This is a genomic window from Lactobacillus agrestimuris (genome assembly GCF_943193025.1).
Lineage (GTDB): Bacteria > Bacillota > Bacilli > Lactobacillales > Lactobacillaceae > Lactobacillus > Lactobacillus agrestimuris.
In genome coordinates this window covers 1-55,592 of sequence record NZ_CALPCQ010000013.1, presented here as the reverse complement: position 1 = coordinate 55,592, position 55,592 = coordinate 1, and the positions used below count along the sequence as shown (strand labels likewise).

Below are 55,592 nucleotides of genomic sequence, written 5' to 3'. Positions count from 1 at the left end.
TATGTGGAGGTGATCCCTACTAAGCCATTTGTCTTTAAAGACCGTACAGGTTTTCTCCACGTATGTGGAGGTGATCCCTACTAAGCCATTTGTCTTTAAAGACCGTACAGGTTTTCTCCACGTATGTGGAGGTGATCCTCAAATACTTAGATAATTCGTACTTCACTCGTGGTTTTCTCCACGTATGTGGAGGTGATCCTATAACTTGTGGCAGAGTACTGAAACAGTGCCATTTTTCTCCACGTATGTGGAGGTGATCCTATAATAAATAATCAAACATAGTAAAGACAAGAGTTTTCTCCACGTATGTGGAGGTGATCCTACCCAGATTTAGATGCAGCAGGCAACTTAAAAGTTTTCTCCACGTATGTGGAGGTGATCCTACGACTAAGCGGTCGGTTAATACTCCATTGTGGTTTTCTCCACGTATGTGGAGGTGATCCTATAATCAGTTTGCTTACCACCAGTCGCTGCGCGTTTTCTCCACGTATGTGGAGGTGATCCTATGTAAAGGGAATCTGTTATCAGTTGTACTGAGTTTTCTCCACGTATGTGGAGGTGATCCTGATAGAAGACAAAAACAACAGTCCACCTTTTAGTTTTCTCCACGTATGTGGAGGTGATCCTATCGTTGAGTGTCTTTACTTGATTAGCACTTGGTTTTCTCCACGTATGTGGAGGTGATCCTAGATGAACACTTATGACTTTATTACATTAGATGGTTTTCTCCACGTATGTGGAGGTGATCCTATCTTAGTTGTACGCATTTGTTGCAGCAGCTAGTTTTCTCCACGTATGTGGAGGTGATCCTAGAAGTAAGGCGTTAGACCTTAAAAATTTAGAGTTTTCTCCACGTATGTGGAGGTGATCCTCAAGCCATCCCTTAGTTGAAAAGTCTGAATAGGTTTTCTCCACGTATGTGGAGGTGATCCTGATATCACTAATCGTCTCATTGTAATTGTTATGTTTTCTCCACGTATGTGGAGGTGATCCTAAATAATGTTTATTCATTAGCAAATTGGTAAGGTTTTCTCCACGTATGTGGAGGTGATCCTAATGTAGATGATAATCAACAAGATTAAAACAGGTTTTCTCCACGTATGTGGAGGTGATCCTTGCTACCTTTGCATTAGCTGTAAAAGACGTTAGTTTTCTCCACGTATGTGGAGGTGATCCTGAGCCATGCTTTGAAATGGCGATAAGTGTAGCGTTTTCTCCACGTATGTGGAGGTGATTCCTTATATATTGGAGCGATTAAAAGGATTACAAGCCAATTATAAAGAGGCTAAGGGTACTATGTATAAGGTTGCGAGATTAGCTGGTTGAAGATTTATTAGAAAAAAGCTGAATGTCACACTCTACGCGTTACTCACACTCATCGGAAGTATTGACAGTGATATTAGCAATTGCCAACAAGTTTTTTGGAGCCTCAACTTAGTGCCATGACTACTTACTCCAAGGCTCTCACAGCTGTAATTAAAGATTTAAGCGAGGATTAAGTATATAAAAATAGGGCTTATAGCCCTATTGAAATTATTGAATTGATAATTCTTTTTTAAGAGCATTAGACATAACTTCACTGAAATTAATGCCCTTCTCTTTACCCAATTCATTTAAATAATTTGGAATTGTAATTGTTTTCTTAATCACTCTATTATCATTTTTACGTTTATATTCTGAAATGTTTACCGTTACCAGAGTTGCAATTTCATCTTTACCAGTTTTCGGAATCACAGTATTTGATTTTGGTAATTCCGATTCTAATGAATATGTTCCGATATAATCTTGAGCCATTTCGATAGCATCAGCAATATCTTTACCTTCAGTCATTCCATCCAAATCAGGAATGTTTACTAAATAAGGATAATCTGTGCTTTCCTCATCTTTGCTTATGATTATTGGGAATACAACAATCTTGTCTAAATCTTTCCTCATGTTTTGTCCTTCCTCCTAAAGATTAAAAAGAGAAGTTGGTATGACAAAAGCAGGCTCGTGGTCTGAGCCTTGCTTTCATCATTTTAAGTTGAGTTTTTTTAATGAACTGTTCTTTATAAAGACGGTCGCTAATTTTTGGGTGACGTGGTAGTTGTGTTTTACGTTTGCCATTGGTCCAAATATCGTGTTTAGAACCGTGTCTTAAAAAGTACTAGCCATTATCTTTAAGTTTTGTCTCAACTTCATGGCGTTTAACCAACTTCTCACTTCCTCACTTCACTAATTATAATACACGTGTTTAATACGTGTGCAAATAAGGAACGGAATTTATTTTTAAAAGGGTGCGAAAAATGCAAAGGAGGGAGGTATGGCTAGAAAAAATGAAGAAAAAGAAAAGATGCTGAAAATTAAAAAGCAAATTGCTTTCTGGACAGTGCTTGGTGCTTGGTCGATTCCAGCTCTTCCAAATGCACAGCCAATCCACGAAATTGTTCAGCATCTTCTTCATAAATAGTACAAAGGCGAGAGGTATACAGTCCCTTGCTCTTTGCCATAACTATTTTATCATGTTTATTTTTAAAGATAAAAGATTCGCCAAGTATGTTAAATAGCAAGTTTTCTCCACGTATGTGGAGATTTTATTTTGGCTAAAAATAAAAAATAAGGATTGTCTTCGATTTTGTATCGGAAGCAATCCTTATTCTTTGTATGCGTAGCAAATTTTTAAGTCTGATTATAATTCATTATTCACTTCAATTATCTTATCTAGTTATTCTTTTCAGTTCCAAACAGATCTACTGCTTGATAAATGAGACAGATAAACTAAACGCAATAACCTATCAAATATCGTCCTTTTAAAACTATTGGGGTATATCCAATGGAATAGTAAAAATAAAATATCCAATATTCGTGATCAAATTATACATTTTTAATGAGAATCATAAGTAACCAAGCAGATTCCAAATGGATATACCATTCAAAAAGGTGTGATTCACAACTAATTCACATATATTGTAACATACAAACATGATGATTTGTATAGTACAATTTTACTTTTCTCAAAATTAATTTGTTTTATTTAATTGGGTACGTTGCTTATCAATTTCTGATTGCTGAATATATTGATCAGTAGCAGAAATTCCCGTATGTCCAAGTTGAGTAGCAACAACCATGACGTCCTTACTTTCATCATATAATTCAGTACCAAGAGAGTGCCGCAGTTTGTGAGGCGTGGTTCTATTTCCATCTGGGAAAGCTTCAGAATATTTAGAAACGAATCTTTCAACAGTGTTTGAAGCAATTCTTTTAGCCTTACCAGCATATTTGGTGAGAAATAGGGCCTGTTCACTTTTTTCTGGTTCGTATCGTTGATTACGAATGTTCAAATAAGCGTTAATATAAGGCATCGCCCAGTCAGCAATCAATGGAGCGTCTTTTTTGTTACCCTTACGAATAACTAAAATACTGCGTTCACGTAAATTTAAATCCTTTAGATTTAAACGGACTAATTCCGAAACACGAATTCCTGATCCAAGTAAAAGTGCGATGATTGCAATGTCTCGTTCTTTGTTAAATACGAAAGATGACCGAGCACGGTTGCTTAAGGTGTTTTCATATTCAGATGAAAGAAATTTGATCCAATCATGCTTTTTCTCTCCAGTATAGAGCATAGGTGAAAACTTAGCATTTCTGTATGAGATAGATTCCTTCGTACCTTTAACTAGAGGAACTTTTAGCATTACATTTCGATAGAAATAAGGTTCGCCGTCATTTAAATCTGCAGTAACGGTGAGGTAGTGGAAGAGGGAGCGAAGTGCGTTAATTGTTCTATTAATTGTCTTCTTACTATCTCTTGTAGATTGCTTATTTTGCTTGAAACTGAGTTCTTTAAGAAAAGATTGAATTTGAGCTGCCTTTAAATTTTCTAAAGTTGATAATTTAATATCCTTATTAGATTCGGCGTTGCTGATAGCGCCTTTTTCCGGATGCTCAATATCAGCAGGAGCTTGACGCAACCAGTCAAAAAAGCGACGATATTCTGTTAAATATTGGTAAATAGTTGTTACAGCTAAGTTGGGCTGTTGTGTGTAATAGAACACATATATAGGAAGATTTTGTAACTCTTTATCAATTAATCGTGAATATTGATTAGCATCCATTTTTTTATCTCCATGAGCATTTGTATAATACACATTCTATTATAGCGAACGGGTGATCGAAAGTAAATGTAAAATATTTTTTATTACTGTTGTTACTAAATCAAAAATGAAAAATACTCTTTAAAAAAGAGTAACAGAAAATCCTATTTATAGGAAGAAAACTACAAATTTAACTAAAGAAATTGTATACTAATGTAAAATAATTTTCGATGAGAACATAAGCTACAGAGTGTTTAATTAGAATAGAAAGAGATGGGAAAGATGAAATACGTAGTCAACTATATATTTCTTAGAAGAAAAACTCACGGTAGATATCATTTTTGGATTTATCCTAAGATGTACGCATCAATTATTAATGAAGATCAGTATAAAAAGTTGAAAAACGAAGAAGCCCTTGCGTGTTTAACAAAGGTTAAAGAGAAACAAAAGCCAATGAAGCAGATAGCTTTCATTGTAAACATTAGACCTGCAAGCAAGGGTGACCTTGAAAAATTTAAGGATTTAGATTTAGTGGGACCGATTAAGCCAGATGAAGATCAAAAGGCTACTTTAAAACATTTCAAGAAAGTTAAGTTTGGCATTGATGAATAATAGAAAAAAGAGGATAAATCAGTAGAGAGGTTTATCATCTCATCCTATGTTATTGAAATGGCTCTGCTTCGGCGAAGTCGTTTTTTGCTCTGAGGATTCTAATAAAAAGCCTTTTACTTGTTTATAAGAAAAAATAAATCGAAGATTCTCTATTTTATTGCTTATAATTAATCAGAAATAACTGAATTTAAGCGGCTATCATTGATAATGATATGCCGTTTTTATTTTGCATTGAAATGTGAACAATATCAGTATTAAATTCAGCATATCAATTTAGCCAATGTGATTTTTAGCCAATGTGATTTGATTAAATTTTCGAACAAACGATCTAATTGCTATAAATTTGGAAAGTCGATAAAAAAGATAAATTTTCCAGTTTGATGTGTCCTTAGAGTTATTACTCAATTTTTGGTAAATTTTCAAGTTACTAAACAGATACATATCTAATTTTTAATTCCAATGGGTGGTCTATCTTTATGTGTTTAAAATTACTGTTTTAATCAAACATGTTAATAAGAATAAAAGGGAGAGGTTTGATTTTATAATTTATGCAGTAAAGTAATTAATTAAATTCAAAGCAAAATAAAAATTAGATTCAGCAATGTGTTGCAGAATTAACTCAGGGATCACCGACGAATTTAAATACTAATAAATATTCATCAATTTAATTTAAACTAAGAGCTTAAATTTCAAAATTTTCAATAATTGAATAATTGAATCTGTTGATTTAGCTTAAATATATTTTATCTATAAATGTATATTTAATATGTATTAGATATGAATATCTTAAATCAGACACTTAGCTTAAATAGAATATTGAATATTAATAGTAAAAAATGGATAAATGCTAATCAATGCAATCAAATGATCATTTTGGTTTATAAAACTTAAACTAAACAGGGATTTTAATAGCATAAAATTTATTATGTAAAATACATATTTATAAACTATAAATTTATATCATTCTCTATTTTCATATAAAGATATTTAAAGCCAGTACTAACTATTTTTCTAGATTTTCCTAATTATGAAGAGAAAATTCAAAAGTCCTAAATAAAATATTGCAAGGCCAAATATTGCCAGTTTGCTGATTTTTCATTTGTAAAAAGTCTAATTGGTTAAACGTAATTCCCCTGTTCTATCCCACTGCTACAGTGTTTTGTATAATACAAATATGATTTAAGTAATCACTTTAATCAAACATGTGTTTATAAAAACAACTTTTCCATCTTTGTTATAGATAAAAAACCATTATTTGTAGTTGTTACAAGTAATGGTTCTTTTTGTATATCTAATAAAAATTAAATATATAAATAGTTATTTGTTTACACTTTGTGAATCTACTCATCTTTCGTTAATTTCCCTTTATTAAAGCTTTGGGGCCTTTTTATTATTTGACTATATCATTAAAATCTATTATTTTACTGTAGCATCATTGCTTTTGCTATGCCGATTGCAGTTAGTCTTACTTCTCTGACAAATGGTTTGATAGTCAAAACCGCAAGCATCGAAAGATTAAGCATCACAAACCTTAAATTGAATTAGGTTTCTGATTTAGATAATAAAAACCGTTACTCATTTTTGGCATTAGAGTAGCGGTTTTTTCATGTACTTATGTGAATCCGTGAACTCACATTTATCGTACCCTCAGTATGATAACTTTTATATTTTTGTGCAATTAATAGTTTCGACAAAAGGCAACTTGTATAATACAAAGCTGAAAATGACTATCAAATAAGTTTATGAGTCTCAACTATATAGTCTTAAAAATACAAATTCTAGTATTTAGATAATAGAAAATATAGACTATATTCTCTATTTATAAATAACACCATTAAATAATATTTGTTATTATATTTGAAATTGTCTTTTAGACTATTCCCTTTTTTATTATTTTGCAGTTTATCATGGATCTTTTTTGATTTTAATACTCTTTAAAGTTACAAAATAATCTTATTTTTTTGATTGATAACGTAAATGAATAGTAACTATATTATTTTATAACTATCGTTATGTAAGATGCTTAATACCTTTATGGATAGCGAATTATTAGCGATTCTTTAAAAAACAAATCATAACAATAGTTATGCCAAAAAATATAAAATTATTTTATAAAACAAACTAGTTATTTAATATTGAATCAGCCCCTGTTTCTGGCTGATGCTTGAAAATCCTAGTTATATTATGATTTTGAAAGGTTATTTAATAACTATACGTGTAGACTTTATGCTGAAACCTGCTAATATAATATTTGAAGAGACAAAGAGACCTAAATAGTTCCGAAGAATTACCTACTTCTGAGGATCTAAAAAAACATAGCATATTGTATAGTTCATAAAGATTATTTGGACATGTTGAATGGGGAATTAAATTTATGAAGACTAATAAAAAAATTGTTACACTTTTTGGTGCTACTATTGCATTAACTTTTTGCGGTGTTTCCGCAGTTACTGAAGCTACACCTACTACTTCAGTTCAAACTGTTGAAGCTGCAACATTAACAATTCCAAAGAGTAAGGGCTATACAAGTTCAAGAGTTTTAAAAGCTAACACAGGTAAGTTGAGTAAATCAAATAAGAAGAAGCTTGTTGAAGGTTCAATCGCTGGTATGAAGGAAAACGATTGGATTGATACAGATAGTTCAGACATCGCTAGAAAAGTAGACGTGACTAACTTAAGTGAAAGTGACAAGGTTATGCTTACCCACTTCACCTTAGACTTGATTAATCAAGCACGTAGACAAATGGGAAAGAAAGCTTGGACCTACAAGAAAGGTGCTTTAAAGTTTGCTGACCGTACTGCTCAACAATACTACAACAATAACCGTTCAGTTTGGGACGCAGATCACTACGTTGCTGGTATTGAACGCGCTGCTAAACAATCAGGACTTAACTATAAAGCTGGTCAAGTTTATGAAGATGAATCTGGATTACCTATTACAACTGAATTTAACGGACATACACGTTCAATTGCTGCTTTGAAGAACCAAATTTACTTCAATGTTAAACAAATGTTATTTGGTGGTTTTTCAAGCGTTGGTTCTGGTGATCCTAAGAAGCAATATGATAATGCAAGTAGATATGTAGAATGGGAACACGCTGGTGACCTTTTAGGCTTACGTTCAGCTCAAGGTTACGATGCTAAGACTAAGTACTTTGGTGTTTCATTCTCAGGCTTAAAGAATGACTCAAGCAAAATCTCAGTTCACATGATGGGTGTTGCAAAGCGTTACATCTTAAACTACAAGAAGTTTAACAAATAATATCTTTACCTACCTACTCACTTGTCCTAATCTAAATAAAAGAATTTTGTAATCACATAATTCTTTTATCAAACTTAAAAAATAGAGCTCAATGAGAGCTCTATTTTTTTGCCTTAATTTAAATATTTTTGGTCGATTGATTTATTGATGATACTTCTAACTTTTGGAGAATCATCATATTTCTTTATTATATCTAGAAATTCTTTTCCATTCGTTTGTTTTAAATAGTATGTTTGATAGTAATCACGCAGTGCTTTGAAGAATTTTTTCTCTCCCATTGCTACCATTAATTCAGCATAAAACAGCTTTGCTTTTTGATAGGCAACGGAACTTTCATCTTCTCCTTTTGGCATTTGATTTAAAGGATAATTAATAATTGATTTATGTTTATTCCTGATTTGTTTATTAATTAACGTGTAAAAATTTTGTTTTAATTTGCTAACTGGATAGTATTTTGTATGTAGAATATCCAAAGCAGTTAATTTAGCCTTAGTTTTATGTAAGTCAAAGACATATTCCTCTAGAAATTCTGACATACCTTCGTCAAGCCAAGGTTCGGTATATTCATCTGTTCCAACAGATGAGTAAAACCATTGATGAGCTACCTCGTGGCTTACATCTTCAAGTAGCTCACTATAATCAAGAGCAGAAGCCTTCTTTTTACTCATAAAGCTATTTCCTGCAATCATAATTAAGCCAGGATATTCCATTCCGCCAGTATCTTCTTCAAATGGATATTCGGTAATATTTAATTCAGTGTATGGATATTTGCCTAACTTCTTGCTAAATAGATTTAAACTATCTATTGCAGTTTGCTTAACTAATTTATTGTATTTAGAAGAATCCTTTCCGGGGAGAAAATAATTGTTAATCTTTACACCGTTAGTATAAGTATGGCTAACTTTAAACTTATTGGAAGCAACAATCGCAAAATCTCTGACATTATTTGCATCGGCAATGGTTTTCCCATTTGTAGTGGTACTATTACCAGTAGTAGCTACCTTATATGATTTGGGTGCTTGGAAATTCACATGATAGTTTGAAACGGCAGAATTTCTACTTTCTCCCTCGTCATTATATGGATGATAGATCCACTTATCATTTCGATAGTCACTTAAATAAGGAAAGCAGAATGAAAGATTATAAACTTTCCCACTATTTACTACTTGATAGCCGAATCGATCTTTTCTTTTTGGAATATCTGTTTTTAAGGTCAGAGTGACTGTTTTACTCTCACCTGGTTTTAACTCTTCTGGAAAAGTAATAAAAATATCACTTTCGTCATTACCGAAATAGTAATCCAAGGTCTTCCCGTTAGAAGAAATCTTTAAAATCTTTGTTGATATACTCCGATTTATATGCTTTATATGTTCACGATCATATTTGAGTACCCCGGCAGCAATATTGCGTACAAGAATTTCATTAGTATTTGATTTGCTGTTATTAGTGACCTTAATAGTTACTTCCTCATTAAGAAGGTTCTTTTTAGTGTCTAAATTTATGTTCATTTCATAATTATCTGCCTTGATTTCAGGATCAGATGCTGCTGAAGTGTTTTGTGTACTGAGAAAGATAGTAGAAGAAATTAATAATGCTCCAGCTACTATCAATGAATGTTTATGTTTAATCATAAGCTTCCTATCTTAAACTATTTCTTATCTGTGCTTAGTTTACAAAATATATTAGAAGGATTCAATTTTTATTGCAAAGTAACAAAGAATTAAAAGATAGGTATTGATGGATATTTGAATTATGTTGAAACAACTATTAATCGGAAATTTATCTTTTAATTTTTGACATTTCACTACTTAAGTATTTTTCATTAGTTTTCTACATTGACTATAAAAAATTATTTAGGTATTGTTTATTTAAAAGTAGTAAATATAAATCTATTAGTGAAAAGGATGATTGAGTGAAAAATAATAATCTTTCATTTAAAAAAATAATTTTAATCGCGTCCCTATTTTTCGGAATGTTATTTGGCGCAGGAAACTTAATTTTTCCAGTACATCTAGGGCAATTATCTGGAAGTAATTGGATGGTTGCCGGTGCCGGCTTTTTATCTTCTGCGGTAATATTACCATTATTGACACTTTTTGCATTAAGCATTAGTCGATCTAGCGGGATTTATGAATTAGCTAAACCGACAGGTGCAATTTTTGCTTCAATTTTTCTAATTTTGATCCATATAACAATTGGACCGTTCGCTGCAACGCCCAGAACAGCGACGGTGCCTTATGAAATTGGTTTTGCACCGCATTTACCTGCAAATATGTATAAAACTGGGTTATTAATTTATACAGCTATTTTTTTCATAATTGTGTTTTTATTATCAGTTACTGAAGCTAAGGTTACAGATTTAATTGGTAAGGTGCTAAATCCAATATTTATCGTTTTATTGCTTGTTATTTTCTTATTGGCATTCATTCATCCTTTAGGTAATTCACAAACTGCAGAGGTAACGAGAGCTTACCAGTCTACTGGTTTTACCAATGGCTTCCTTCAAGGCTATAACACTATGGATGCGCTAGCTTCACTAATCTTTGGTATCACAGTTATCATGGCTATTAAAGAATTGGGAGTTACTAAACAAAAAGATGTTTCAGTGACCCTTGCTAAAAGTGGGATTTTGGGAATGATTGCAATTGGAATCATCTATGTTTGCTTAATTTGGCTTGGTGCAACAAGTTTACATCAATTTAAAATGGCTACAAATGGTGGAACTACTTTGGCCCAAATTTCATACTACTATATGGGTGTTTTTGGAAATGTTCTATTGGCAACATTAACAACTATCACTTGTATCACTACAGCCATGGGATTGGTAATTGCATTTGCACAAGATTTTCACGAACGTTTTCCAAAAGTATCTTATAAGACATTTTTATCCATCAATTGTTTAATCTCTTTTGCTTTTGCAAATTTAGGTTTAGACAAAATCATTATTTGGTCAACACCAGTTTTAATGTTCCTATACCCGATTGCAATTAGTTTAATTCTTTTAGGAATACTCTCCCCTATTTTTAAGAATGATAAAATTGTTTATAAAGTTACCTGTTACTTAACTTTAATTCCAGCAATCTTTGATTTAATGAATGCTCTTCCACCTGTTTTAAGAGATACTGAGTTGGTACAAATTTTAATTAAATTTGCTGAAAAGTTTTTCCCACTATTTAGTATTGGATTTAGTTGGACCTTATTTAGTTTAACTGGTCTTGTGATTGGATTGTTAATTCATTTTCTTAAACGGAATAATAAAATTATATCCTAATATAAATTACGTCTGGCATTTGTTAGGCGTTTTTCTTTAACTTTTCTTAAAACATCTGATCATACGGTTCAATTATAATTATGTATGGATTATTTATAGAAAGTTGAGAGAATATGACTTACAAAAAATCTTTCACCCCATGGTGGATCTTTATAGTTTGTTGTTTCATTTCGATGATTGGTTTTGGTTTACTTGTTAATACAATTGGTTTATTTTTCGGACCAATTAGTAATGAGTTCCATGTTGGCCGTGCAAGTGTTGCCTTGATGACAACATTTCAAAATATGGCGGCTGCGATTACATTACTATTCGCAGGAAAAATAATGGAAAAAGTGAACTTAAGATGGTTATTAACGGGCTGCTTTATATTGATTGCAGTAAGTATGTTAAGTTTATCCGTTGCTAATAATTTGGTTCACTTCTACATCGCATGGATTATTATTGGTATCTGTCAGCCAATCGCAATTACCTTATCAATTCCTGTTTTACTAAGTAAATGGTTTAATGAAAAGTTAGGTACAGTAATGGGGGTTTCTCTAGGTCTTTCAGCATTTGGTGGTACAATTTTTAATCCAATTGTCGCTGAAATTATTAACCAAACTGGCTGGAGAGGTGGCTTCATTGGAGAGGCCATTTTAATCGGTTTGATCTTAGTTCCTTTAGCTATTTCTATTAAACCCGAACCTGATGAAAAGCATCCAGCATTTGGAAAGCCTAAAGATAAACAATCTGATCAAGTGCTCACGGGTTTAACACTTAAGAATGCTTTGAAAATGCCAGTTTTCTATGCATTGGCTATTTCAATGTTGGCACTTCAATTTGTATCAGGTAGTGTTCAACATATTTCGGGTCACATTACGAATATTGGAATTCCGGCAATTATTGCAGCTACAGTAGTATCAGGGGTAATGATAGGAGCTGCTATTGGAAAGATTTCAATTGGATATATGCTTGATCGCTTTAATTCCAGATTAGTATTATTTATTTATTCAGTTTTAGGCGTTCTTGGTTGGACAGGTATGGTAGTTTTAAGAAATAGTACCTTATTAATTGGTTCAGCCTTTCTTTTAGGATTAGGACAAGGAGTTTGCTTAGTTGCCCTACCATACTTAATTCGACAAGAATTTGGTGAACGGGATTACAGTAATATCCTTTCAGTAATTAATATGCTTGGTGCATTTGCAATGTCAGCTTCAGTTTATTTGGTTGGTTCATTCTTTGATCAAACAGGCTCATATAACTGGGGTTGGATTATCAATGCATGTGCTTATGTTCTAAGCTTTGTAGTAATGATGTTAACTTTGAAAAGAAACCAACGATCTGAATAAACGCAAAAAGCTAGCCACTTATCACAATGATAAGTTTGGCTAGCTTTTTTAATGAATATCTTTGGAATTACTATATTTGCTACAATAAATCGCCTATATACTGATGTGGGTTAGACATAGTTTATTGTGTTATCACTAGTTTTTTCGCTATTTTCTTGTAAGGTTTTGTTTTTTAGTTTCATGACATTTTTCCAGTTTGAAACATTCATTCACTATTATTTTTACCAAAACGTTCACTAATTGCAGTTCCAATACCTTTTGAACCACCGGTAACTACAGCAACTTTATCTTTTAGTTCAGAATAAACCATAGTTTTCTCTCTTTTTTCTTATTAGCTTCATTATAAAAATTATTAATATGCCAGCATAACTTACTTTTTACAGGTTAGATGTTATTTTATTTCAAACCAATCTCCGCTATTTTTAATAGTATCCCATAATTTATCTGGGATAGCTAATTCTTTTAATCGATCTTCAGAGATAGAATGAATAATCTCATCATCTTTGCCTGTTCTTACTTTTTCAATCCAATCAAGGTCAGTAATTAAACCATGAGCAATTGCAACTAAGTCAGCGCCATTGTCTAATACTTCCTCTGCTTTTTTACCAGTATCAATTTGACCAGCGACTAAAAAGGCAGCACGTTTATCAATTACTTTAGCGGTTTCAGTAATAATATTTTCATGATTATCATGAGTGAAAGGCTTTAAAGCATTTGGCAAGGAAGCGTGGATATAGGTAACACCTTTTTCTGCTAACTTATTAATTAATACTTTAACGTCTTTAAATCTAAGTCCGTCTTCATAGTGTTCTTCAGGAGAAAAGCGCCAGCCAATAATAAAATCATCATCAGCATATTTATCAGCTACTCGCTTAATTTCACGATAAACTTCTAAAGCAAAACGCATTCTATTTTCTAAACTTCCACCCCATTTGTCAGTGCGGCGATTAAAATGAGGAGAAAGAAAGTTTTGAATTAAAAAGCTGTGTGCACCATGAACTTCAATTCCATCAAAACCAGCTTCAATTGCTCTTTTAGTTGTTGCACCAAATTCTTGAATAATTTTTTCAATTTCATTTTCGTTTAAAGCTCGAGGTGTAAAGCTATCAACAAACATTGTTGCTTCAGTTGGAACAGCACTAGGAGCGACAACATTTTCTTTCCCGACTATTTCAGCTAAAGTTTTATTCCCTGCATGGTTAATTTGTAAAACTACTTTTGCACCATTTTGCTTAATAGTAGAAGCAAGTTTAGTTAAACCTGGCAAAAATTTATCATCATAGCTGGCGAATTGATGAGTAAAACCAATTCCATTTTCAGCAATGTTAACACAACCAGTAATTACCATTCCCATGTTCTTTGCTCTGGCAGCATAATACTTTAGTTCTTCCTCAGAAACAGTATAATCATCATTACTTGCCCATGTGGTCATTGGGGACATCACAATTCTATTTGGTAAAATATCATCATTGTTTAAAGTTAAAGATTCAAATAATTTATTCATTGAAAAATACTCCTTATATAATTTACCACCCGTAATTTATATAAAAGTATAAAGTATAATTTACATAGTGTCAATTATAAAATATAATATTTTTAGAAAAATATTTTAAGGAGTTTACAGAAATGGGAATATTGCGTGCACGTTCAGTCAAAGAACAAAATGAACGTTATCAAAAAATATTAGATACAGCTGATGAGTTTTTCACAACCACTGACTATGAAGATATTAGCTTAAATAAAATTGCAAAAAAGATGGGACTGTCTCGTCCCGCGCTTTACAGCTATTTTAATTCTAAAGAAATGCTTTTTTTAACTTTAAGCAAGCAACAATATTTATTGGTAAAAGATAAATTAATTAAGGATTTTTCAACTAAGAAAATGTCAAAGAAAGATTTTTGTTTCAATTTAGCAAAACTCTTCTTTGATTCCCCTACTTTTTTAAAGTATCAAGCGCTTCATCAAACTGTCATGGAAAGTAAAATTGGTTACGATGAAATGTATAAGTTTAAAAAAGGTACTAAGCCCTTTTTTAAAACATTGCAAGATTTAGTTCACTTTCAATTTCCTACACTTACTGAATCTGCAGTAGCAATTTTTGTTCAGCAGGTTACTGTTCTTTTACCTACGATGTATAATTATGCACATATTCCGAGCGAACAAGCCAAAGTTATGAACGAATTACATATTTTTGGTAAAAATCCTCCTGCCGAACCAGTGGAATTCTTTAGTGAGTTTTTCGTTAAGTTACTTTCCTAGATATGAAAAAATCTCTCTTAATTTTTTGATTAAGAGAGATTTTTTATTACCACAAGAAATTGATAATAGCTTTGTTTACTTCTTGATTATTATGTAACTTGCTATGTTGAGCATTTTTACCTTTAATCATCAAATTTCGATAGCTCTTTGTACGACCTGCAACCAAGTATTTTAGCGATTTAGCAGAATTATTTGAAACATCCCCATCAGAATTAGTACCATCTTCTAAATTACCGAAGATATTTAATATACGGGTGTTTCTTGGGAAAGTTTTGCGTAATGACAAAAGTCCACGATATTCTGGTTGCATAATATTTGGTTTACTGGTTTTAGCATTAAGCTTGAGTCTGTTAGGACTATCATTTTCACCAATAATACCATCGTAGTGACCAGCAATAGAGATGAAATGATCTACTGGGTAACGCTTTTGTAATTCTGGATAACGTTTAAAATAATACGCTGTTTCAAGATTTCCCATTGAATGAGCCACGATATTGATATTTTTATAATGATATTTTTTATTAACGGCGCTAATTGCAGCCTTTACATACTTTGAACCTAAGTCATTATATCCTTTAGCGTAATTATTGCGGTAAGCACTTAACTTATTATCATCAAAATTAACTTCAATGATAGGATTCTTAGCCTTCTTTTTCAAATGACCATGGAAAATAACCTTTTGATTTTTAGTAACATTAATGCGAATCACGCTATTTGTTACCTTAGCATTTTTAATGGCATTTACCATATCTTCTTCGGCGTGATAACTACTGCCCCAGCCATGGAAAAAGAAAGTTGGAACATTTTTAGATGATACATTTTTTGCAACAATTTGATTATTTTGCTTACTCTGTCTTAATGCAAACAATCCACCGGCTATTACAATGATTAAAGCAACGACAGCTGCGATTAAACCACCCTTTTTGTGTTTCATGCTTTTCTCCTTATTTTGCTAACTCTATTTTTACTTTAGTATTATCTTTCATTTTACTTACGACTTTATGGTAATCTTTTGTCGTAAATTTACCAATAATATGGATACCGGGATAATAATCGACATGACCGTAGTAAAAAATAATTCGTCGATCTGGTGACCAGTAGCCAATTTCACCAGCTTTACCTTCATCACCTTTAGGCATTCCTTTTAAAGAAAGTGCGTGATGTAAATCAGCCATTTTTTCAGGATTACTCATAAAACTAGTAAAAGTTAAAGTTTTTGGTAACTCTTTCTTAAAATCTTTAGCTGCAGCAGTAGAATTTAACTGTGCTTTTAAAGTTTTTCCGTCAATAATAATTTTTATGTTAGTCATTTTAACCTTCTTACGTTTGTGAACCTTCTTTTCAGCAGAAACTGTTTCCTGATGGTTTGAATTAGCCATTTTCTTGCCACATCCTACTAATGTTAAGATGCAACAAGCAATTAGTAAAAGTCTTATTTTTTTCATCTTTTTCTCCTAATAAATATTTTTAGAGCAATTTTAGCATTAGGGATAACAAAGTCAAAATACATATTCTTTATAGATAACTATTTCAAAAAACTATAATTAAAATTGTTGACTTGGAGTTAACTCCAAGTGGTAAATTATATTCAGAAAAACAAAAGGAGCAAAAATAATGAAAAGTACACAATTTGAAGAAAATAATCAAATCAAACCAATTGAAATAGATAAACCAGTTGTTAAAGATGATCAAGATGTTTTAATTCGTGTAGTTCGCACTTGTGTCTGCGGGTCTGATTTATGGACTTATCATGATGTGCCCAAAAAAGGATTAATTAATTCTGGTCATGAAGCTTTAGGAATTGTAGAAGCTGTAGGTAAAGATATTACTACAGTTAAACCAGGAGATTTTGTCATTGCACCGTTTACTCATGGATGTGGTCATTGTCGTGCTTGTTTGGCTGGCTTTGATGGCGTATGTATGAGTCACAAGGATAATTGGAGTGATGGCTTTCAAGCAGAATATTTACGTTTTAAATATGGTCAATGGGCTTTAGTCAAGGTACCGGGAAAACCTGAAGATTATAGTGAAGGAATGTTAAAATCTCTTTTAACCTTAGCTGATGTAATGGCTACTGGCTATCATGCTGCTCGAGTAGCAAATGTAAAACAAGGCGATACTGTAATTGTTTTAGGCGATGGTGCTGTTGGCCTTTGTGCAATTATTGCAGCTAAAATGCGCGGTGCTAATCGCATTATTTCAACTAGCCGTCATGCTGATCGTGAGGCTTTAGCTCGTGAATTTGGCGCAACTGAAAATATCGCTACACGTGGTGATGAAGGAATTAAAGAATTACTTGAAACTACAAATGGTGGTGCTGATGCTGTCTTAGAATGTGTAGGAACTGAACAATCTACTCAAGAAGCTATGCAAATTGGACGTCCTGGTTCAATTATTGGTCGTGTAGGATTACCTCATGGAAGTAAGATTGATCCTGCACAAACTTTCTATCAAGATAAAGCTTTAGCAGGTGGACCCGCATCCGTTACTACTTATGATAAAGAAATTTTACTTAAGGCCGTTTTAGAAGGAAGAATTAATCCAGGAAAAGTTTTTACTAAAACATATACACTTGATGAAATAAATGATGCTTATCAAGACATGGCTAATAGAAAGACGATCAAATCTTATATCAAAATTGATTAGCAGAAAATAAAGATAACTTTTGATCAAAAATTGTTGACTTGGAGTTAACTCAAAGTAGTACCTTATATTCAGGAGGTGCAAAATGGCAGATTTAACTATCACACAAGTAAGTAAAAAATACGATATTAAGCCTGATACCCTACGTTATTATGAGCGAATTGGCTTACTACCTACTATTCCACGTAAGAGTAATGGTAATCGCTATTTTAATGAGGGGATGCAAGGCTGGATCGAAATGATTGTTTGCTTACGACATTCAGGCGTTCCCGTTGAAAAATTAATTGATTATGCAGATATGTTACGTGCTGGCGATAGTACGCTGCAAGCACGTGAAGATTTGTTAAAAGAACAATTACAAGAATTAGAAGGTAAAAAGAAAGATCTTAATCGGTCAATTGATCGATTAAAACATAAGATTTCACTTTATAAATCTGGTGAAATTAAAGAAAATAAAAGTTATTTTGAAGAATATAAGATTTTAGATGATTAGGAAAAAATAATGACTAAAAATACAATTGTACTCGGAACTTGGGCATGGGGAGATAATAATAGTTACTTTGGTAATAATTATGATGAAGATCACTTCCGTCCCGTTTATGATGCTGCTATTGTCAAAGGATTAACTTTCTTTGATACTGCTACTACTTATGGTAATGGTGGATCTGAAGAAATTTTAGGTGATTTAATGGCAAACACTCCACGTAGTGAACTAACTATTTCTACTAAGTTCACTCCTCAAATGGCACCTGCTACTGATAATCCCGTTCAAACAATGCTTGATGAAAGTTTGAAACGCTTAAAGACTGATTACATTGATTATTGATTATTACTGGATTCACAACGACGCTGACGTTGAAAAATGGACCCATGATCTCTTACCAGTGTTAAAAACAGGAAAAATTAAACATGTTGGTGTTTCTAACCATACTTTAAGTGAAATCAAACGTGTCCAAGAAATCTTAGCTGAAGAGGGCTTTAAATTAGATGCTGTTCAGAACCACTTAAGCTTACTAGATCGCAGTTCAGAAGAAGCCGGAATCTTAGATTACTGTAAAGAAAATAATTTAGAATTCTTTGCATACATGGTCTTAGAACAAGGAGCCTTAACTGGTAAATATAATGTTAATAATCCCTTCCCTGCTGGTAGTGTTCGTGCACAAGTCTACAATGATAAGTTACCTGAATTAACTGATTTAGTTGAAAAGTTAACAGAAATTGGTAAAAAGCACGACTTGTCTGCAGCACAAACTGCAATGGCATGGGCCCTTTCTAAAGGTACTTTCCCAATTATTGGGGTGACTAAAGTTAACCAAGTTGAAGATGCTGCTCAAGTTGCTGCTGCACGCTTAACTGATGCTGAAGTTAAAGAATTAGAAAATATTGCTGCTAAAATTAATGTTAATACTACTGGTAGTTGGGAACCAGATATGAACGAATAAAGGAGAATATCTATGACCTGGTCAAAAGAAATAATTGATAAAATTAATCAAAGTACTACAATTAAAAATCAACCTTATGATGATAGCAAGCAACCATTTCAAGACAATCCTCTTTGGGCAGTAACCATTGGTAATCATGTTTACTTACGAGCTGGTAAAGGACGTGAAAGTAAATGGTACCAAGAAGACCTTAAAAATGGTGGTCAAATTGAAGTAAACGGACAAATTTTTAAGATCAAATATCTTCCTGTTACTGACAAAAATGAAGAAGAACAAGTTACTAAAGTTTATTTAGAAAAGTATCATGGTCAATACCCAATTGATATGATGGTTTCTGACAAGTGTGCTGATGCAACGGTTGAATTAATTTTAGAATAAAAATAGTATTATAATGCAAAAAGACTCAAGAAATTTCTCTCTTGAGTCTTTTTACTATTCTTTAAATTGTAATTTTTTCTTTATATCCTCTTTTATTAGGACATAAATGTAGAAGCTCTCTTCAATTATATATAATGCCAAAGTCTAGGATTTACTTCAAACTTGCAAGCATCTTTAATGCAGTTTCAGTATCATGCGCCTTAATTTGGTAAACATTCTTACCATCTTGCCATGCAATAACTGTATTAAGTGAACCAACACTATCACCTAAGGTTACATGAAGATTACCATTTGAAGTTGTTCCTGGAACACCATATTTATTAACTAAAGCGAGTACTTCTTTACCACGTTTAGTTGGATCTTGCTTCATCATGCTACTTGCTTGGATAACAAATGAATATTTATCCTTGTTCCATTGCAAGTACTTTTGGCCAGCTGCACCTTGAGTAGTTGCAGTGGTGCTATCGTCAAGCTTAGTTGTTGGTAAACCTTGTTGTTCCGGTGAGTAGTTAATGATGTCACTGGCTTCGCTTTCAGAAGCATTTTTAACTTCCTTTAAAACAGCATAAGGCTTTTCATTCTTTAAATTACTTGCGTTAAAGTCAGAAGTTGTATTACCAACGCTGTAGTAAACAGTATTTACATTACCTTCAGAAGTGTAACGTACGTTTAATTTATCTGAACCTGTGCCTAGACCATCTTTAGTTGGTAAAAGCATACCTGGGAGTGCCTTACGCAACTTAGCAGTAAGGTTATCCATTCTGTTTTGTTCAGGTGCTTGTGAAGATGATTCTTGAGAACTACTTGATGATTCACTTGTTTTACTTTCAGATTTTGAAGTGTTGTTCTTTTGAACCTTAGAACTTGATGCAGAACTATTTGAATTGCTACTTTGACTTTGATTTGAACAAGCAGCTAATGATAAGGCCATTAAAATGGCAGCAGTTATACCGATTTGTTTTTTCATATTTTTCCCTCAATCTAATAACTTATCTTATACTCGTATTGTATCAAAGATTTTGCCATCTTTCTTTTAAAAAACACTTACAAAGCTGACTGCACTTAACGCAAATTTAATAAATATAGACTTTACTTTTATTTATCTGTTCTTTAAACGGGTAATTATTTTAGTTAATGTCTCAACTAATTGATGAATATCATCCATAGTATTTTCGATACTAAAACTGAATCTAAGCGATTCATATACACGTGGATTATCTGCACCAAACATCGCAACTAAAACGTGTGATGGATTAAGAGAACCGGCCGTACATGCTGAACCAGCCGCCCCTACAATTCCGTCTAGATCGAGATTAGTTAAGAGAACATCACTCTTAATGCCTTTAAACCAAATATTGATAACTTGTGGTGCCATGTTTTCTTCGAGATTACCATTGATTTCAAAGTCAATACCGTTTTCTTTAAGGCCTTCAACTAGTGCTTTCTTAAATGATAAATATTTTTCACGATTCTTTTCAATAGCATCATTTGAGTGAAGTTCTGCAGCCTTAGCAAAGCCCGCAATTGCGGGAACATTTTCAGTTCCAGCGCGTCGCTTTAGTTCTTGGTCCCCACCCTGCAAATAAGATGGTAAATCGATTCCATCGCGTTCATATAAGAAGCCAATAAGTTTAGGACCGTTCAACTTATGAGCAGAAGTTGATAAAAGGTCGATTTTCATTTCTTCAACATCAAGTGGAATTTCACCGTATGCCTGCACTGCATCAGTATGGAACCATGCATTAGATTCAGCAACGATTTCACCGATTTCCTTAATTGGTTGTACACTACCTACTTCGTTGTTAATAGTCATGATAGTAACTAAGATGGTATCTGGACGAATTGCCTTTTTTAAATCCTCAAGATTAATTTGACCTTTTTCATCGACATCTAAGTATGTTACTTCAAAACCCATTTTTTCTAAACGTTTCAAGGGCTTTAAAACGGCTTCATGTTCGATCTTTGTGGAAATGATATGTTTTCCTTCAGTCTGACGTAACATAGCTGTTTGCATAATAGCGGTGTTATCACTTTCTGTACCACCACTAGTAAAGATAATCTCACTGTCCTTAGCATTAATTGACTGAGCAATTGTATAACGACTAGTTTCAAGAATATTTTTTGCTTCACGTCCATAGTAATTGGTTGCAGAAGCATTCCCAAAGACATTTTTCATCATTTCAGTCATGGTATCAATAACCTCAGGAGCCATTGGCGTCGTTCCTGCGTTATCTAGATAAATTCTTTTATTCATCAAAAAAGCTCCTTTTTAGTAACTTTAACAAGTATATTACTAAAAGTAAGTATTATCAACAATTGTCGATAGTTAATGAAATCATTGAATACTTAACATAATTTTTAATGATGTTAAGTAAAAAGGCACTTTCGTCTGGAAAGTGCCTTTATAAATTTTCTAATATTCGGTTGGCTTATAACCATCGTTAATTGCATCAGCTTTTAAGTTAGGGATGCCATCATCATTTTCAGTTGAATCTTCTTCTTTTTCATCTTCATAGATTCTAACTGGTGAAACGCCACGATCATCTTCTGAATCTATATCGTGCTTTTTATTCATAAATTTCTTTGTACCTACTGCAGTAGCAACACCAGCTGCAATTGTTCCAAGAGTAATTAAAACAATGTGTCTAGCTTTCATAATAAATGCCTCCGTATTCTAGATAAATCGCTTTCACAATTAATTATAAGTCATTCATAAAAAAGATGTTAAATAAAAAGCTTAATTTATTCGCAATAATTTCTTACCAGCCTTTGTAAATGCAAAGTATAGTAGCGGTGTACAGATTGCAGTACTAATTGAATTAACTACTGTTGCCGGCAAGCTCATGAATGAGGCAATATATGCTACTTTTAAACTAGTACCAATTATTAAGGCCTCAACGATTGAAACGAGATAAGTCGTACCAATTTTAGTTATCCCTGCAATGATACCGATAATAATGATATTTGCTTTGCTATCTTGATAGTTCATCCCTTTATAAACTATAGAAATTATGCTAGCAACCACAAACACTTCTAGCATAGTTAACCAAGAAGTAGCAGCGTATCCATTTAAAATATCGAATCCACCTAGGCCAATAATTCCAGCTAACATTCCGTTTCGATAACCTAAAATCAAAATTGCCACTGCAGTAAGAGTATTACCGAAGTGAATAAATGGTCTCCCTACCATGGCAGGAACAGGAATTCTTAACACCCAAATACCCAGATAAATAATTGCCGCAAATAAGCCCGTTAAGATTAAAGCTTGTAAGGAGTTTTTATTTTCTCTAATGTTCATTATTCACACTCAACTTTTCCACTAATCTCATTAATCCTGCCGAATAATTAGGACCTAATCTGTTATCCTGCCTTTCATTGGTATGGTTAATGGCGGTTTCAATAAATTCTGCAGCAAGCTGACTAGCCAACTTCAAATCATTATTTGAAAGATATGCAGCTAAAAGGCTGCTAGCAAACATGTCGCCTGTCCCAAAGAAGGATCTTGAAATTTTGTTTCTTTTAATAGTCCATAAATTACCATGATCATATCCAACAATTCCTATTATTTTATCTGAAAGTGCAATCCCTGTAATAATTATTTGCTCAATTTTGAATTTTTTGCTTAATTGCTTTGCAACTTTTTTAGCAAAAGCAAGAGATGAATCTTCTACTTGTTTAGGATCTTTATCTAATAGTAAAAGAGCTTCCGTCATATTTGGAGTCAAAATTGTAGCATTAGAAGCCAATTGTTGCATTTTTTCTACGCATGCTTCATCAAATCCGCTATACAATTTCCCATGATCGGCCATAGCAGGATCTAGTAAGATAATATTACCTTCTGACTTAAGGCTAGCTATATTGTCAATCCAAAAGTCAATTGCCCCGTTACCAAGATAGCCTAAGTAGATAGCATCAAAACTTAATTTTAATTTTTGCCAATGACTTACAATTTTAGTCATTTCATTAGATAAATCTAGGAAGGTATTTTTACCAAAACCACCAGTGTGTGTTGATAAAAGCGCGGTTGGTAAAATTGAAGTTTGATAACCACATGTACCGATGATTGGAAGTGCCAGTTCCATTGATACCTGACCAAAACAAGATAGATCTTGGCTAATTAAAACGGTTTTTGTCATTATTTTTGTCAATTCCTTTAAATATAAATAATAAAAAGTGTTTTCTATATCATATCAAGAAAAAGCAAGGACTTAAATAAATCCTTGCTTTAATTAAAAGAGATTGTTTTCATTATTCTAATTCAAGTCCCGCATCATCACAAGCAGCTTGTAAGACTTGCATTACTTCATCACTATGATCTAATGCTGCCTTAACAGCGTCAAAATCGTTTTCAGCGATAATCTTACTGAACTTGGCAAACTCTTCATACATACGGTGTGAGTGAACCTTCTTATCGAAGTGGTCAAGCTTTTCTGAATTATGGAAAAGATCAAATGAGTCTAACACATTAGGTGCACCGTTAACTACTAATGACATCTTCTCGCCTTCAATCAATGAAGTAATTGGAGCACCAACGTCTTTAGCAGCGATTGCGACGGCCTTAAAATCGCCATAATCTAAAGTTAAGATACCTGAAGTATCAACTCCGCGTTGGATATTGGCCAAGTAATGAACTTCTTTTGGCATACCAAACAGACCGACAATAAAGTGAATGTTGTAGATGTTTAGATCCATTAAGGCTCCACCGCCTTTTTTAGGATCAAAAACAGGTTGAATTTCACCACGTTTAAAAGCATCATAACGGTGAGAATATTGGGAATAATTCATTGAAACAATTTTAATCGGGCCAAGATCATCAAGCTTGTCCTTTATTTCTTGATAATTGGTCAAATATTGATTAGTGATTGCTTCTAATAGCACTAACTTCTTTTCTAGGGCCAATTTCTTTAATTCTTTAAATTCAGCGTATTTAACAGTAAATGGCTTTTCACAAATGACATTCTTACCTGCAAGTAAAGCCTTTTTACTAAATTCATAATGAAGAAAGTTAGGAACAGCCACATAGACAGTGTCTGCTTCACTTTCTTTTAGGGCTTGATCATAGTCGGTAAATACTTTACTAATGCCAAACTTTTTAGCCATACCTTCAGCCTTTTCCTGGCTTCTTTTAGTACTTACAATTCCTGATAAAGTAATTTCGGGTAAATCTTTAGCAATTGGTAACCAATCTTCAACAATAAAACCTGAACCAGCAATTAATAACTTCATAGGGCCTCCTTTTTTTATATCACATACGTAAACGCTATCATTATATAAGTATACACTATTAAGTAAATTATTGCTGCTCCTTATATTCCGAAATGATCGCCAACATTTCTTGACCATAACGTTTCATCTTAGCTTGACCTACTCCGCTGACCTCTAGAAATTCGCTTTCGGTTTTTGGTTTTAAACGAACCATATCATAGAGTGAGCGGTCTGAAAAAATCATAAAGGCCGGAACATGTTGTTCTTTGGCCAATTCTAGCCGCTTATCTTTGAGTGCTTCAAATAAACCAGTATTTTGTTCAAGATTAGTTTTAGCTTTAATCGGCTTAACTTCTTGTTTTCGAAAGACTTTTTTCTTACCATCGAGTAAATCCCAACCATTATTAGTTGCATGAACAATTGGATATTCATCCCCAGCTAATTCTAAATAGTCATTAGCAATTAAATAGTTAATTAAACTAAGGGCTTCATTTTGGCGCATTTTTAAACTGCCGTAATGATCAAGATTAGAAGCATTGATTTCTTCCATTCTCTTATTTTTAGAACCAGTAACTGCTTGGGCGACAATACTTTTACCAAATCTACCGTCAAATTCATAAACCATAGAGATAACTTTTTTGGCATCTTCAGTAATATCAATCTCTTCTCGTTTATCAGTGCAATTAGAACACTTACCGCATGGTTCACAGTCTTGACCAAAGTACTGAACGATAAATTGTTGTAAGCATTTAGTAGTGTTGGCATATTGAGTAATGGCCGCAAGCTTAGTAAACTGAATTTTTCGATACTGATTATCCATATCAGATTGTTCAATAAACCAGCGATACGTTCTTAAGTCACCTGGTTTGTAAATTAGTAGGGCCTCGCAAGGTGCGCCATCTCTTCCGGCACGCCCCGCTTCTTGGTAATAAGATTCAATATTTTTTGCACTGTTAGCATGGATTACAAATCTAACGTTACTTTTATCGATCCCCATCCCAAAGGCATTGGTAGCAACAATAATTTGAATGCGGTCATATTGAAAGTCATCTTGCACTTTTTCACGAGTTTGACTGTCCATTCCGCCATGATAAGAAGCCACCGAGATTCCCTTTTTTCTCAAATAGTTAGTAATTTCTTCTACCTTTTTACGAGTATTAGTATAGACAATTCCTGCTTCATCACCGTGACTCTTAATATAATCATAAATATAAAGATCCGTATCTTTTGGTGAATTAACTACCTGAAAGCTTAAATTGGGACGAGTGAAGGAAGTAATAATGAAGTTACTTTCGGGAATGTTAAGCTGTTCAGCAATATCCTTTTGAACTGCGGGTGTTGCTGTGGCTGTAAGTGCTAAGATATTTGGTTTACTCTTTAAGGATTTAATTCCAGCATAGATTTCGCGATAGGCTGGTCGAAAGTCATGACCCCATTGAGAAATGCAGTGAGCCTCATCAACTGCAACTAAGTCAACATCGATAAAGTTAAGCTGATAACGGAAATAATCCATTGCAAGACGCTCTGGAGTCATGTAAAGCAGCTTGATTTCACCTTCGTATGCCTTACGCAAGATTGGATTAACCTCTTCTTGAGGAGTCGTAGAGTTTAGAGCGGCCGCATGGATTCCGTTTTGATTTAGTGAGTCGATTTGGTCTTTCATTAAGGAAATTAAAGGTGAAATGACTAAAGTAAGTCCAGGATTCATTAATGCTGGAATCTGATAACAGATCGATTTACCAGCGCCTGTAGGCATTACTCCAAGAACGTTTTCACCCTTTAGAACTCGATCAATTACTTCTTTTTGACCAGGTCGAAAGTCACTATATCCAAATGTTTGTTTTAAAATTTTTTGTGGATTCATCATATGTTTATTAAAACTTGTGTGGAATAATTTTGCAAGATAGCAAAAACGGATTAACTGTTCTTGAAGTTAATCCGTTTATTTAATTTAAGATTATTTTTGTAATTTCTCCGCTGCTAAAAGTAAGTTTTTTATGATCTGAATCATCCATAACGATTAACTGCCCCTGATCGTTTATTTCAAGAGCACGTCCGCAGTACAGTTTATTACCAGCCTTAAATTTGATTTTTTGATTTAAAATGTTGGAGTATGCTCGGTAGTTATCAAGGAAATTATCTTTATTGTAATTTTTAACTGCATAAGAAGTTGCATTAATGAGACTAGAACTGATTTTTTCTTTATTAAAACTATCGTCAGTAATACTGGTAGCAGTTTTTTGTAAATCGGAGGGAAAACTAGTCGTATTAATATTTATTCCAACACCAATAATCAAGCCACCATTATAAAATTCTGTTAAAATACCTGCTATTTTTTGATTAGCAATATAAATATCGTTAACCCACTTGATTTTAAAATTGATCGAAGGAAAGAACTTTTCAAGTGCTTTAACCAAATTCAAAGCAACATAAGGAGTTAAGAGACTAATTTGTTTTACTTCATAAGTAAAGTTAGGAATAGTGAGACTGAAGTATATTCCTGTATCTTTAGGTGAGTAGAATTTCCTGCCCTGCTTACCGTAACCTGATGATTGAGCATCAGCAATAAAAACGGCCGGAACATAATTCTTTTCTAAATAATCTTTTGCTAAATCTTGAGTAGAGGTCACAAGATCATAATGAAAAACTTTTATATTATCTAAGGTGGACACCTTTATCAACATAGATTACATCTCCAGTAATTCCGGTGGCCAAATCACTCATTAAGAAGGCACAGGTATTACCCACTTCTTCTTGGGTTACATTAACACCATCAACAGTTTCACTTTGAGATATCTTGATTAAATCACTGTGGCCCTTAATACCTGAAACAGCTAAAGTTCTCATGGCTCCAGCTGAGATTGCATTAACTCGGGTCCCTTCTTCACCCATGTCTCTAGCTAAATAACGCATTCCAGATTCCAATGCAGCTTTTGCGATTCCCATAGTGTTGTAGTTAGGAAGTGCTCGACTGCTTCCCATATAAGTAAGGGTAACTATGCTAGAAGGTGTGTTTAATATTTTTTGTCCGGCTTTAGCGACTGCTAAAAGTGAATATGAAGAAATATCTAAAGCTTGATTATATCCTTCTCGTGTAGAGTTAAGAATGGAGCCGCCAAGTTCTTCTTTTTTTGCAAAAGCAATTGCATGAACAATTCCATCAATTTTTCCAAAACGATCTTCAACCTTTGAAAATGCTTGAGAAATACTTTCATCACTTGCAACATCACATTCGATTAAGCGATTCTCATCATCAACTAATTTTGAAATGAATTTCTTCAAGCGTTCATTTTGATATGTATAAATTATTTCCGCACCTTGTTTTTCCATTGCTTGAGCACATCCCCAAGCGATAGATTTATTATTAGCAACACCCATTACGAGTATTTTTTTACCATCTAAAAAACCGTTCATATTTTCACCTAAAATTTTCTAAATCTGTTATAGCGTCTTTGAATTAGTTCATCATCAGAAAGCTGCTGCAATTTGGCCAATTCTGTTGTCAAAACCTGATCAATATTCTTAAGAACTGTGGTGTGATCATTTGGCTCATCAATAATACCTTCAATGATCTTTAACTCAAGTAAATCATTTGGAGTAAGTTTCATCATTTCTGCGGCTTTTTCGACTTTACTGGAGTCTTTCCAAAGAATTGAAGAAAATCCTTCTGGTGAAAGTACTGAAAAAATGCTATCTTCCATCATCCAAACTTCATCACCGCAGGCTAAAGCAAGAGCACCACCAGATCCACCTTCACCATACATAACCGTGATTACCGGGGTTTTTACTTGCCCAATTTCTAAAAGATTTTGAGCAATTGCCTGTCCTTGTCCATTTTCTTCGGCACTTTTGCCAGGATATGCCCCTGCTGTATCAACAAAGAGTAGAACTGGACGATGAAACTTGGCTGCATTCTTGATTAATCTAAGAGCTTTGCGGTAGCCACTTGGTTCAGGTTGGCCAAAATGCTTTTCCATTCTTTCTTTAATGCCGTGACCGCGACTAGTAGTAATAACTGTGACTGCTTTTCCGTGAAAAGTTGCAATTCCACCGACAATAGCTGGATCGTCTCCACTTAATCTGTCGCCGTGTAACTCGAAAAAATCAGGAAAAAGGACCTTACGAATTTCATGACCAGTGATATGCTTTTCAGATCTGGCTGCCCTAACAACTTCCATTGCTGATTTATTCATGATATTCACCACCGTTTCTTAATAGCCAAGTCAAAGTAGCTTTTTCATCCTGTCTTTTTATAATTTGATCGATAAAACCATGTTTTAAAACATTTTCGGCATCTTGTAAGTCTGGACGAATTTTTTCATGAATTGTTTGTTCAATCACTCGTCTTCCCGCAAAACCAACCATTGCATGTGGTTCGGCCAAAGTAATATCAGCTTGGCTTGCAAAACTAGCAGTAACACCACCAGTTGTCGGATCAGTTAAAACAGTGATATAAAGTAAACCTGCTTGGTTGTGACGGGCAACACTATTTGAAACTTTTGCCATTTGTACTAAGGAACAAATTCCTTCTTGCATTCGAGCACCGCCAGAAGCAGTGAATAAAACAACTGGTAAGTGTTGCTCAGTGGCTCTTTCGAACAAACGGGTTAACTTTTCACCTGTCATTTGACCTAAAGATCCCATAATGAAGTTTGGATCCATGATACCTAAGGCAAATTTGATATTAGCGATTGTAGCTAGTCCAGTTAAAACTGATTCATTGATTCCACTAATCTTTTGAGCCTTTTGAATTTTTTCTTCGTAATTAGGAAAGTCTAGAGGATTAGAAGGACAAATTTCAGCATCCCACTCATCTAAGTTATCGACTAACCAAGTAAGTCGTTTTTTGGCCGAAATTCTAAAACCATAATCACATGAAGGACAGATTGCATACTCATCTAATTTGTCAGCAAAAATTTCTTCTCCGCACTTAGGACAACGTTTAATCAAACCGTCGGGAACTTTGTCGTCAGCTGCTTTGTCTGCTTTTATATGGTTTTCAGTTAAAGTATTTTTATGCTGAAACAACTTCATCTTTTATAGTCTCCTTCCAGTTTGGTAAGAATGATTGCTCAAGATAAGTATTAGTAAAATTACCTTTAATAAAGGTTGGATCTTCTAAAATTGCTAGATGAAATTCTTGGTTAGTAGTAATTCCGCGAATAATCATTTCTTGCAAAAGTCGTTTCATCTTGGCAATAGCTTCAGAGCGAGTCTTACCAAAGGCAACGACTTTTGCAATCATTGAATCGTAAAATGGTGAAATCTTTTCACCTTGGTATAAGGCAGAGTCAATTCTCATTCCAGGATTTCCAACCGGAAGGTATAAATAATCAATATTTCCAATTGAAGGCATAAACTTATTTAGTGCATCTTCAGCGTTGATTCTACATTCAATTGCGTGCCCTTTAGCGGCTAAATCCTCTTGCTTAAATGGTAATTTTCCTCCAGCGGCAACAATGATTTGAGCCTTAACTAAATCTACTCCACTAACCATTTCTGTTACCGTATGTTCAACTTGAATCCTAGTATTCATTTCCATGAAGTAAAAGTTGTGATCTTGATCCATTAGAAACTCAATAGTACCAGTGTTAAGGTATTCGGCCGCATTTGCTGCATTAATGGCAATTTGACCTAATTTCTTTCGTTCCTTTTCAGTAATTAATTCGCAGACACTCTCTTCCAAGACTTTTTGTTTATTTCTTTGAAGAGAACAATCTCTTTCGGGGAAGTAGACAGTGTTTCCAAATCGATCACGAAAAATCTGAACTTCGATATGCTTTACATTTCGCATGACCTTTTCAAGATACATACGGTCATCGCCAAAATCATTCTTGGCCTCAGTTTGAGCAGAATTTAAGGCGTCTTCCATTTGGGATGGTTCATTTACTTGGCGAATTCCTTTACCACCACCGCCGGCAGCAGCCTTTAATAAAACTGGATAACCGACTTTTTTGGCAATTTCTTTAGCTTCTTTGGTTGAAGTGATAAAATCTTTACTTCCTGGAGTAACAGGAACATTATGTGCAATCATAGTTTGACGAGCATGTTCTTTATTGCCCATTTGGTCAATAGTAATAGCTTTTGGACCAATAAAGGTTAATCCGCAGTCAGTGCACATTTTTGCAAATTCCGCATTTTCAGATAAAAAGCCATAACCAGGATGAATAGCTTCAGCTCCAGTTCCAACAGCTGCGGCAAGAATGTTTTTAATATTTAAATATGATTCACTAGGTTGAGGTCCACCTACGCAAACCGCTTCATCTGCTAATTGGACATGTAAGCTTTCACGATCAACTGTTGAATAAATGGCAACTGTTTTGATTCCCATCTCTTTTAAAGAGCGAATGATGCGAACAGCAATTTCTCCGCGATTTGCGATAAGTACTTTTTTAAACATCTCAATCACCTAACCTATCATAAAAGTTAACTCTGCTTTGGCAATGACTTTATCATTGATACTTGCTTCAGCTACTCCAATACCAATATTTTTCTTTATCTTAGTCAGTTCAGTTTTTAAAATCATTTGATCTCCGGGAATTGCTTGATCAAAAAATTCTGCTTCTTGGATACCTCCAAAGTAGGCGGTTTTTCCTTCAAATTCTTTTTGACTTAGAAGAGCTACTGCACCAGTTTGTGCCATTGCTTCTACGATAAGAGGAGCTGGAAAAACTGGTTGGCTGTCAGAGCTTGCCTGAACGATTTCTTCATTAAAACTGACATTATGAATCGCTGTTGCACTTTTACCAGCTTGCAAATCTAATACTCGATCAATTAGCAGCATTGGATAGCGGTGAGGTATTAACTTTTGAATTTCTTTAATTCCTAATTCCTTAGTCATATTAATCTTCCTTAACCATAATTAGTGGTTGATCAACTTCTACTAAGTCTTCATTTTCAACATTAATTTGAGTTACTGTACCTGAAACTTGTGACTTTACTTCAGTCATCATCTTCATAGCTTCAATAATGCAGATAGTGTCTCCTTTATTAATATGTTGACCTACTTCAACATAAGTTGGTTTACCAGGCCTGGGTTGTAAATAGACAATACCAACAATTGGAGCAGGAACTGCTGTATCAGTATTTTTTACTGGTGTAGTTGCTTCTTCTTCTGAGACTTCCTTAGTCTTTTCAACTGGCACTGTCTCTTTATTGGAAATTAAAGTAGTTTTACTTTGTGTATTTGACTTGTTTTTACTCAAATAGAGGTGAAAGTCACCATCATCAATTTGTAATTCACGAATATCTGAATCCTCGAATTGATTCATGAGCATTTGAATATTATCTAATTTCAAAATTATTCGCTCCATTTCTTAAATGCTAAAACTGCATTATGACCGCCAAATCCAAATGAATTTGAGATAGCATAGTCAGTATCAATATTTTGATTTTCTTTAGTTACTAGATTGATTTCACATTCTGGATCTTGATTTTTACAGCCGATATTAGCAGGAAACTTTCCCTGAGAAAGTGATGCAACAGTTAAAACCGCTTCAATTGCACCGGCGGCTCCAAGCAAATGTCCAGTCATCCCTTTAGTGGATGAAACTAAGACGCTGCTGTCTTTTCCAAATATCTTTTTAATAGCACGACTTTCTCCAACATCATTTGCATGAGTTGAAGTTCCGTGGGCATTAATATAGCCTACTTTTTCTGGTGTAATAGCTGCTTCATCAATGGCAAGTTTCATTGCTCTTGCTGCCCCATTACCTTCAGGGTCAGGTGAAGTAATATGAAAAGCATCACTTGTTGTACCATAGCCAACGATTTCACCTAAGATTTTTGCATCACGTTTTTGGGCATGTTCTAAATCTTCAAGAATCATAGCACCCGCGCCTTCACCTAGCACAAATCCATTACGATTTTGGTCAAAAGGCATTGAAGCATTCATTGGATCTTCATTTTTAGTTAAAGCGGTAAGAGCCGCAAAACCTGAAATTGCAGTTTCGTTAATAGTTGCTTCAGAACCACCAGCAATCATAACTTGGGCTCTACCTTCTTTAATTTGACGATATGCCTCTCCAATTGAATTAGTTCCAGTTGCACAGGCAGTAACAATTGAAGTAGAAATATTTTTGGCATTAAAACGAATTGAAATATTGCCGGCCGCCATATTGGCAATTGCCATTGGAATAAAAAGTGGTTTAACTCTCTTTGGTCCTTTGTCATGCATTCTGATTACTTGATCTTGAATAGTTGTTAGACCACCAATGCCTGATCCAAAAATTACTCCAAGATCTTCAGGATTAGTATTTTCTTCAGTAATTCCTGCCATTTCCATTGCTTCACTGGCAGTTTGAATTGCGTATTGTGAAAATAGATCTAGTCGTCTAGCTTCTTTTTTCTCCATATAGTCAGTAGGCTCAAAGTCATCGATTTCACCAGCAACAGTAATACCTGTTTCGCTAGCATCGAATTTGCTAATTGGTTTGATACCAACTTTTCCGGCTAGACTGTTGTTAACAAAGTTTTTAAGGCCATTTCCATTAGGAGAAATGGCTCCCATCCCTGTGATTACAACTCTTCTCATACGTCCTCCTAAATTGTCATTCCACCGTCAACGACGATTGTTTGACCGGTAATATAGTCATTTTGGGCCAAAAAAATAGCAGTTCGGGCAATTTCATTAGTTTCACCTAATCTGCCCAAAGGTATCTGCTTAACAATATTTTCTTTTACGCGATCAGAAAGGTTCTCAGTCATATCTGTATCAATCATTCCTGGAGCAATTGCATTTACTCTGATATGACGAAGCGCTGCTTCTTTAGCGACTGACTTTGTAAAACCGATTAATCCTGCTTTTGCAGTAGCATAATTACTTTGTCCCATATTTCCGTGTAAACCGACGATACTTGACATGTTAATGATCAGGCCACTTTTTTGACGATTCATTTTTCGGATCATTTCTTTTGATAAGAAAAATGGAATTTTAAGATCAAGATTTATAACTTGATCAAAGTCAGCTTCTTTCATGCTGATGAACATTTTATCTTTTGTGATGCCAGCATTGTTAACTAAGATGTCGATTTTGCCAAAGCAGTTCCACGCATCAGTAACGAATTCTTTTAAATTAGTTTCAGCAAGGTCTGCTTGTAAATAGCGATAATCTGCATTTTCTTGTTCTAACTGCTCTTTTAGGTCATTTGCAAGATCATGTCGACCGTTTAAAATCACCTTTGCTCCTTCTCTAGCGAATTCCAAGGCCATTTCTCGGCCGATCCCTCTAGTTGAGCCAGTAATTAGAACAACCATATCTTTTAAAATCATTTATTAAATTCCTCAACAACCGTTTGATATTCATCAAAGTTCCCAATAGAATAGCGGATTATATTTCGATCGATTTGTTTTGTAAAAGTAGACAAAGTTTTACCAGGACCAATTTCTAAGGTTGTATCGATTCCATAATTTTTGATTGCATATTCTACACAATCACCGAAATAAGTAGGATGCGAAAGCTGTTCTTCCATTACCTCATTCCAATCATTGCTAAATGGTTTAACTGTAGTATTTGAAATTACTGGAGTACTGCTATTTGAAAAATGTACATTTTTTAAGCGATCGTGCATTTTCCTACTTGCATTTGTAAATAAAGGTGTATGAAAAGCACCGTTAACTTTTAATTTGATTACTCTGTGAGCAGCCTGGTTATTGGTAATTTCATTGATTGCTGCCTGAACTGCAGAACTTTCTCCGCCAATAACAACTTGTTTTGGTGAATTAAAATTACATAAATATACTCGCTCATGATTCTTTTGAAGCTTATCTAAAATCAAGGCTACAGTATCGATATTTGGCTTAAGCAAAGCAGCCATTGCATTTTCCACTTTGTTAGCATCTTCTTGCATATATTTAGCCCGATCACCAACTAAGCTAATAGTATTTTCTAAAGATAAAGCTTCACTTGCATACATTGCACCATATTCTCCAAGTGAAAGACCGATCATAGCGCTAGTTTCAAGATTTGAAAGATCTTGCTTTAGCATATTAAAAATTCCAGCTTCAAAAGCAACTAGTGCGGGTTGAACATGAATAGTTTTGTTTAGTTCTTCATGTTCATTACCAAATACAGTTATCAAATCTTGATTACAAGCTTCACTAGATTTTTCAATTGTTTCTTTGAAAATAGGATTTTCTAAAAAATCTAATCCCATCCCGGTTTTTTGTGAACCTTGTCCGCTAAATAAAATTGCCAGTTTCATTTATTGAGCATCCATTTGAGTTTGAACAAAATCAACTAATTGTCCGATTGTTGTGATACTATCATCAGCATCTAATTCGATGTCGTACTTATCTTCAAGTTCATTTAAGATTTCAAATAAGTCTAAACTATCAGCGTCTAAATCTTCTTTGATGTTAGTGTCCATTGTGATTTTTGCTGGTTCAACATCTAATTCTTCTTGCGCAATATCTTGTACATCTTTTAAAATTTCTTCTTTTGTCATAATTATTACCTCTTAAAATTTATAAATAATGGTGGCGATAGTTAATCCGCCTCCGAAACCACTTAGAGCGATTACGTCGCCTTTTTTAATAACTTCTTTTTCAATACATTCAGCTAATAAAATAGCTTCACTTGCGGCAGCGGTATTTCCATATTCATTTATGTTGATTGGAAATTTATCTATGGGCTGCTTCAATTTACGTGCAACCTGATCGATGATTCGACTATTAGCTTGATGTAGTAAGTAATGATCGATTTGATCGAGCGCTATTTTAACGCATTTGGTAGCCGAAATAATCGAATTCGGTACAGACTTTGTCGCAAATTTATAAACTTCTCTTCCATCCATTTGAAAAGCAGATAAATGATGATCATTCTTTCTGAAATCTTCGGCTATGCTTGTATGTCCAGCAATTAAGTTGTCACCAAGCTGACCAAATGTTTTAAGATCCTTCCCTAAGAAATGATTTTCATTGCTACTTTCTAAAATGACACCGCCTGCTCCATCACCGAACAAAACAGCGGTTGAGCGATCCTTCCAGTCAATTAATTTAGATAGGACTTCTGCACCAATTACCATTGCTTTTTGGTAATTATTGGCAAGCATTAGATCATGAGCAATGCTTAGTCCATAAGAAAATCCTGAGCAAGCCGCTGAAATATCAAATGCTAAAGCGTTAACTGCACCTACATTACCTTGAACCATTGCAGCTGTTGAAGGGGTCATATTGTCAGGTGACATTGTTGCTACTATGATCAAGTCAAGCTTTTCAGCTTGCCAGTTAACCTGCTTTAGCAATTTATTAGCAACATTGCTGGCTAAATCTGATGTATTTTCTTTATTTGAAATGTGTCTGGATTTAATGCCGGTTCTTTTCGTAATCCATTCATCTGAGGTATCCATGATTTCGCTCAGTTGTTGGTTACTAATAGTTTGAGAAGGGATGCTGGTTGAGGCGGCTGTGATTTTTATGTCTCTCACTAAATGTATCCACTTCCTTTTTTAATTAATGAGAATTTACAAAATTCTCAAGATTAGTAAATGCTTGATAGATAGTTTTTAACTCATCTTCATCTAAATTTTGTAAAAAGCTTTTGACCATCATATTGTGATATGAATGATAGGCTCTGCAGACCAGGCGACCTTTTCTAGTTAATTTAACTCGAATAATTCGTCTGTCGTTTTCATCACGAACACGCATGGCATAACCTTTTTTAACTAAGCGATCTACTGTTGATGTTGTAGTTGCACGAGTTAGGTGAAGCTTTTTAGCAACTTGAGAAGCAGTTAAATTATCATACTCAGTAATCGCATCAATTGCATGAAGCTCTTTTACTGTAAGGTCATTAAAGCGACTCTTTTTTAATTCTTCTTCTTCAATTCGATTGATTCCGTAGTAAGTGTTGTATAAAGCATTGCTAATTTCTTGATATAAATCGTTCATTTTTGTTTCCTTTATTAGTTTGAATATTTTCTCAAACTAAATTATAAAACAAAAACTAATAGAAAATTAGTTGAAGATTAGATCAGCGCTACATGCCAATTTATCTTCAACAAATGCCTTAGCACCAAAGATATTTTGAGTGCTGTCTTTTTTAACAATCTCGATAATTAATTGATCACCGGGTTTCACCATTTTTCTAAATCTGGCTTTTCTAATTTTTGATAAATTAGTTTGTTGATTCTGATCAGTAAACAAGGCCCTACTTGCTTGAACCATGCTTTCGATTATCAATACTCCAGGCATAACTGGGTTATTGGGAAAATGTCCACGAAAGAATGGTTCATTTGAGCTCAAGTTAGCCAATACTTTGATTGATAGATTAGGTTCTAAATCTAATATTCGATCACAAAATGAAAGGGGAAATTTTGTATCATTTTGTAAATCTTGATAGGTTACTTTCACTTTTAACCTCCCTGCTTTATTATTTTTATAAATAGTTTGAATATCTAACTATTTGTTATTCGAAGTATATTACTTATATTTTTATTGTCAATAAATAATCACTTCGTATAGAAAAGACAAGAGTATCTATTGGTTGATAAAATCAACTTTTTCCAAAAATAATATTTTTTGGTCACATTTGATATTTTAAATGGATAAACGTATAGAAATAGATAATTAATTCCTTCTTTTGAAGTTTTAATTATTATTTTGGTATCATTAATTGGACGGAAAGGTAAAAAATATGATCATTGCATTTCATCGTAAAAAAGTTATTGCAAATATTAAGAAAAATATCCGCAATAAGAAATTTCATGCGAAAGCTGAGATTGGTGACCCAATCTTAAATAAAGAAGAAAGTAAAAATATAGTTGAAAGCTTTTGGAGGAGAAAGGATAAAAAGCCAAAATTTGACTTACTAGTTGATAAAATATTTTATTTAATTGCTTTATTACTACCTCGCAGATTGACAATTGATTGCTCTACCCCATCTTCTCTTCCGAAGTCAGCATTTATAACTTGTAATCACTATAATCAGCTTGATATTCTTCCAATTAAGCGTTTAGCAATCAAATCAAAAAGACCACTTTATTTTGCAGTTAGGGATAGTAATTTGGCTATGTACTTTCCAATCGGATTTATAGTTAGACATGCCAACAGTATTCCAATTAAAGATGGTCCTAACTATTTGGGACGTGAATTACCAAATAGAATGAAGAAAATTTTAGATGAGAAATCTTGGATTTTAATCTATCCTGAACAAGAACTTTGGTTTAATTATCGCAAGCCGAGATTCGTGACTAAGGGAGCATACTATTATGCCGCTAAGCTAAATAAACCAATTATTTCTTGCTTTGTTGAAATGAAAAATGATTCTCATAATGAACTGTTTCAGCGTAGTTTTTATAAAGTAAGATTAGTTTTACATATTTTGCCTACAATTTATCCAGATCCTAAATTGACTCCATCAGAGAATATGAAAATGATGATGATAAAGGATTATGAACAAAAGAAAGAAGCTTATGAAAAATACTATAAAAAACAACTAAATTATGGTTTTACTTATGATGATATTGCCGGATATGAAAAAAGATGAAATTCACTCTTAAACTGTATGAGCGAATTTCATCTTTTTGTTTTAAATAGACTACGATAGTCCAGACTTTATTTTTTATAATGTTTTTTCAACATCTTCAACAATTTGGTCAACTGTCAAATGATTTTCCTTATAGATTTCTTGAAGTGGTACTTGGTCAGTATATACACGTTTTTGACCATAATTAATTACTTTAACCTTAGTACCCAAGTAACTCGCTACCTTTTCACCAAAACCACCATCTAATATGTTGTCTTCCAAAGTAATGATAAGTTCATTATCAGCAGCAAGCTTGTCTAAAGCTTCTTTATCAAGAATATTTGCAGAAACTGGATTTACTAATGTTGCGCCAAGTTTGTCGGCAACCTTTTTACCCAATTCATAGAAGTCACCAAGTGCTAAAATAGCAACCTTTTTACCTGGCTTGATTTGATACTTAATTTGATCGAAGTCGGCGGTAACTTCTTCACCTACTGGAACAGGCTTTGATGGCATCTTAATTGCCACTGGATGCTTGCGTTGCTTAATAGCCCAATCCATCATAGCTTTTTCTTCATTCAAAGTGGTTGGTGCAAGATAAATCCAGTTAGGTAAGTTAGAAATCATTACTTGATCAAATACACCAAGGTGAGTCTTGGAAGTACCAGAAATACCACCATTGGCTACCATCATTACAACTGGTAAATCGTTTGCGGCTACATCATGTGATAATTGATCAAAGGCACGTTGTAAAAAAGTAGAATTTTCAAATAATACTGGAACAGCGCCTTCTTTAACAGCACCGGCTGCAAAAGCAACAGATTCTTGTTCTGCAATACCAACGTCAGTATAGTTTTCTGGATATTCATTCTTAATCTTATCTAAGCCGAAGACACCAGGAATAGCTGCATTGATTGCCATGATCTTTTCACCATTATTGATATGCTTTATTACGCCATCAATTGCAATTGAACTAGCTGTTGGGCCTTCTGGAGCTGGGACAGTAGTCTTATCATCCTTTAAATCAAATGGCATTACCCAGTGGTGAGCTTCTTCGTTATCAATAGCAGGTTTGTATCCCTTACCCTTTAAGGTGTTAATGTGAAGAACAATTGGATGATCAACATCTTTTACAGCTTCGAAGGCATCAATCATGTCCTTAATATTGTTACCATCTGCAACGTAGCGATAGTCGAAGCCCATAGCTTTGAATGGATTTTCTTCAGTTTCTCCATTAGAGTCACGAAGTTTCTTAAGAGCAGTAACAAGGCCACCAACGTTTTCATCAATTGACCATTGGTTGTCATTTACAACAACAACTAAGTTGTGTTTTTCAATAGCGGCGTTGTTTAAACCTTCAAAAGCAAGACCACCAGTCATTGAACCATCACCAATTAAAGCCATGATGTTTTCATGTTCACCTAATAGGTCTCTAGCCTTAGCCATACCAGTTGCTAAAGCAATTGAAGTTGAAGTGTGACCTACTGCATAGTAGTCATATGGACTTTCATCTGGATTTGAATATGGAGTTACATCTTCATAATGATCTGGATCAAGCCAAGCAAGTGCACGGCCAGTTAGCATCTTATGTGGGTATGTTTGGTGAGAAACGTCCCAAACGATTTTATCTTTTGGTGCATTAAATACGTAGTGATAGGCAATTGTAGCTTCAACAATTCCTAAATCAGGACCAAGGTGTCCACCTTCTACAGCATCTTTTTCTAGGATTAAAGTTCTGATTTCTTCAGCTAATTTTTCCATTTGTTTAAGATCTAATTTTTTAAGGTCTTCAGGACCGTTAATTTTGTTTAATAGATAATCTGGATGTTGGTTCATTTTTAAACCTCTTTTTCTTAATAAACTATTACTTACTAAAGTATAGTAGTGCCATAACTAATTTGCAATTATTTAAACGTGTATTTTAATTATAGTTAATTCATTTTGAAAAAATAAATATCAATTTTAGATATAAAGCAATAACTAATTTGCATATATTATTTTTCATTGAGGTTGAATAGAAATGGACAATAAAATCACTTGGAAAGCATTTTATTGAAAATAACCGGAGAAAACTCCTCATTAATGATTGTTGAACTCTTTAGTAATCATTAAGGTATTTGGCTTAGTATAGGTTTCAATACCATATCGATCAATTAATTGATCATGTACCCTAAACTTGTCCGACTCGTTTTTTGCTTGCGAGCAATCTGGATAACTGTCCTGTTTCTTAATTTCCAATCGTTATGAATTTCAATTCTTTGTTCTTTAGTTAATTTAGATATATAAAAAGCTCAACTTGTTTAAGATTAAAAAAAAAAAAAAAATTATTAAAATATGTGTCAAAAACATGTATCATAATAATCAGCAAGTGAAAACAACGGATTTCACTTAATTTGTAATTTATAAAAAGGGAGAAATTTCAGAATGAAGAAATCAAATTTATCAAAACTTTTAGCTGTTGGTGCAACTAGTGCTGCTTTACTTAGTGGAGCTTTATTTACTTCTAACACTGTTCAAGCTTCAAGTAGTGTTGTTTTGTTAAAAGTTAAGCATAATGCTTACAAGTATGATAGAAACGGTAAACGTATCGGAACTGGTTACATCGAAAAAGGTTCTACCTACTACTCAAAGGGTGCTTACAAGATTCATGGTAAAAAGTACCACCGCCTTGATACTAAGAAGACTATTTATGTTAAGGATGGCAATTTGACCACTCGTAGATTGACTCAACAAGTAACTCTTAAGCATAATTCCTACGAATACAATAAATATGGCAAACGTGCTAACAAGGTTGTTTTACTTAAGGGTGATAGCTACTTCATTTACGGATCAAAGCGTATTCATGGCAAGAAGTATTACCAAGTAGGTGCTGATCTTTACATTAAGGCTTCAAATGCTTCTAAGCCATTCTCTACTTACAACAATAGTTCAAATGGCTCAACTACCACAAATACTCAAAATTCAAATGCTTCTGCAAACACAAATACTGGTTCAACTACTAATACTCAACCAGCAACTACCAATCAATCACAAAATGCAGGAAGCACTAATACTTCAGTTAACGTAAGTGGCAACACTAATAGTGGTCAAACTACTCCATCAAAGCCAAATACAGGAAGCAATACTAATAGTGGTCAAACTACTCCATCAAAACCAAATACTGGAAACAAGCCTAACACTGGTTCAACCACTCCAGATCACCACTACGTTAACCATATTATTTTACCAAAGGGCTATCTTGAAGAAATGAAGAAAGCTGATTGGGGTAGAACTTTAGTGCCTGATTCAATTATGAAAGATACCAACAAATTTCATTCAGAAAGTAAAGCAGACGATGAAATGAAGATTGATATTGGTAAAATGACACCAGAACAAGACTTTGAAATTAACGATTTTGCTTTACGCTTAATTAATGAACTTCGTCTTCAAAATGGCCAAAAGCCTTGGGTATACACACCTAAATCACAACATGTAGCTGATCGTGTTGCCTCTTTATATGAAAGAGACAACATGGGACTTTCTACTTGGCACGATCAAAAAGCTCTCCAACAAGTTGATGATGAAGCTCAAATTCATAGTCTTGAATTAATGGCAGGTGGTGAAATGATTACTCCACAAGATGGTCTTCATACTATGACCGACTTAAAACATGTAGTCTTTGATGATATTTGCTCAATGCTCTTTAACAGCACTGAATCACGTCATGCTCAATATATGCTTACTTGGAATTCACCAATTAGTTCAACTACTTCATTTGGTTTAGCTGTTTCATGGGTAGAGCATGATGTTAATGGTAAACTGGAACACTCAGAACACTTTATTGCTTACTAAAAAAGACATTTCACCTTATTTTCTTGATAAATGTTAAGCTAAAGACCGATTAACAAGTCGGTCTTTTTTTGATGGAGAAAATTTATGTTGGTCTATGCTTTATTAATTACCATTATTTTCGTAGCCTTGCCTGCTTTGTTAGTTTTGTTTGTTAAGCAGTTAAGCTACTTCGCTAATGAAAAACTAGTTAATACGTTTGGTTTTAACAGTCAAATTTATATTGGTGGACTGGGGGTAGTGATTCATGAATTAAGTCATTTACTTTTGGCAATAATCTTTATGCATCGCATTGATTCGGTTCGTTTATTGCGCATTCCAAATAAAAATGATCCTTCTGATACTACATTAGGCTATGTCAAGCATTCATGGTCAAGAAACTCTCTTTATCAGTCAGTTGGTAATGTCTTTATTGGTACGGCACCAGTAATTTGTGGGATATTGATCCTTGTTCTTTATATAATCTAGACATAGAAAAAGCCGTAAAAATATCCAACTTTTACGGCTTTTGCTTTTGAATTTTAAAATGGTAGGTTATCGCCATTGTCACTCACCCAAAATTCAGACCGTGGATCCTGTCCCATGTCGATGAGTTTTTGAGCAAGAGTAACTGCCATTAAACGGTCAAATTCAGTCCCACCTTTACGATACTTTTCAAGTTCGATTTTAAGCTTGGTGATCATTTCAAAATTATATTCAATACGTTTGAAAAACTCATTTTGGTCGTCATTACTCACGTGTGTCAACTCCCTGTGAACGCAATAAATTCACAAGTTTAACAATTTCGACTCTAGCCTCTTCAGTACCAACTTGACGCAACATATGCAAGCGGTCTAGCATTTCTTCATGTTGCTTATCAAGTGCATCAAGTGACTCAATCAATTCATCACATGCCTCATCGCATTCGTCTTTTTCCAAGGGGCACAGTTCATTCAAAATACTGGAATATTCTTTTAAGTACTCCAACGGTTCAATGTTGTAGTCCTCACGCAGCATTCGAGTTGGCTGTTCAATCAGCGCACGAAAAGTGGGGTTCTCCAAACGTCGAAAATCACCACGCGCCGAGCGCAAGTACCTGAAAAGATGATAAAGCAGATTATATGCGATGAGAGCTTTGTTTTCACTGCCATAAACTACGGTTTCTTTTTTAACAAAGTCTTCGCCAACAATACTATCAAAAAGTTTCTCGAAATCGAATTCATCCATTTAACCACCCAATTATCCTTTCATTCGCTGTATATCTATTGTAGGCTAACAAGAAGAATTTAGCAGTAAAACAAGTGTTTATTAAATAAAATTTAAGGCCCTTGAAACTGCGAAAAGAACTGATTTTTATGTAAAAGAAATGCTTGAATTAGAAAATCAAAAAAGGGAGATTCCATGGAACCCAAAATTCCAAATGGTGCAATTGTTATAGTTAGGCAACAACCTACAGTTGAAAATGATGAAATAGCTGCAGTTTTAATTGATGATACTAATTCAACAACTTAAGTATATGAGCGGTCAGACTATGTTAATACCTGAAAACAAAAAATACGCCCCTATCCTTCTAAGTTTTATAAAGTAAGAGTTACTAAAAGACAGCGTATTACAGAGTAATTCGTGGACATGATGAAGCTCACAATAAATATAAAAAGATGGGATACTTGAAACCCGGTAAAATTGTTTATGTACGTGCAAGAGGTGTTGTATGGGGATGGACAATTGGAAAGACGTATAAATATTGCTCTTTCAGAGATTCAGTTAATCATTCACGGTTTATTAAGGAAAAAATCTAAGAAACATGTAGCAAAACGTCCTACTACTCAAAAAGCACGTCATCCAAAATTATCTGCTAAGGGTGTTGGCAAGACAATAGCTAATAATACAGACACAACTAATACTAATGTTTTATCAATTGATATCTTGAACCAATTAAACGATTCAAGCCTTAGCAACATTTCTAAATTCAAACTTGTTTTGTCTCTTTCCGGTGCTCAACGCAAAGCTGCAGATCAATACTTAATGAAACAATTGGGCTTATACTACGCTAGAAAGCCAGTAATAAGTATTAGTATATTTGGAAAGACTTTGAAGGAAAATGTAAAAATGCCGATGAGATAAGCAATCGTCCACAGTGATGGAAAATCTGAAATAAAAAAGCTTTGCTGATCTGGTAGACCAACAAAGCTATTACGCATTACAAATAATGTCTCTTGACACAATAAGTAACATAGGTTAACATGAAGTTAATCAAGTTAAGTGATCGCTATGCGATCAGACCAAAGGGGGACATGTATTAGTACATGCCCCCCTTTGTGTTGGAGGTATTTTTATGAAACCAAAGCCCTTTAAAACTATTGATCAACAAATAGGTATATTAAAAAGTCGTGGATTGCTAATTCAAAATGAAGAAGCCGCTAAAGATAATCTTCGTAGATATGGTTACTATGAAATCATTAATGGTTATAAAGATTATTTTTTAGATAGTTCTGCAGATAATAAAACTGAAGTCTTCAAGCCTAATGTTACGTTTGAGCATATATTTGCTTTATTTACTTTAGATAGAAATTTAAGAATGCAGGTAATGTCTGCTCTTGAAATACTTGAGTCTAATTTAAGACAGGCGGTTGCATACACAATATCTGAAAATTATACCGAACTGCAAGATAATTATTTAAAACGTTCAAATTATCGAACTGGAAAAAAGCAGTATTATCGCTCGTTAGGCCATCAAGCTTATCCTATTGATGTATTATTGGATATTCTTAAACGTATTACTCATTCAAATGCTGAGCCATTTAAGCATTATAGAAATAATTATGGGAATATCCCTCCATGGATTATCGTTAAAAAATTAAATTTCGGTAATCTAATTTGGTGGTATCAGCTACTCAAAGGTAAGCAAAAAAGAAATGTAATATCGATAATGACCGGTATAGAACCAACTTTAATTGAACAACTACCTGATTTTGAAAAAGGTTATACGTCATTATTATCTTTATATCTTGATTACAGAAATACTGCTGCGCATGGCGGTAGAATCTATAATCACTTTTCTAAAATTCATGAATTACCTTATAACAAAGTCATACATACATTGATGAGTATCTCACCAGCTGACTACAGAAATAATAAAGGAAAAAGTCGACTAGGAACACTAGCAAAAGCTTTAAATATTGCGAGTGATAAAACGCCGTATAATGAATTAAGAATAGGCTTAGGTATTTATATAAATCAATATTTGGAGTTATATCCTGATGAAAAGGATTATCTTTATAATCAAATGGAATTAAATGCTGATTATTTAAAACAAGATTTTTGGAAAGAAAACAGCAATCGTCAACAGTGATGGAAAATCTGAAATAAAAAGGCTTTGCTGGTCTGGTAAACCAACAAAGCTATACCCCTATTCAGTAATAATTTGGCAGTCGTACTGAATAGAAAAAAGTAAAATCAAAACTATTCAAAAAATGAACAGTAGTAAATAAGTACGTAAAAATATGTTTATTCGTCAATTAAAGGAGGAAAATTATGTCGAAACGTTGTTTTCCCAGCAAGCCAGATGTGCTTTATGAAAGATATCATGATGAAGAATGGGGGAAGTTAAATCTTGATAGTAATTACTTGTATGAGATGCTGGTATTAGAAAGTTTTCAGTCTGGCCTTTCTTGGGCAACGATTCTTCATAAAAGGGAAAATTTTAGAAAAGATTTTGCAAATTGGAATTATGAAAAAGTAGCAAAATTTACTCAATCTGACATTGATCAATTGATGAATGATACAGGAATTGTTAGAAACAAAATGAAGATAAATGCGGCGATCAACAATGCCCATGCCCTACTTAAACTTGAAGAAAAATACGGCTCTTTTTCTAATTTCTTAAATCAATTTATTCCCAACCCCATCATTAATCATCCAAAAGACTTTTCAGAACTACCATCACAAGATGAAAATTCTCAGCGCATAGCAAAAGCCCTCAAAAAAGAGGGCTTTAAATTCGTAGGTCCAGTGACCATTTATTCATTTTTAGAAGCAATTGGTTTAATTAATGATCACTTTGATTGGTGTGAATGGAAATATTAATTCTTATCAGAAGAGATTTGAATTAACACTTTACCATTACTCTTTCTTTGTGCAACATCATTGAGCGCATCTTCAGTCTCCTCTAAGGAATAAATATTTCCGAGAGCGGGATGGATTTCTCTTTTAGCAAGAATTTGACTGGCTTCTTCTAATTGTTTGCCATTTGCGGTAACGAAAAGAAAATTATAGGTTTGGTGCTTCTTTTGAGCCATTTTTTCAATTTTTCGAGCGGCCAACCCAAATAATATTTGCTTAAAACTTCCCATTCCCATGTTCTTGGCAAATGCTTTGTTAGGCATTGCTCGAAGGGAAACTAATTTACCCTCGGGTTTTAGAATTTTGAATTCTTTTTCTAATTCTTTTCCACCAATTGTATCAATGACTAAATCAACATTGGAAAGTATTTCGCTATAATCTTCTTCGCGATAATTAATAAATTGCGATACTCCAAGCTTTTCTACTTCGGCTTGTTTTTTCCCATTTCCGGATGTGATAACTTTAAGTCCACGAGCAACAGCAATTGGAATAGCCATTGTGCCAAAACTACCTGTTCCACCAGAAATGAATAAAGTTTGTCCGGCTTGTGCATTGAGTAGATCAAGTGCTTGCATTGCTGTTAATGCAGTTAATGGAACTGCTGCAGCTTCTTGATCAGTTAAATAATCTGGGACTTTTGCGATTGCATCTTTATCAACAACTACTTTTTCGGCAAAGGCACCAATATTATTAAGAGGATTACGAGCATAAACTCTATCTCCTACTTTAAAATTGGTTACTTTCTTACCTAGCTTTTCAATTGTTCCCACGAATTCATTTCCCATTGTTTGGGGTAACGAGTATGGAACTACTAGCTTTAATTCACCATGTGAAATCAAATTATCCAGTGGATTAACTGCAGCAATTGAAGTCTTGATAAAAATATCATTTGAACCTAAAGTTTGTGGTTCAATATCATTTAGTTGGTATTTTGGTTGTTCCTTTTTGTATTTAATTAATTGAAAAGCCTTCATTTTATTCGCTCCCCCTTTTACTTACCTTTTATAAAGGATGACAAAAGATCTTAAAGCTAGTCAAAAAGTTACAACACGTTAAGATTTTTTATTTTTATTCTTCAAATCCGGCCAAGTTATCATCAAGTACCTTAACTTCCTGACCATTTTCTTTCAAAATTTCTATCTGTCTTTCACCCCAATGAGACATTTCAAGTAGAATTTTTTGTAAATTATTACCATTTTCGGACAAACAATATTCTACACGTGGTGGTACTTCAGGATAAACTTTTCGAATGACGATTTTATCTTCTTCAAGTTCTTTAAGTTGCTTAGTTAAAATTCTTTGACTAATTCCAGGCATTTGCTTTTTTAGTTCATTTGTTCTCATAGATTTAGTTCCAAGATTACAAATAATTGAAGTTTTCCATTTACCAGAAATGGCTCTCAAAGTTACATCGACTGCTAAGTGATATATTTTTTCAGACATTTTAAATTCCTTCTTCACTACTAAATTTCAAAAGTTACAAAAATGTTCCTATAAGACAATAAAGTGCGTACTTACTTTTTGATAGTTTAACATATAAAATACTTTCTGAAATCAAAATTTGAAATTTGGAGGTTTTTATATGTCAAAATCTAAAGTTAAATTTGCTTTATTTGCACTTGCTACAACATTTTTTGCCGTTGGAGTAACCGAATTTATTAGTGTTGGAGTACTCCCATCAGTTGCACAAGAATTTCATCTTTCCGTTAGTACTGCGGGATTGATTACTACAATTTATGCATTAGGCGTTGCTATCGGTGCTCCAATTTTAACATTGATAACTAGTAATTTTAATAAAAAGAAAGTTATTTCAGCTGCTTTACTAGTCTTCGTGTTAGGACATTTGTTAATTGCCTTTGCTCCAAACTTTATTACTGTTTTAGCTGGTCGATTCGTTGCTGGTGCTGCACATGGTTTATTATTCGCACTTAGTTCAATCATTGCTGCCGAACTTGTAGGTGAATCAAAGCAAGCAAGTGCGATTGCCTTTATTTTTTCAGGCTTTACAATTGCAACGGCAATTGGAGCTCCTCTTGGTACTTCAATTAGTAATTTTATCGGCTGGCGAATTCCATTCTTTATTATTGCAATTCTCGGATTTATTGCTCTATTAATGAATATGTATGTTTTGCCGAGCAAAAATGACCAAAGAAAAATTAGTATCGGTAACCAGCTTCAAATTTTTAAGAATGGCCATATTCTTTTAACCTTGCTTATTACAATCCTCGGTTATGGTGGAACTTTTGCAACTTTTACTTATCTTTCACCGATTTTAGAGAAAATCACTCATATTGATGTTGATTATATTAGTATTATCCTAGTGATTTATGGTATTGCAATTGCCATCGGTAACAGTTTGGGTGGTAAATTTGGTGATCTTAATCCTTTGAATGGATTATTAACGATTTTTATTCTTCAATCACTTGCTCTATTTGCCTTCTATTTCACAGCAAGTAACCTTATCTTAGCGATTCTTAACATCATTGTTTTAGGTCTTTTAGCTTTTATGAGTGTTCCTATATTACAAAGTTATATTCTCATTTTAGCAAAAAGTTATACACCTGAAGCGCTTGATATTGCTTCATCGTTAAATATTTCATCATTTAGTTTTGGAATTGTGCTTGGTTCATTCGTTGGCGGAAAAGTAATTGATACCGTTGGACTTAGCGCAACAACAATTTCTGCAGGTATTCTGGTATTTGCTGCAATTGTCCTAATGTTAATTGAATTTAAACTAGAAAATAAACGTAAGGCTCTTGCCTAGTCTAATCAAGAAAGATCTGATTCTCAAAAAAATACAATACAAATAAAACTATTGAAAATATTCAAAATTCATATGTTAAGCTAAATATTTAAACTTTTCTTCACTACCTGTTAAACTAAGAATAAATAGTAGTAAAAGAAACGGAGTGTATCATATGAAAGTTACTTTTAAAGGTAAAGAATACCAAACTATCGGCAACCCACCATTTGTAAACGAAGAAATGCCCAATTTTGCAGTTACAAACAAAAATGATCAAAGAGTAAGTTTAGAAGATTTACTTGGTAAAACCACATTGATTAGTGTGGTACCAGATATCAATACTTCTGTCTGCAGTATTCAAACTAAAACATTTAATAAAACAATGGATCAATTCTCAGATGTTAACTTCTTAACTATCTCAACCAACACTGTTGAAGAACAACAAAAGTGGTGCGCAGCTGAAGGCGTTAAGAATATGCAACTAATGTCAGATAGAAGTCATGATTTTGGTAAGGCAACTGAATTATTGATTGAACAATTAAATATTTTGGCTCGTTCAGTTTGGATCATTGATAAAGATGGCAAGATTGTTTATCGAGAAATCGTTGACGAGATTGTTCATGAACCAAACTACGAAAAAGCATTAACTGAATTAAAGAACTTATAACCAAAAAGCCTTCGTACTTTTCTCTTAGTACGAAGGCTTTAATTTACCGTTCGAAAACTTTATACCGCCAGCTTACTGTATAGGGGAAGTAAATCCTTAATACCAGATAAGATGAATTTTTCCATATTTTCAACTTCATCTTTACCTCTGAAAGCAAACTTTCCCAACAAAAAACTGCTTTTGCATGCTTCTTGATTGAATTTATCCTGCTTATCTTCATTTTGTAAATATTCATTAAGTGACAAATGATCAGCAAATTCCATTTCATTTTTATCCCACAAATACCAGGTTCGAATATTTATTGATTTTGATCAAGTAGGAATCTCTCTTAAAAGCTTATTATATTTTTCAGGTGTGTCTTTCCTTTTTTCACTGTTATAATGTTGAAACATTAAGTATACTTGAAGCTGCTTTCTGTCAAGCATAACTCCAATACATGGACTTTGATCTGACATTGATTTTAACCGATAAGATGCCCAATAATGGTCACGCAGATTCCATCCATTGGTCCAACTTTCAACATGAACTTTAGCAAATTCATTGTCTAGTAGCTCAGCATTTACGTTTAGTTGGACTTCTTTCCACTTGAGCCAAACTTCCTTGAATTCTGCTTTTATTTGGTCAAGTTCTTCGAGAGTATACTTTTCCTTAATCTTCTTAAAGGAAAATTCATCCCTATCAAAAATTGAATACATTTGTTCAGTTAGTTTTGTCATTTTAAACTCTCGCTCAATAAAAAAGCGATCCCTATCGCAAGAATCGCTAATTTTTACAACATATTATGCTTTTTCATTCTTTCTTCAAAGATACCATTTACAAGATCTGACATCTTTTGCTTATCTGTGTCAGATGGTTCAGTATCCTTTGAAAAGGCTTCGTAGAGATCTGGATATTCTCTTGCTATTAGTCTGCAGGGTCCCTCCATTGCGTGTGAACGAATATTTTCAGGTATCTTTTCAAGGTACTCTGGTTTAACTAAACTAATAATTCTTTCGTTTGCAGTCATTAGCCATCACTCCTATGTATTTCTTTATGAGTATTTTATATCCTATTATCTTTAAAAAGCAAATATATAATTAATCACTGCTACACATTTTATATAGCTTTAATATGTTTTTTGAAAAGAATAGTTGCAATCCAAATTGAGATAAATGATGGTAATACCAAAATTGTAAGAATATTCGGATCAAGAAAATTACCAACACGAATGAATTTTGTAAAAGTATGGATGCTTGTTGCATTACTAAAAAGAACTTGATAAACCGTCATATAAATTAGTGACCACTGAATGTAATATTCAAGAATAGTTAATACTGTTGGAGAAAAGTGCCCCAACCTAGATACAAGTCTCATAAATAAATAGATCATTATACCTGAGATTACTACAAAGATTCCCATAAGCAGGAAAAGACTTCCCAAGCTAACGCTTTTAACATCTCTAATTAACATATCTGATACCAGGAAGAGAAGTATGAAGTTAATCGTACTTAAAATCAAACCTATTATAAAAATAAAAAATGCTCTTAAAAATTGAAATTTATTATCTGACCTAAAAGAAATAATCATCAATAATAGTACTGCAATCGTTGCAAAAATGTATGTTGTTTTCATTTACTTAATCTTTCTCATAATCTTTTCCATAAATATACTTATGTAATCTTAAATATTGCTGTTCAAACTTTTTCTCGTTAGCATTATCTTTAGCATGATAGTATCGCTTACCTTCTAAACCCTTAGGCATGTAATTTTGCTTAGCAATTTGAAAGTTTTCTTGAAATGGATTCTTAATTAAACCGCCACCAGTTATTTCTTCAGAGTCTTTATAATGCATATCTCTGAGACCTCTTGGCATCGGATGTTTATTAGGATGTTCTGAGTCAGCATCAATTTTATCCCAAATTTCATCAAAAACTCCAGACTTTGGTGATAGGCACATAAGCATTGTCGCAAACATTAACGGATACTTAGCCTTAGGCATCCCTATTTTTTCTGCTTGATTTGCGGCAATTACTATCTGAGTAGCTTGCTCTGGATTTGCCAAACCGATATATGTATAAGGAATCTCTCTAAGTCTGCGAACAACAGATGGTAAATCACCATTTTTTAAAAGAACAGCCAAATAATAAAGTGCAGCATCGGTATCTGATCCAGCCATCGAATCTGAGTATGCTGCTAAGTAGTCATAATGTTTAGTAGCTTTACGATCGTAGCTAAAATGCTGACCTTTGACAAAACTTTTAACCGTATCTTCATTAATGTTTTCACCATTTATGGCATGGATTGTTTCTAATAGATTTAATCCAACGCGTAAATCACCATCTGATGAAATAGCAATCATTTCAACTGCCTTTTGGTCAATTTTTTCTTCTTCAAAATGATAAACTTCAATCATTGCTCTTTTAATAATAGTTGCAATATCATTTTCGCTAAGTGGCTGAAATTCAAATATTTGGCAGCGTGATCTAACGGCCGGAACAACTGACATAATAGGATTTTCAGTTGTTGCTCCAATTAGCATTACCTGTCCATCTTCAAGATATGGCAAAAGATAATCTTGGATATTCTTTGTCATACGGTGAATTTCATCAATCAGTAAAACAATACTTTGATTGGGATAACTATCGATTATATTTGTTAACTTAGCCTTATTATCAATCGAAGCATTGAACTTCTGTAAAGGATAACCATATTGACGAGCAATAATCTCAGCTAGACTGGACTTCCCTGTTCCAGGAGGCCCCCATAACAATAAAGAAATTGGTACCTTTTCATTGATGATTTGATATAAAGGTTGCCCCTTTTCAAGTAAGTCTTTTTGACCAACAAATTGATCAAGTGTTTTAGGTCTCATTAAATCTGCTAAAGGTTGTTTAATCATCACATTTTCCTCTTCTAAGTCTTTCTAAATGATAGAACAAATGTCATTGAATTGCTAATATATAAGGTATTTATATGACGATCCCCAAAAATTTCTTCATACAAAAATACCAAATCGATTATAAAAATAATAGATTTGGTATTTTAAGTTAATTTTTAGCTGCTTTCCGAAATGCTAGATACATTGCAAGACCACAAATGATCCCAACAACTACATATATACAGATAATTAAAGTAATATTTTCAACCATAACTTTATTCATTTGATTACCTACTTGGAAGAACAACATTATAGTGAGAATTATCCAACCGCCTAACATGCCAATTGAAAAATATTTTAAGAAGCTCTTATTATTAGCAGTAATTTTTTGAGAATTTTTATTTGTACTAATTAACCATCTCATAAATATTTCAAATAGTACAGTTTCAATTACACTTTCAATTACAATTACCCAAAATGGTAAAGGCGTATCGAATATTATACTTAATATTATATTTGCAACAAAATACAGACAATCACCTATAATACTTCTAATTGTTATTTGTTTCTTTGACATACTGCTCATCTCTACTCTATACCTAATTATCTGACTTACTTCTAACTACAGAAACGGCACCAATAATAGTAATTACAAAAGAAATCACAAATGCTGCAATTCTTGAAGTCGACCAACTCGCATCCCAAGCACCAATGATGATACTTGCCAAAATTCCCATTGTAGCAATTACGTAACTATACTTCTTTTGATTATTTCCTAACATGATTATTTCTCCTTTAAGGTTTTCACAACTTGATTAACGATGTTAGCAGTTAAAGGAATTAAACCAACTACTAACACTATTCTCAGCATCTCAACTTTCTTGACTAAAAGTATACCTAAAAAATAGTAGAAATGCGATAAAGGAGTAATTTCGTCAATTTTAAGACGGATTTTGTATATATTTAATAAAAAAATGAGCTCACATTCTGCATGTGAACTCATCCTGCTATATTACGAATTGTTATATTGAACGTTTGATTTAGTAACAATCATTTTGATTTGCTTATTCTAATATATTTTATAAAACTGAAAAAATAGTAAAAATATCTAGTAGATTATACATACTATGCCGCCAATATGCAGACCAGAAAGAGTCATAAACTTTTTCAATTTTGTTCTTTCGATACATATGTGAGAAATAATAATTACTACCTTTTTTATCATCTATAGTTTGCTTAAGTGCTACTACCAGGCATAATGCAATTATTATGAAAATAATCGATAATAAAAAGATCAGCATATTTTTTCCTTTCATACAGACTAATATCAACTATAGAACCTGACCTACTCAAAACTAATGAGAATAACTATCATTTCCAATTAATGAATCCAGATATTACTTTTTCCCTTTAAATATTGCAAAAATAGCCATTCCTAATGTCCCAATTATTGGCGCTAATCTATAGTATGCAGTGTTCACAACTATACTACAGATTATTATTAATACTATTGCAACTACTATATAGCTATAAATATTTCTAATTTTAGTACCTCCTAAAATAACTGCTTGATATATTTGTCTTAATTAAACTTGCACACAAACAATATCAGTATACGCATAATACGTGTGAAGATGTACCAATTCGGGCACCTTTTATACCAATACTGTTCATTTGTGTCAATTTGTTATCTACATGCTCCCAAATATGCACTCACAAATGATCCAATCCACAAAAGAATATTACCGGTCATTGCAGAACCTACGCTAGCTATTCCAACTGGATTCATAAAGTTTTCGGGCAAGTGCAGAATACATTGGAATCTTATTTTGACTAAAAAAATTCAATCAAACTAATTTAGTAGTAAAAAGCTTAACTATTGAAAATTTCAATCGTTAAGCTTTTTATATTACATTTAATGAATTATTTAATTTTTCTACTGTGAGTTTTTAACCAATCAGCTCTGGATATTGAACCTTTACCAGCACGTTCAATCACATTTTTATTGCTAGCCAGCAGATATTTATGATCTATTATAATCTTGATATTTAACACTGCGTACTAAATTATTTAGAAAAGTCTCCTCTTTTAAAAAGGATCAACCCCATAATCAAAATTATGACTATACATCCTAATTCAATCCACCATTTATCAATTTTAAATAAAATAAAATTAATGTTTAATTCAGATAATATCCAAAACTCCCCTATACTATATAAATTATAGGATTTTAATTTTGATAAATTCTTACTAAAAGTAATTTTTATACTAAATAATATGGGCGGTATTATAAATAATACAGCAAATATTACACTTAACCCCATACTTTTAGGCAATGATAAGTATGTCAATACACATGAAAAAATAGAAACAAAATATGAAAAAAGTTTACTTTTTCCATCCATTGACTCAATCCACCTATCTGTAACCTATATATCCACCAATTACTGCTCCAGCTATTCCACAACCTACCATCGCCCATGGGCCTGCCGATTTACAGTATTTTACTCCTGATGCTGCTCCACTCAATCCACCTGTAATAGCACTTCCCCATTTATTTCCACCTATAATTTCTGATAATTCATTGTCCTTTAACTTGTTCAATACCATAATAATCTCCTTCAAACGATATTTATCTAGCGTCTACGCTTATGATGAATCTTTCCAAATCCACCCGTAAAGCCCGTTACTCCAGTCCACAAAATTGGGCCATAATTTGCACCTAATAAACCACAACCTGGCCCACAAAAAGCATTTCCAATGGCGAATCCAGCTACTGCTGCACCACCAGCCTCAGCCACATTTTCTTTCCAACCATTTCGACCGCCGACAACAGTTGACAATTCTTCACTAGCTAAAGTTTCAAACTTTTTCATATTTTCTCCTTTCATAAAACTTCAACTTACATTTTTCATAAGTAATCTAAGTTTTGCCTTATCTCAACTTACAATTCAATAATATAAAAATTACAATAATCTTTGCTAAAAAGTACTTATTTAACAATATATATGATTAATTCTGTATTATTAGTCTACTTTTCCTTCAAAAAATACCATTATCTTAATCAGCAATCAAAAAGAGCCATAATTAAATATACTTTATCCCCCCTTAATCGGTTAGCTACATAAGTTAATTTTTACGCCAACTTTCTAGAACGGCTTATCATACACCAGATGAAATTTTTGAAAGAAAACTGGATCAAATCTATCAAACAGCTTAACCAAAAGTGTTCAATTTATTATTGCAATTTGCGATTTTATAAAACTGAAAAAATAGCAAAAATATCTAGTAGATTATGCATAACTATGTCGCCAAAATGCAGACCAAAAAGAGCTATACACTTTTTCAATTTTGTTCTTTCGATACATATTAATGAATCCAGAGACTGTCAAATAGTTTGTGTAAATAGATCTTTCTCGTAAATTGATTTTTTAATTTTTCTTTTAATCAAAATAAGA

Annotated in this window: 58 protein-coding genes, 3 pseudogenes and 1 CRISPR repeat array; of the genes and pseudogenes, 19 read left to right on the top strand and 42 right to left on the bottom strand. The window is 33.4% G+C overall.

Annotated elements, in window-relative coordinates; genetic code table 11:
• Positions 1–49: 49 nt before the first annotated feature.
• Positions 50–1,238: direct repeats of the CRISPR family, unit length 29 nt; unit sequence GTTTTCTCCACGTATGTGGAGGTGATCCT.
• A gap of 295 nt (positions 1,239–1,533) precedes the next feature.
• The gene (locus NFR82_RS05490) at positions 1,534–1,935 is read right to left on the bottom strand and encodes a type II toxin-antitoxin system HicB family antitoxin (protein WP_251717286.1); all 402 of its coding nucleotides are present in this window, start codon (positions 1,933–1,935) and stop codon (positions 1,534–1,536) included.
• 367 nt (positions 1,936–2,302) lie between these two features.
• Between NFR82_RS05490 and NFR82_RS05485 the strand changes: the two genes are divergently transcribed.
• Positions 2,303–2,449 carry a hypothetical protein gene (locus tag NFR82_RS05485; protein ID WP_251717285.1) on the top strand — a complete coding sequence of 49 codons (147 nt, stop codon included), beginning with the start codon at positions 2,303–2,305 and terminating at the stop codon, positions 2,447–2,449.
• 550 nt (positions 2,450–2,999) lie between these two features.
• Here the strand turns inward: NFR82_RS05485 and xerS are convergent.
• Complete coding sequence (xerS, locus tag NFR82_RS05480; RefSeq protein WP_251717284.1) at positions 3,000–4,094, bottom strand: tyrosine recombinase XerS; 1,095 nt, start codon at positions 4,092–4,094, stop codon at positions 3,000–3,002.
• 261 nt (positions 4,095–4,355) lie between these two features.
• Between xerS and NFR82_RS05475 the strand changes: the two genes are divergently transcribed.
• Positions 4,356–4,685, top strand: a complete 330-nt coding sequence (locus NFR82_RS05475; RefSeq protein WP_251717283.1) for a hypothetical protein — start codon at positions 4,356–4,358, stop codon at positions 4,683–4,685.
• Between the two features lie 2,374 nt (positions 4,686–7,059).
• Positions 7,060–7,947 carry an SEC10/PgrA surface exclusion domain-containing protein gene (locus NFR82_RS05470; protein ID WP_251717282.1) on the top strand — a complete coding sequence of 296 codons (888 nt, stop codon included), beginning with the start codon at positions 7,060–7,062 and terminating at the stop codon, positions 7,945–7,947.
• 113 nt (positions 7,948–8,060) lie between these two features.
• Here NFR82_RS05470 and NFR82_RS05465 read toward each other — a convergent pair whose 3' ends face one another.
• Positions 8,061–9,578, bottom strand: coding sequence for a M1 family metallopeptidase (locus tag NFR82_RS05465; RefSeq protein WP_251717281.1), 1,518 nt, complete (start codon positions 9,576–9,578; stop codon positions 8,061–8,063).
• Between the two features lie 281 nt (positions 9,579–9,859).
• Here NFR82_RS05465 and brnQ point away from each other — a divergent pair, with 281 nt between their 5' ends.
• Both brnQ and NFR82_RS05455 read left to right on the top strand, forming a co-directional pair.
• Entirely contained in the window at positions 9,860–11,218 is a 1,359-nt protein-coding gene (gene brnQ, locus NFR82_RS05460; RefSeq protein ID WP_277612421.1) for a branched-chain amino acid transport system II carrier protein, read from the top strand.
• 113 nt (positions 11,219–11,331) lie between these two features.
• On the top strand, positions 11,332–12,546 hold the full coding sequence (locus tag NFR82_RS05455) for an MFS transporter (RefSeq protein ID WP_251717280.1): 1,215 nt from the start codon (positions 11,332–11,334) through the stop codon (positions 12,544–12,546).
• A gap of 220 nt (positions 12,547–12,766) precedes the next feature.
• Here the strand turns inward: NFR82_RS05455 and NFR82_RS05450 are convergent.
• Together NFR82_RS05450 and NFR82_RS05445 are read right to left on the bottom strand one after the other, a co-directional pair.
• Positions 12,767–12,856: pseudogene (locus NFR82_RS05450) on the bottom strand (glucose-1-dehydrogenase); the annotation flags it as partial.
• 81 nt (positions 12,857–12,937) lie between these two features.
• Positions 12,938–14,050, bottom strand: coding sequence for an NADH-dependent flavin oxidoreductase (locus NFR82_RS05445; RefSeq protein ID WP_251717279.1), 1,113 nt, complete (start codon positions 14,048–14,050; stop codon positions 12,938–12,940).
• Between the two features lie 122 nt (positions 14,051–14,172).
• On the opposite strand from NFR82_RS05445, the gene NFR82_RS05440 reads away from it, so the two are divergent.
• Positions 14,173–14,805 (top strand): TetR/AcrR family transcriptional regulator, encoded by a 633-nt coding sequence (locus NFR82_RS05440; protein WP_251717278.1) that lies wholly within the window; start codon positions 14,173–14,175, stop codon positions 14,803–14,805.
• Positions 14,806–14,851: 46 nt separating this feature from the next.
• On the opposite strand, the gene NFR82_RS05435 is transcribed toward NFR82_RS05440, so the two are convergent.
• Positions 14,852–15,739: an alpha/beta hydrolase gene (locus tag NFR82_RS05435; RefSeq protein WP_251717277.1), complete on the bottom strand. Its 888-nt coding sequence runs from the start codon at positions 15,737–15,739 to the stop codon at positions 14,852–14,854.
• 10 nt (positions 15,740–15,749) lie between these two features.
• The gene (locus NFR82_RS05430) at positions 15,750–16,250 is read right to left on the bottom strand and encodes a cyclophilin-like fold protein (RefSeq protein WP_251717276.1); all 501 of its coding nucleotides are present in this window, start codon (positions 16,248–16,250) and stop codon (positions 15,750–15,752) included.
• A 169-nt stretch (positions 16,251–16,419) separates the two neighbouring features.
• Here NFR82_RS05430 and NFR82_RS05425 point away from each other — a divergent pair, with 169 nt between their 5' ends.
• The 4 genes and pseudogenes from NFR82_RS05425 (at position 16,420) to NFR82_RS05410 (ending at position 19,268) form a co-directional block, all read left to right on the top strand.
• Positions 16,420–17,451, top strand: coding sequence for an alcohol dehydrogenase catalytic domain-containing protein (locus tag NFR82_RS05425; protein WP_251717275.1), 1,032 nt, complete (start codon positions 16,420–16,422; stop codon positions 17,449–17,451).
• 82 nt (positions 17,452–17,533) lie between these two features.
• Complete coding sequence (locus NFR82_RS05420) at positions 17,534–17,941, top strand: MerR family transcriptional regulator (RefSeq protein WP_251717274.1); 408 nt, start codon at positions 17,534–17,536, stop codon at positions 17,939–17,941.
• A 9-nt stretch (positions 17,942–17,950) separates the two neighbouring features.
• Positions 17,951–18,890 (top strand): annotated as a pseudogene (locus NFR82_RS08920) (aldo/keto reductase).
• A gap of 12 nt (positions 18,891–18,902) precedes the next feature.
• Positions 18,903–19,268, top strand: coding sequence for a DUF2255 family protein (locus NFR82_RS05410; protein WP_251717273.1), 366 nt, complete (start codon positions 18,903–18,905; stop codon positions 19,266–19,268).
• 151 nt (positions 19,269–19,419) lie between these two features.
• On the opposite strand, the gene NFR82_RS05405 is transcribed toward NFR82_RS05410, so the two are convergent.
• The 21 genes from NFR82_RS05405 to fabZ (NFR82_RS05305) form a co-directional block, all read right to left on the bottom strand.
• Positions 19,420–20,235, bottom strand: coding sequence for a hypothetical protein (locus tag NFR82_RS05405; protein WP_251717272.1), 816 nt, complete (start codon positions 20,233–20,235; stop codon positions 19,420–19,422).
• 132 nt (positions 20,236–20,367) lie between these two features.
• Positions 20,368–21,522, bottom strand: a complete 1,155-nt coding sequence (locus tag NFR82_RS05400; RefSeq protein WP_251717271.1) for a cysteine desulfurase family protein — start codon at positions 21,520–21,522, stop codon at positions 20,368–20,370.
• A gap of 159 nt (positions 21,523–21,681) precedes the next feature.
• Positions 21,682–21,924 (bottom strand): hypothetical protein, encoded by a 243-nt coding sequence (locus tag NFR82_RS05395; RefSeq protein ID WP_251717270.1) that lies wholly within the window; start codon positions 21,922–21,924, stop codon positions 21,682–21,684.
• 81 nt (positions 21,925–22,005) lie between these two features.
• Positions 22,006–22,560 (bottom strand): ECF transporter S component, encoded by a 555-nt coding sequence (locus NFR82_RS05390; protein ID WP_251717288.1) that lies wholly within the window; start codon positions 22,558–22,560, stop codon positions 22,006–22,008.
• Complete coding sequence (locus NFR82_RS05385) at positions 22,556–23,404, bottom strand: pyridoxamine kinase (protein ID WP_251717269.1); 849 nt, start codon at positions 23,402–23,404, stop codon at positions 22,556–22,558. The genes NFR82_RS05390 and NFR82_RS05385 overlap by 5 nt, the downstream gene beginning before the upstream one ends.
• 112 nt (positions 23,405–23,516) lie before the next feature.
• Entirely contained in the window at positions 23,517–24,494 is a 978-nt protein-coding gene (locus NFR82_RS05380; RefSeq protein WP_251717268.1) for a Gfo/Idh/MocA family protein, read from the bottom strand.
• A 67-nt stretch (positions 24,495–24,561) separates the two neighbouring features.
• Positions 24,562–26,337, bottom strand: coding sequence for a DNA helicase RecQ (recQ, locus tag NFR82_RS05375; protein ID WP_251717287.1), 1,776 nt, complete (start codon positions 26,335–26,337; stop codon positions 24,562–24,564).
• Positions 26,338–26,419: 82 nt separating this feature from the next.
• Positions 26,420–27,157, bottom strand: coding sequence for a biotin--[acetyl-CoA-carboxylase] ligase (locus NFR82_RS05370; protein ID WP_251717267.1), 738 nt, complete (start codon positions 27,155–27,157; stop codon positions 26,420–26,422).
• Entirely contained in the window at positions 27,129–27,887 is a 759-nt protein-coding gene (gene fabI, locus NFR82_RS05365) for an enoyl-ACP reductase FabI (RefSeq protein ID WP_251717266.1), read from the bottom strand. Before fabI ends, NFR82_RS05370 begins: the two co-directional genes overlap by 29 nt.
• An 8-nt stretch (positions 27,888–27,895) precedes the next feature.
• A complete protein-coding gene (gene accA, locus NFR82_RS05360) occupies positions 27,896–28,666 on the bottom strand; it encodes an acetyl-CoA carboxylase carboxyltransferase subunit alpha (RefSeq protein WP_251717265.1) in 771 nt (256 codons plus the stop codon).
• Complete coding sequence (locus NFR82_RS05355; RefSeq protein ID WP_251717264.1) at positions 28,659–29,507, bottom strand: acetyl-CoA carboxylase carboxyltransferase subunit beta; 849 nt, start codon at positions 29,505–29,507, stop codon at positions 28,659–28,661. The genes accA and NFR82_RS05355 overlap by 8 nt, the downstream gene beginning before the upstream one ends.
• The gene (gene accC, locus NFR82_RS05350; protein WP_251717263.1) at positions 29,488–30,873 is read right to left on the bottom strand and encodes an acetyl-CoA carboxylase biotin carboxylase subunit; all 1,386 of its coding nucleotides are present in this window, start codon (positions 30,871–30,873) and stop codon (positions 29,488–29,490) included. The genes NFR82_RS05355 and accC overlap by 20 nt, the downstream gene beginning before the upstream one ends.
• Before the next feature lie 9 nt (positions 30,874–30,882).
• On the bottom strand, positions 30,883–31,314 hold the full coding sequence (gene fabZ, locus NFR82_RS05345) for a 3-hydroxyacyl-ACP dehydratase FabZ (protein WP_251717262.1): 432 nt from the start codon (positions 31,312–31,314) through the stop codon (positions 30,883–30,885).
• Position 31,315: 1 nt separating this feature from the next.
• Positions 31,316–31,771 carry an acetyl-CoA carboxylase biotin carboxyl carrier protein gene (gene accB, locus NFR82_RS05340; protein ID WP_251717261.1) on the bottom strand — a complete coding sequence of 152 codons (456 nt, stop codon included), beginning with the start codon at positions 31,769–31,771 and terminating at the stop codon, positions 31,316–31,318.
• A 2-nt stretch (positions 31,772–31,773) separates the two neighbouring features.
• On the bottom strand, positions 31,774–33,006 hold the full coding sequence (fabF, locus tag NFR82_RS05335; RefSeq protein WP_251717260.1) for a beta-ketoacyl-ACP synthase II: 1,233 nt from the start codon (positions 33,004–33,006) through the stop codon (positions 31,774–31,776).
• 8 nt (positions 33,007–33,014) lie between these two features.
• Positions 33,015–33,743, bottom strand: a complete 729-nt coding sequence (fabG, locus tag NFR82_RS05330) for a 3-oxoacyl-ACP reductase FabG (RefSeq protein ID WP_251717259.1) — start codon at positions 33,741–33,743, stop codon at positions 33,015–33,017.
• The gene (locus tag NFR82_RS05325) at positions 33,740–34,675 is read right to left on the bottom strand and encodes an ACP S-malonyltransferase (protein WP_251717258.1); all 936 of its coding nucleotides are present in this window, start codon (positions 34,673–34,675) and stop codon (positions 33,740–33,742) included. Before NFR82_RS05325 ends, fabG begins: the two co-directional genes overlap by 4 nt.
• Positions 34,676–34,918: an acyl carrier protein gene (locus NFR82_RS05320; protein WP_251717257.1), complete on the bottom strand. Its 243-nt coding sequence runs from the start codon at positions 34,916–34,918 to the stop codon at positions 34,676–34,678.
• A 12-nt stretch (positions 34,919–34,930) separates the two neighbouring features.
• A complete protein-coding gene (locus NFR82_RS05315; protein ID WP_251717256.1) occupies positions 34,931–35,899 on the bottom strand; it encodes a beta-ketoacyl-ACP synthase III in 969 nt (322 codons plus the stop codon).
• A gap of 25 nt (positions 35,900–35,924) precedes the next feature.
• Positions 35,925–36,362, bottom strand: a complete 438-nt coding sequence (locus tag NFR82_RS05310) for a MarR family winged helix-turn-helix transcriptional regulator (protein ID WP_251717255.1) — start codon at positions 36,360–36,362, stop codon at positions 35,925–35,927.
• Positions 36,363–36,428: 66 nt separating this feature from the next.
• Positions 36,429–36,824, bottom strand: a complete 396-nt coding sequence (gene fabZ, locus NFR82_RS05305) for a 3-hydroxyacyl-ACP dehydratase FabZ (RefSeq protein WP_251717254.1) — start codon at positions 36,822–36,824, stop codon at positions 36,429–36,431.
• A 283-nt stretch (positions 36,825–37,107) separates the two neighbouring features.
• Here fabZ (NFR82_RS05305) and NFR82_RS05300 point away from each other — a divergent pair, with 283 nt between their 5' ends.
• Positions 37,108–37,959, top strand: coding sequence for a 1-acyl-sn-glycerol-3-phosphate acyltransferase (locus tag NFR82_RS05300; RefSeq protein WP_251717253.1), 852 nt, complete (start codon positions 37,108–37,110; stop codon positions 37,957–37,959).
• Positions 37,960–38,034: 75 nt separating this feature from the next.
• Here NFR82_RS05300 and NFR82_RS05295 read toward each other — a convergent pair whose 3' ends face one another.
• The gene (locus NFR82_RS05295; protein WP_251717252.1) at positions 38,035–39,774 is read right to left on the bottom strand and encodes a 1-deoxy-D-xylulose-5-phosphate synthase; all 1,740 of its coding nucleotides are present in this window, start codon (positions 39,772–39,774) and stop codon (positions 38,035–38,037) included.
• Between the two features lie 588 nt (positions 39,775–40,362).
• Here NFR82_RS05295 and NFR82_RS05290 point away from each other — a divergent pair.
• Together NFR82_RS05290 and NFR82_RS05285 are read left to right on the top strand one after the other, a co-directional pair.
• Positions 40,363–41,769, top strand: coding sequence for an SEC10/PgrA surface exclusion domain-containing protein (locus NFR82_RS05290; RefSeq protein WP_251717251.1), 1,407 nt, complete (start codon positions 40,363–40,365; stop codon positions 41,767–41,769).
• Between the two features lie 84 nt (positions 41,770–41,853).
• Positions 41,854–42,234 carry a hypothetical protein gene (locus NFR82_RS05285; protein WP_251717250.1) on the top strand — a complete coding sequence of 127 codons (381 nt, stop codon included), beginning with the start codon at positions 41,854–41,856 and terminating at the stop codon, positions 42,232–42,234.
• 53 nt (positions 42,235–42,287) lie between these two features.
• Here the strand turns inward: NFR82_RS05285 and NFR82_RS05280 are convergent, their stop codons facing one another.
• Together NFR82_RS05280 and NFR82_RS05275 are read right to left on the bottom strand one after the other, a co-directional pair.
• Positions 42,288–42,503, bottom strand: a complete 216-nt coding sequence (locus NFR82_RS05280; RefSeq protein ID WP_251717249.1) for a hypothetical protein — start codon at positions 42,501–42,503, stop codon at positions 42,288–42,290.
• Positions 42,496–42,972 carry a hypothetical protein gene (locus tag NFR82_RS05275; RefSeq protein ID WP_251717248.1) on the bottom strand — a complete coding sequence of 159 codons (477 nt, stop codon included), beginning with the start codon at positions 42,970–42,972 and terminating at the stop codon, positions 42,496–42,498. Before NFR82_RS05275 ends, NFR82_RS05280 begins: the two co-directional genes overlap by 8 nt.
• Positions 42,973–43,146: 174 nt before the next feature.
• On the opposite strand from NFR82_RS05275, the gene NFR82_RS05270 reads away from it, so the two are divergent.
• The 4 genes from NFR82_RS05270 (at position 43,147) to NFR82_RS05255 (ending at position 45,831) form a co-directional block, all read left to right on the top strand.
• Entirely contained in the window at positions 43,147–43,257 is a 111-nt protein-coding gene (locus NFR82_RS05270) for a S24 family peptidase (RefSeq protein WP_251717247.1), read from the top strand.
• 213 nt (positions 43,258–43,470) lie between these two features.
• Entirely contained in the window at positions 43,471–43,869 is a 399-nt protein-coding gene (locus tag NFR82_RS05265) for a hypothetical protein (RefSeq protein ID WP_251717246.1), read from the top strand.
• Positions 43,870–44,080: 211 nt separating this feature from the next.
• On the top strand, positions 44,081–45,097 hold the full coding sequence (locus NFR82_RS05260) for an Abi family protein (RefSeq protein WP_251717245.1): 1,017 nt from the start codon (positions 44,081–44,083) through the stop codon (positions 45,095–45,097).
• 182 nt (positions 45,098–45,279) lie between these two features.
• Entirely contained in the window at positions 45,280–45,831 is a 552-nt protein-coding gene (locus NFR82_RS05255; RefSeq protein WP_251717244.1) for a DNA-3-methyladenine glycosylase I, read from the top strand.
• On the opposite strand, the gene NFR82_RS05250 is transcribed toward NFR82_RS05255, so the two are convergent.
• Both NFR82_RS05250 and NFR82_RS05245 read right to left on the bottom strand, forming a co-directional pair.
• Positions 45,828–46,841 carry an NADP-dependent oxidoreductase gene (locus NFR82_RS05250; RefSeq protein WP_251717243.1) on the bottom strand — a complete coding sequence of 338 codons (1,014 nt, stop codon included), beginning with the start codon at positions 46,839–46,841 and terminating at the stop codon, positions 45,828–45,830. The genes NFR82_RS05255 and NFR82_RS05250 overlap by 4 nt on opposite strands.
• Positions 46,842–46,935: 94 nt before the next feature.
• The gene (locus NFR82_RS05245; protein ID WP_251717242.1) at positions 46,936–47,310 is read right to left on the bottom strand and encodes a winged helix-turn-helix transcriptional regulator; all 375 of its coding nucleotides are present in this window, start codon (positions 47,308–47,310) and stop codon (positions 46,936–46,938) included.
• Positions 47,311–47,449: 139 nt separating this feature from the next.
• Here NFR82_RS05245 and NFR82_RS05240 point away from each other — a divergent pair, with 139 nt between their 5' ends.
• Both NFR82_RS05240 and tpx read left to right on the top strand, forming a co-directional pair.
• A complete protein-coding gene (locus NFR82_RS05240) occupies positions 47,450–48,631 on the top strand; it encodes an MFS transporter (protein WP_251717241.1) in 1,182 nt (393 codons plus the stop codon).
• 154 nt (positions 48,632–48,785) lie between these two features.
• On the top strand, positions 48,786–49,277 hold the full coding sequence (gene tpx, locus NFR82_RS05235) for a thiol peroxidase (protein ID WP_251717240.1): 492 nt from the start codon (positions 48,786–48,788) through the stop codon (positions 49,275–49,277).
• Positions 49,278–49,336: 59 nt separating this feature from the next.
• Here the strand turns inward: tpx and NFR82_RS05230 are convergent.
• The 9 genes and pseudogenes from NFR82_RS05230 to NFR82_RS05190 form a co-directional block, all read right to left on the bottom strand.
• Positions 49,337–49,993, bottom strand: a pseudogene (locus NFR82_RS05230) (HI_0552 family protein).
• 53 nt (positions 49,994–50,046) lie between these two features.
• Positions 50,047–50,283, bottom strand: a complete 237-nt coding sequence (locus NFR82_RS05225) for a hypothetical protein (protein ID WP_251717239.1) — start codon at positions 50,281–50,283, stop codon at positions 50,047–50,049.
• Between the two features lie 89 nt (positions 50,284–50,372).
• The gene (locus NFR82_RS05220) at positions 50,373–50,888 is read right to left on the bottom strand and encodes an SA1002 family membrane protein (protein ID WP_251717238.1); all 516 of its coding nucleotides are present in this window, start codon (positions 50,886–50,888) and stop codon (positions 50,373–50,375) included.
• 4 nt (positions 50,889–50,892) lie between these two features.
• Positions 50,893–52,158 carry a replication-associated recombination protein A gene (locus NFR82_RS05215; RefSeq protein WP_251717237.1) on the bottom strand — a complete coding sequence of 422 codons (1,266 nt, stop codon included), beginning with the start codon at positions 52,156–52,158 and terminating at the stop codon, positions 50,893–50,895.
• 145 nt (positions 52,159–52,303) lie between these two features.
• Positions 52,304–52,711, bottom strand: coding sequence for a hypothetical protein (locus NFR82_RS05210; RefSeq protein WP_251717236.1), 408 nt, complete (start codon positions 52,709–52,711; stop codon positions 52,304–52,306).
• Positions 52,712–52,733: 22 nt separating this feature from the next.
• Positions 52,734–52,916 (bottom strand): hypothetical protein, encoded by a 183-nt coding sequence (locus NFR82_RS05205; protein ID WP_251717235.1) that lies wholly within the window; start codon positions 52,914–52,916, stop codon positions 52,734–52,736.
• Between the two features lie 1,284 nt (positions 52,917–54,200).
• The gene (locus NFR82_RS05200) at positions 54,201–54,539 is read right to left on the bottom strand and encodes a hypothetical protein (RefSeq protein ID WP_251717234.1); all 339 of its coding nucleotides are present in this window, start codon (positions 54,537–54,539) and stop codon (positions 54,201–54,203) included.
• 13 nt (positions 54,540–54,552) lie between these two features.
• Complete coding sequence (locus tag NFR82_RS05195; RefSeq protein ID WP_251717233.1) at positions 54,553–54,744, bottom strand: Blp family class II bacteriocin; 192 nt, start codon at positions 54,742–54,744, stop codon at positions 54,553–54,555.
• A 26-nt stretch (positions 54,745–54,770) separates the two neighbouring features.
• Positions 54,771–55,010, bottom strand: coding sequence for a Blp family class II bacteriocin (locus NFR82_RS05190; RefSeq protein WP_251717232.1), 240 nt, complete (start codon positions 55,008–55,010; stop codon positions 54,771–54,773).
• Positions 55,011–55,592 lie beyond the last annotated feature (582 nt).

What these genes read in the sequence shown, in the direction of transcription:
- NFR82_RS05490 (WP_251717286.1), bottom strand. Translation starts at nt 1,935, where the DNA reads ATGAGGAAAGATTTAGACAAGATTGTTGTATTCCCAATAATCATAAGC.
- NFR82_RS05485 (WP_251717285.1), top strand. Translation starts at nt 2,303, where the DNA reads ATGGCTAGAAAAAATGAAGAAAAAGAAAAGATGCTGAAAATTAAAAAG.
- xerS (WP_251717284.1), bottom strand. Translation starts at nt 4,094, where the DNA reads ATGGATGCTAATCAATATTCACGATTAATTGATAAAGAGTTACAAAAT.
- NFR82_RS05475 (WP_251717283.1), top strand. Translation starts at nt 4,356, where the DNA reads ATGAAATACGTAGTCAACTATATATTTCTTAGAAGAAAAACTCACGGT.
- NFR82_RS05470 (WP_251717282.1), top strand. Translation starts at nt 7,060, where the DNA reads ATGAAGACTAATAAAAAAATTGTTACACTTTTTGGTGCTACTATTGCA.
- NFR82_RS05465 (WP_251717281.1), bottom strand. Translation starts at nt 9,578, where the DNA reads ATGATTAAACATAAACATTCATTGATAGTAGCTGGAGCATTATTAATT.
- NFR82_RS05455 (WP_251717280.1), top strand. Translation starts at nt 11,332, where the DNA reads ATGACTTACAAAAAATCTTTCACCCCATGGTGGATCTTTATAGTTTGT.
- NFR82_RS05445 (WP_251717279.1), bottom strand. Translation starts at nt 14,050, where the DNA reads ATGAATAAATTATTTGAATCTTTAACTTTAAACAATGATGATATTTTA.
- NFR82_RS05440 (WP_251717278.1), top strand. Translation starts at nt 14,173, where the DNA reads ATGGGAATATTGCGTGCACGTTCAGTCAAAGAACAAAATGAACGTTAT.
- NFR82_RS05435 (WP_251717277.1), bottom strand. Translation starts at nt 15,739, where the DNA reads ATGAAACACAAAAAGGGTGGTTTAATCGCAGCTGTCGTTGCTTTAATC.
- NFR82_RS05430 (WP_251717276.1), bottom strand. Translation starts at nt 16,250, where the DNA reads ATGAAAAAAATAAGACTTTTACTAATTGCTTGTTGCATCTTAACATTA.
- NFR82_RS05425 (WP_251717275.1), top strand. Translation starts at nt 16,420, where the DNA reads ATGAAAAGTACACAATTTGAAGAAAATAATCAAATCAAACCAATTGAA.
- NFR82_RS05420 (WP_251717274.1), top strand. Translation starts at nt 17,534, where the DNA reads ATGGCAGATTTAACTATCACACAAGTAAGTAAAAAATACGATATTAAG.
- NFR82_RS05410 (WP_251717273.1), top strand. Translation starts at nt 18,903, where the DNA reads ATGACCTGGTCAAAAGAAATAATTGATAAAATTAATCAAAGTACTACA.
- NFR82_RS05405 (WP_251717272.1), bottom strand. Translation starts at nt 20,235, where the DNA reads ATGAAAAAACAAATCGGTATAACTGCTGCCATTTTAATGGCCTTATCA.
- NFR82_RS05400 (WP_251717271.1), bottom strand. Translation starts at nt 21,522, where the DNA reads ATGAATAAAAGAATTTATCTAGATAACGCAGGAACGACGCCAATGGCT.
- NFR82_RS05395 (WP_251717270.1), bottom strand. Translation starts at nt 21,924, where the DNA reads ATGAAAGCTAGACACATTGTTTTAATTACTCTTGGAACAATTGCAGCT.
- NFR82_RS05385 (WP_251717269.1), bottom strand. Translation starts at nt 23,404, where the DNA reads ATGACAAAAACCGTTTTAATTAGCCAAGATCTATCTTGTTTTGGTCAG.
- NFR82_RS05380 (WP_251717268.1), bottom strand. Translation starts at nt 24,494, where the DNA reads ATGAAGTTATTAATTGCTGGTTCAGGTTTTATTGTTGAAGATTGGTTA.
- recQ (WP_251717287.1), bottom strand. Translation starts at nt 26,337, where the DNA reads ATGAATCCACAAAAAATTTTAAAACAAACATTTGGATATAGTGACTTT.
- NFR82_RS05370 (WP_251717267.1), bottom strand. Translation starts at nt 27,157, where the DNA reads ATGTTGATAAAGGTGTCCACCTTAGATAATATAAAAGTTTTTCATTAT.
- fabI (WP_251717266.1), bottom strand. Translation starts at nt 27,887, where the DNA reads ATGAACGGTTTTTTAGATGGTAAAAAAATACTCGTAATGGGTGTTGCT.
- accA (WP_251717265.1), bottom strand. Translation starts at nt 28,666, where the DNA reads ATGAATAAATCAGCAATGGAAGTTGTTAGGGCAGCCAGATCTGAAAAG.
- NFR82_RS05355 (WP_251717264.1), bottom strand. Translation starts at nt 29,507, where the DNA reads ATGAAGTTGTTTCAGCATAAAAATACTTTAACTGAAAACCATATAAAA.
- accC (WP_251717263.1), bottom strand. Translation starts at nt 30,873, where the DNA reads ATGTTTAAAAAAGTACTTATCGCAAATCGCGGAGAAATTGCTGTTCGC.
- fabZ (WP_251717262.1), bottom strand. Translation starts at nt 31,314, where the DNA reads ATGACTAAGGAATTAGGAATTAAAGAAATTCAAAAGTTAATACCTCAC.
- fabF (WP_251717260.1), bottom strand. Translation starts at nt 33,006, where the DNA reads ATGAGAAGAGTTGTAATCACAGGGATGGGAGCCATTTCTCCTAATGGA.
- fabG (WP_251717259.1), bottom strand. Translation starts at nt 33,743, where the DNA reads ATGATTTTAAAAGATATGGTTGTTCTAATTACTGGCTCAACTAGAGGG.
- NFR82_RS05325 (WP_251717258.1), bottom strand. Translation starts at nt 34,675, where the DNA reads ATGAAACTGGCAATTTTATTTAGCGGACAAGGTTCACAAAAAACCGGG.
- NFR82_RS05320 (WP_251717257.1), bottom strand. Translation starts at nt 34,918, where the DNA reads ATGACAAAAGAAGAAATTTTAAAAGATGTACAAGATATTGCGCAAGAA.
- NFR82_RS05310 (WP_251717255.1), bottom strand. Translation starts at nt 36,362, where the DNA reads ATGAACGATTTATATCAAGAAATTAGCAATGCTTTATACAACACTTAC.
- NFR82_RS05300 (WP_251717253.1), top strand. Translation starts at nt 37,108, where the DNA reads ATGATCATTGCATTTCATCGTAAAAAAGTTATTGCAAATATTAAGAAA.
- NFR82_RS05295 (WP_251717252.1), bottom strand. Translation starts at nt 39,774, where the DNA reads ATGAACCAACATCCAGATTATCTATTAAACAAAATTAACGGTCCTGAA.
- NFR82_RS05290 (WP_251717251.1), top strand. Translation starts at nt 40,363, where the DNA reads ATGAAGAAATCAAATTTATCAAAACTTTTAGCTGTTGGTGCAACTAGT.
- NFR82_RS05285 (WP_251717250.1), top strand. Translation starts at nt 41,854, where the DNA reads ATGTTGGTCTATGCTTTATTAATTACCATTATTTTCGTAGCCTTGCCT.
- NFR82_RS05275 (WP_251717248.1), bottom strand. Translation starts at nt 42,972, where the DNA reads ATGGATGAATTCGATTTCGAGAAACTTTTTGATAGTATTGTTGGCGAA.
- NFR82_RS05270 (WP_251717247.1), top strand. Translation starts at nt 43,147, where the DNA reads ATGGAACCCAAAATTCCAAATGGTGCAATTGTTATAGTTAGGCAACAA.
- NFR82_RS05260 (WP_251717245.1), top strand. Translation starts at nt 44,081, where the DNA reads ATGAAACCAAAGCCCTTTAAAACTATTGATCAACAAATAGGTATATTA.
- NFR82_RS05255 (WP_251717244.1), top strand. Translation starts at nt 45,280, where the DNA reads ATGTCGAAACGTTGTTTTCCCAGCAAGCCAGATGTGCTTTATGAAAGA.
- NFR82_RS05250 (WP_251717243.1), bottom strand. Translation starts at nt 46,841, where the DNA reads ATGAAGGCTTTTCAATTAATTAAATACAAAAAGGAACAACCAAAATAC.
- NFR82_RS05245 (WP_251717242.1), bottom strand. Translation starts at nt 47,310, where the DNA reads ATGTCTGAAAAAATATATCACTTAGCAGTCGATGTAACTTTGAGAGCC.
- NFR82_RS05240 (WP_251717241.1), top strand. Translation starts at nt 47,450, where the DNA reads ATGTCAAAATCTAAAGTTAAATTTGCTTTATTTGCACTTGCTACAACA.
- tpx (WP_251717240.1), top strand. Translation starts at nt 48,786, where the DNA reads ATGAAAGTTACTTTTAAAGGTAAAGAATACCAAACTATCGGCAACCCA.
- NFR82_RS05225 (WP_251717239.1), bottom strand. Translation starts at nt 50,283, where the DNA reads ATGACTGCAAACGAAAGAATTATTAGTTTAGTTAAACCAGAGTACCTT.
- NFR82_RS05220 (WP_251717238.1), bottom strand. Translation starts at nt 50,888, where the DNA reads ATGAAAACAACATACATTTTTGCAACGATTGCAGTACTATTATTGATG.
- NFR82_RS05210 (WP_251717236.1), bottom strand. Translation starts at nt 52,711, where the DNA reads ATGTCAAAGAAACAAATAACAATTAGAAGTATTATAGGTGATTGTCTG.
- NFR82_RS05205 (WP_251717235.1), bottom strand. Translation starts at nt 52,916, where the DNA reads ATGTTAGGAAATAATCAAAAGAAGTATAGTTACGTAATTGCTACAATG.
- NFR82_RS05200 (WP_251717234.1), bottom strand. Translation starts at nt 54,539, where the DNA reads ATGGATGGAAAAAGTAAACTTTTTTCATATTTTGTTTCTATTTTTTCA.
- NFR82_RS05195 (WP_251717233.1), bottom strand. Translation starts at nt 54,744, where the DNA reads ATGGTATTGAACAAGTTAAAGGACAATGAATTATCAGAAATTATAGGT.
- NFR82_RS05190 (WP_251717232.1), bottom strand. Translation starts at nt 55,010, where the DNA reads ATGAAAAAGTTTGAAACTTTAGCTAGTGAAGAATTGTCAACTGTTGTC.